Annotated in this window: 55 protein-coding genes, 2 tRNA genes and 1 pseudogene (2 of these 58 running past the window's edge); 26 read left to right on the top strand and 32 right to left on the bottom strand. The window is 70.9% G+C overall.

All coding sequences use genetic code 11. The features are described 5' to 3' along the window. The 3 genes from ruvB to AUC44_RS14715 all read left to right on the top strand — a co-directional run. On the top strand, window positions 1-816 hold the 3' portion of the coding sequence (ruvB, locus tag AUC44_RS14705; RefSeq protein WP_046843537.1) for a Holliday junction branch migration DNA helicase RuvB. The gene continues 177 nt to the left of window position 1, outside the view; 816 of the gene's 993 nt are visible here — the last part of the coding sequence; its start codon lies beyond the left edge, outside the window; its stop codon occupies window positions 814-816. An 86-nt stretch (window positions 817-902) separates the two neighbouring features. Beyond that, the gene (locus AUC44_RS14710; protein WP_197408551.1) at window positions 903-2,138 is read left to right on the top strand and encodes a NupC/NupG family nucleoside CNT transporter; all 1,236 of its coding nucleotides are present in this window, start codon (window positions 903-905) and stop codon (window positions 2,136-2,138) included. Window positions 2,139-2,210: 72 nt separating this feature from the next. Beyond that, a complete protein-coding gene (locus AUC44_RS14715) occupies window positions 2,211-2,570 on the top strand; it encodes an ArsC/Spx/MgsR family protein (protein WP_197408552.1) in 360 nt (119 codons plus the stop codon). A 10-nt stretch (window positions 2,571-2,580) separates the two neighbouring features. On the opposite strand, the gene AUC44_RS14720 is transcribed toward AUC44_RS14715, so the two are convergent. The 12 genes from AUC44_RS14720 to AUC44_RS16685 form a co-directional block, all read right to left on the bottom strand. After that, window positions 2,581-3,324, bottom strand: a complete 744-nt coding sequence (locus tag AUC44_RS14720; RefSeq protein ID WP_062159390.1) for an SDR family oxidoreductase — start codon at window positions 3,322-3,324, stop codon at window positions 2,581-2,583. Further along, window positions 3,321-3,854, bottom strand: coding sequence for a dihydrofolate reductase family protein (locus AUC44_RS14725; RefSeq protein WP_062159391.1), 534 nt, complete (start codon window positions 3,852-3,854; stop codon window positions 3,321-3,323). Before AUC44_RS14725 ends, AUC44_RS14720 begins: the two co-directional genes overlap by 4 nt. A gap of 11 nt (window positions 3,855-3,865) precedes the next feature. Beyond that, window positions 3,866-5,905: a molybdopterin oxidoreductase family protein gene (locus AUC44_RS14730; RefSeq protein ID WP_062159392.1), complete on the bottom strand. Its 2,040-nt coding sequence runs from the start codon at window positions 5,903-5,905 to the stop codon at window positions 3,866-3,868. Window positions 5,906-5,978: 73 nt separating this feature from the next. After that, window positions 5,979-6,644 (bottom strand): Type 1 glutamine amidotransferase-like domain-containing protein, encoded by a 666-nt coding sequence (locus AUC44_RS14735; protein ID WP_062159393.1) that lies wholly within the window; start codon window positions 6,642-6,644, stop codon window positions 5,979-5,981. After that, window positions 6,641-7,270, bottom strand: a complete 630-nt coding sequence (locus tag AUC44_RS14740; protein ID WP_062159394.1) for a dihydrofolate reductase family protein — start codon at window positions 7,268-7,270, stop codon at window positions 6,641-6,643. The genes AUC44_RS14735 and AUC44_RS14740 overlap by 4 nt, the downstream gene beginning before the upstream one ends. A 20-nt stretch (window positions 7,271-7,290) precedes the next feature. Continuing rightward, the gene (locus AUC44_RS14745) at window positions 7,291-7,701 is read right to left on the bottom strand and encodes a VOC family protein (protein ID WP_062159395.1); all 411 of its coding nucleotides are present in this window, start codon (window positions 7,699-7,701) and stop codon (window positions 7,291-7,293) included. Next, on the bottom strand, window positions 7,698-8,072 hold the full coding sequence (locus AUC44_RS14750; protein WP_062159396.1) for a VOC family protein: 375 nt from the start codon (window positions 8,070-8,072) through the stop codon (window positions 7,698-7,700). Before AUC44_RS14750 ends, AUC44_RS14745 begins: the two co-directional genes overlap by 4 nt. Beyond that, the gene (locus tag AUC44_RS14755) at window positions 8,072-8,482 is read right to left on the bottom strand and encodes a VOC family protein (protein WP_062159397.1); all 411 of its coding nucleotides are present in this window, start codon (window positions 8,480-8,482) and stop codon (window positions 8,072-8,074) included. Before AUC44_RS14755 ends, AUC44_RS14750 begins: the two co-directional genes overlap by 1 nt. Before the next feature lie 16 nt (window positions 8,483-8,498). Further along, the gene (locus AUC44_RS14760) at window positions 8,499-8,945 is read right to left on the bottom strand and encodes a YdeI/OmpD-associated family protein (protein ID WP_062159398.1); all 447 of its coding nucleotides are present in this window, start codon (window positions 8,943-8,945) and stop codon (window positions 8,499-8,501) included. A gap of 312 nt (window positions 8,946-9,257) precedes the next feature. Beyond that, window positions 9,258-10,328 carry a M36 family metallopeptidase gene (locus AUC44_RS14765; protein WP_062159399.1) on the bottom strand — a complete coding sequence of 357 codons (1,071 nt, stop codon included), beginning with the start codon at window positions 10,326-10,328 and terminating at the stop codon, window positions 9,258-9,260. Between the two features lie 250 nt (window positions 10,329-10,578). Then, window positions 10,579-11,388 (bottom strand): 2,5-didehydrogluconate reductase DkgB, encoded by an 810-nt coding sequence (gene dkgB / locus AUC44_RS14770; RefSeq protein WP_062159400.1) that lies wholly within the window; start codon window positions 11,386-11,388, stop codon window positions 10,579-10,581. 36 nt (window positions 11,389-11,424) lie between these two features. Beyond that, window positions 11,425-11,565 carry a hypothetical protein gene (locus tag AUC44_RS16685; RefSeq protein ID WP_157445397.1) on the bottom strand — a complete coding sequence of 47 codons (141 nt, stop codon included), beginning with the start codon at window positions 11,563-11,565 and terminating at the stop codon, window positions 11,425-11,427. 76 nt (window positions 11,566-11,641) lie between these two features. Here AUC44_RS16685 and pnp point away from each other — a divergent pair, with 76 nt between their 5' ends. After that, window positions 11,642-13,813, top strand: coding sequence for a polyribonucleotide nucleotidyltransferase (pnp, locus tag AUC44_RS14775; RefSeq protein WP_062159401.1), 2,172 nt, complete (start codon window positions 11,642-11,644; stop codon window positions 13,811-13,813). 86 nt (window positions 13,814-13,899) lie between these two features. On the opposite strand, the gene AUC44_RS14780 is transcribed toward pnp, so the two are convergent. The 3 genes from AUC44_RS14780 to AUC44_RS14790 form a co-directional block, all read right to left on the bottom strand. Then, window positions 13,900-14,139: a hypothetical protein gene (locus AUC44_RS14780; protein ID WP_062159402.1), complete on the bottom strand. Its 240-nt coding sequence runs from the start codon at window positions 14,137-14,139 to the stop codon at window positions 13,900-13,902. 44 nt (window positions 14,140-14,183) lie between these two features. Then, a complete protein-coding gene (locus AUC44_RS14785) occupies window positions 14,184-16,592 on the bottom strand; it encodes a transglycosylase domain-containing protein (RefSeq protein WP_062159403.1) in 2,409 nt (802 codons plus the stop codon). A 166-nt stretch (window positions 16,593-16,758) separates the two neighbouring features. After that, a complete protein-coding gene (locus tag AUC44_RS14790; RefSeq protein ID WP_062159404.1) occupies window positions 16,759-17,184 on the bottom strand; it encodes a hypothetical protein in 426 nt (141 codons plus the stop codon). Window positions 17,185-17,310: 126 nt separating this feature from the next. Between AUC44_RS14790 and ttcA the strand changes: the two genes are divergently transcribed. Both ttcA and AUC44_RS14800 read left to right on the top strand, forming a co-directional pair. Next, window positions 17,311-18,192 (top strand): tRNA 2-thiocytidine(32) synthetase TtcA, encoded by an 882-nt coding sequence (gene ttcA, locus AUC44_RS14795; RefSeq protein WP_062159405.1) that lies wholly within the window; start codon window positions 17,311-17,313, stop codon window positions 18,190-18,192. A gap of 175 nt (window positions 18,193-18,367) precedes the next feature. Further along, complete coding sequence (locus AUC44_RS14800; RefSeq protein ID WP_062159406.1) at window positions 18,368-19,072, top strand: HAD family hydrolase; 705 nt, start codon at window positions 18,368-18,370, stop codon at window positions 19,070-19,072. On the opposite strand, the gene AUC44_RS14805 is transcribed toward AUC44_RS14800, so the two are convergent. The 4 genes from AUC44_RS14805 to AUC44_RS14820 form a co-directional block, all read right to left on the bottom strand. Continuing rightward, on the bottom strand, window positions 19,067-19,702 hold the full coding sequence (locus AUC44_RS14805; RefSeq protein WP_062159407.1) for a LysE family translocator: 636 nt from the start codon (window positions 19,700-19,702) through the stop codon (window positions 19,067-19,069). The two genes, AUC44_RS14800 and AUC44_RS14805, sit on opposite strands and share 6 nt — an antisense overlap. A 77-nt stretch (window positions 19,703-19,779) precedes the next feature. Then, window positions 19,780-20,733, bottom strand: a complete 954-nt coding sequence (locus AUC44_RS14810) for an acetyl-CoA carboxylase carboxyltransferase subunit alpha (protein WP_062159408.1) — start codon at window positions 20,731-20,733, stop codon at window positions 19,780-19,782. Beyond that, complete coding sequence (accD, locus tag AUC44_RS14815; protein ID WP_062159409.1) at window positions 20,730-21,584, bottom strand: acetyl-CoA carboxylase, carboxyltransferase subunit beta; 855 nt, start codon at window positions 21,582-21,584, stop codon at window positions 20,730-20,732. Before accD ends, AUC44_RS14810 begins: the two co-directional genes overlap by 4 nt. 96 nt (window positions 21,585-21,680) lie before the next feature. Then, window positions 21,681-22,124 carry a hypothetical protein gene (locus AUC44_RS14820; protein WP_062159410.1) on the bottom strand — a complete coding sequence of 148 codons (444 nt, stop codon included), beginning with the start codon at window positions 22,122-22,124 and terminating at the stop codon, window positions 21,681-21,683. A 117-nt stretch (window positions 22,125-22,241) separates the two neighbouring features. Here AUC44_RS14820 and cutA point away from each other — a divergent pair, with 117 nt between their 5' ends. Next, window positions 22,242-22,562 carry a divalent-cation tolerance protein CutA gene (gene cutA, locus AUC44_RS14825; protein ID WP_082689086.1) on the top strand — a complete coding sequence of 107 codons (321 nt, stop codon included), beginning with the start codon at window positions 22,242-22,244 and terminating at the stop codon, window positions 22,560-22,562. Window positions 22,563-22,610: 48 nt separating this feature from the next. On the opposite strand, the gene AUC44_RS14830 is transcribed toward cutA, so the two are convergent. Next, window positions 22,611-23,246, bottom strand: a complete 636-nt coding sequence (locus tag AUC44_RS14830) for a hypothetical protein (RefSeq protein ID WP_062159412.1) — start codon at window positions 23,244-23,246, stop codon at window positions 22,611-22,613. Window positions 23,247-23,554: 308 nt separating this feature from the next. Between AUC44_RS14830 and AUC44_RS14835 the strand changes: the two genes are divergently transcribed. Beyond that, a complete protein-coding gene (locus AUC44_RS14835; RefSeq protein ID WP_062159413.1) occupies window positions 23,555-24,319 on the top strand; it encodes an HD domain-containing protein in 765 nt (254 codons plus the stop codon). Between the two features lie 508 nt (window positions 24,320-24,827). Here AUC44_RS14835 and AUC44_RS14840 read toward each other — a convergent pair. After that, window positions 24,828-24,903, bottom strand: a tRNA-Trp gene (locus AUC44_RS14840). A gap of 85 nt (window positions 24,904-24,988) precedes the next feature. Next, window positions 24,989-25,210, bottom strand: a complete 222-nt coding sequence (locus AUC44_RS14845; RefSeq protein WP_062159414.1) for a hypothetical protein — start codon at window positions 25,208-25,210, stop codon at window positions 24,989-24,991. Window positions 25,211-25,304: 94 nt separating this feature from the next. On the opposite strand from AUC44_RS14845, the gene nth reads away from it, so the two are divergent. The 3 genes from nth to AUC44_RS14860 all read left to right on the top strand — a co-directional run bounded on the left by nth (window position 25,305) and on the right by AUC44_RS14860 (window position 28,110). Next, the gene (nth, locus tag AUC44_RS14850) at window positions 25,305-25,973 is read left to right on the top strand and encodes an endonuclease III (RefSeq protein WP_062159415.1); all 669 of its coding nucleotides are present in this window, start codon (window positions 25,305-25,307) and stop codon (window positions 25,971-25,973) included. Beyond that, entirely contained in the window at window positions 25,970-27,223 is a 1,254-nt protein-coding gene (locus tag AUC44_RS14855) for an MFS transporter (RefSeq protein ID WP_231724468.1), read from the top strand. The genes nth and AUC44_RS14855 overlap by 4 nt, the downstream gene beginning before the upstream one ends. A 164-nt stretch (window positions 27,224-27,387) precedes the next feature. Next, the gene (locus tag AUC44_RS14860) at window positions 27,388-28,110 is read left to right on the top strand and encodes a zinc ribbon domain-containing protein (protein WP_062159416.1); all 723 of its coding nucleotides are present in this window, start codon (window positions 27,388-27,390) and stop codon (window positions 28,108-28,110) included. Between the two features lie 61 nt (window positions 28,111-28,171). On the opposite strand, the gene AUC44_RS14865 is transcribed toward AUC44_RS14860, so the two are convergent. The 3 genes from AUC44_RS14865 to hemC form a co-directional block, all read right to left on the bottom strand. After that, window positions 28,172-29,158 (bottom strand): asparaginase, encoded by a 987-nt coding sequence (locus AUC44_RS14865; protein ID WP_062159417.1) that lies wholly within the window; start codon window positions 29,156-29,158, stop codon window positions 28,172-28,174. Between the two features lie 198 nt (window positions 29,159-29,356). After that, window positions 29,357-29,539: a hypothetical protein gene (locus AUC44_RS14870; RefSeq protein WP_062159418.1), complete on the bottom strand. Its 183-nt coding sequence runs from the start codon at window positions 29,537-29,539 to the stop codon at window positions 29,357-29,359. 2 nt (window positions 29,540-29,541) lie between these two features. Further along, a complete protein-coding gene (hemC, locus tag AUC44_RS14875; RefSeq protein ID WP_046843558.1) occupies window positions 29,542-30,471 on the bottom strand; it encodes a hydroxymethylbilane synthase in 930 nt (309 codons plus the stop codon). A 233-nt stretch (window positions 30,472-30,704) separates the two neighbouring features. Between hemC and AUC44_RS14880 the strand changes: the two genes are divergently transcribed. The 3 genes from AUC44_RS14880 (at window position 30,705) to AUC44_RS14890 (ending at window position 34,275) form a co-directional block, all read left to right on the top strand. After that, window positions 30,705-32,024: a GH1 family beta-glucosidase gene (locus tag AUC44_RS14880; RefSeq protein ID WP_062159419.1), complete on the top strand. Its 1,320-nt coding sequence runs from the start codon at window positions 30,705-30,707 to the stop codon at window positions 32,022-32,024. Further along, window positions 32,021-33,193, top strand: a complete 1,173-nt coding sequence (locus tag AUC44_RS14885) for an MFS transporter (protein ID WP_062159420.1) — start codon at window positions 32,021-32,023, stop codon at window positions 33,191-33,193. The genes AUC44_RS14880 and AUC44_RS14885 overlap by 4 nt, the downstream gene beginning before the upstream one ends. 77 nt (window positions 33,194-33,270) lie before the next feature. Then, window positions 33,271-34,275 carry a zinc-binding dehydrogenase gene (locus tag AUC44_RS14890; RefSeq protein WP_062159421.1) on the top strand — a complete coding sequence of 335 codons (1,005 nt, stop codon included), beginning with the start codon at window positions 33,271-33,273 and terminating at the stop codon, window positions 34,273-34,275. 70 nt (window positions 34,276-34,345) lie between these two features. On the opposite strand, the gene AUC44_RS14895 is transcribed toward AUC44_RS14890, so the two are convergent. Then, window positions 34,346-35,527 (bottom strand): MFS transporter, encoded by a 1,182-nt coding sequence (locus AUC44_RS14895; RefSeq protein ID WP_062159422.1) that lies wholly within the window; start codon window positions 35,525-35,527, stop codon window positions 34,346-34,348. Window positions 35,528-35,662: 135 nt separating this feature from the next. On the opposite strand from AUC44_RS14895, the gene AUC44_RS14900 reads away from it, so the two are divergent. The 3 genes from AUC44_RS14900 (at window position 35,663) to AUC44_RS14910 (ending at window position 39,755) form a co-directional block, all read left to right on the top strand. Next, window positions 35,663-36,058 carry a MarR family winged helix-turn-helix transcriptional regulator gene (locus AUC44_RS14900; RefSeq protein WP_062159423.1) on the top strand — a complete coding sequence of 132 codons (396 nt, stop codon included), beginning with the start codon at window positions 35,663-35,665 and terminating at the stop codon, window positions 36,056-36,058. 86 nt (window positions 36,059-36,144) lie between these two features. Next, a complete protein-coding gene (locus tag AUC44_RS14905) occupies window positions 36,145-37,947 on the top strand; it encodes an ABC transporter ATP-binding protein (RefSeq protein ID WP_062159424.1) in 1,803 nt (600 codons plus the stop codon). Beyond that, entirely contained in the window at window positions 37,944-39,755 is a 1,812-nt protein-coding gene (locus AUC44_RS14910) for an ATP-binding cassette domain-containing protein (protein WP_062159425.1), read from the top strand. Before AUC44_RS14905 ends, AUC44_RS14910 begins: the two co-directional genes overlap by 4 nt. A gap of 58 nt (window positions 39,756-39,813) precedes the next feature. Here AUC44_RS14910 and AUC44_RS14915 read toward each other — a convergent pair whose 3' ends face one another. Genes AUC44_RS14915 through AUC44_RS14925 form a run of 3 tightly spaced genes read right to left on the bottom strand, consistent with a single transcriptional unit; the run spans window position 39,814 to window position 42,275 of the window. Beyond that, window positions 39,814-40,869, bottom strand: coding sequence for a ComEC/Rec2 family competence protein (locus tag AUC44_RS14915; protein ID WP_062159426.1), 1,056 nt, complete (start codon window positions 40,867-40,869; stop codon window positions 39,814-39,816). Continuing rightward, complete coding sequence (locus tag AUC44_RS14920) at window positions 40,866-41,231, bottom strand: DUF3006 domain-containing protein (protein WP_231724469.1); 366 nt, start codon at window positions 41,229-41,231, stop codon at window positions 40,866-40,868. The genes AUC44_RS14915 and AUC44_RS14920 overlap by 4 nt, the downstream gene beginning before the upstream one ends. A 27-nt stretch (window positions 41,232-41,258) precedes the next feature. Continuing rightward, entirely contained in the window at window positions 41,259-42,275 is a 1,017-nt protein-coding gene (locus AUC44_RS14925; RefSeq protein ID WP_197408553.1) for a GGDEF domain-containing protein, read from the bottom strand. 131 nt (window positions 42,276-42,406) lie between these two features. Here AUC44_RS14925 and mqnE point away from each other — a divergent pair, with 131 nt between their 5' ends. The 5 genes from mqnE (at window position 42,407) to AUC44_RS14950 (ending at window position 47,343) form a co-directional block, all read left to right on the top strand. Then, window positions 42,407-43,549 carry an aminofutalosine synthase MqnE gene (gene mqnE / locus AUC44_RS14930; RefSeq protein WP_062159428.1) on the top strand — a complete coding sequence of 381 codons (1,143 nt, stop codon included), beginning with the start codon at window positions 42,407-42,409 and terminating at the stop codon, window positions 43,547-43,549. A 1-nt stretch (window position 43,550) separates the two neighbouring features. Further along, complete coding sequence (locus AUC44_RS14935) at window positions 43,551-43,886, top strand: nuclear transport factor 2 family protein (RefSeq protein WP_062159429.1); 336 nt, start codon at window positions 43,551-43,553, stop codon at window positions 43,884-43,886. Between the two features lie 17 nt (window positions 43,887-43,903). Continuing rightward, entirely contained in the window at window positions 43,904-44,800 is an 897-nt protein-coding gene (locus AUC44_RS14940) for a menaquinone biosynthetic enzyme MqnA/MqnD family protein (RefSeq protein WP_062159430.1), read from the top strand. A gap of 400 nt (window positions 44,801-45,200) precedes the next feature. Beyond that, window positions 45,201-46,331, top strand: a complete 1,131-nt coding sequence (locus AUC44_RS14945; protein WP_062159431.1) for a carbohydrate kinase — start codon at window positions 45,201-45,203, stop codon at window positions 46,329-46,331. Between the two features lie 73 nt (window positions 46,332-46,404). Then, on the top strand, window positions 46,405-47,343 hold the full coding sequence (locus AUC44_RS14950) for a pseudouridine-5'-phosphate glycosidase (RefSeq protein ID WP_062159432.1): 939 nt from the start codon (window positions 46,405-46,407) through the stop codon (window positions 47,341-47,343). A 74-nt stretch (window positions 47,344-47,417) separates the two neighbouring features. On the opposite strand, the pseudogene AUC44_RS17135 reads toward AUC44_RS14950, so the two are convergent. Together AUC44_RS17135 and AUC44_RS14965 are read right to left on the bottom strand one after the other, a co-directional pair. Continuing rightward, window positions 47,418-48,266, bottom strand: a pseudogene (locus AUC44_RS17135) (DUF2167 domain-containing protein). 144 nt (window positions 48,267-48,410) lie between these two features. Then, complete coding sequence (locus AUC44_RS14965) at window positions 48,411-49,739, bottom strand: dicarboxylate/amino acid:cation symporter (RefSeq protein WP_062159435.1); 1,329 nt, start codon at window positions 49,737-49,739, stop codon at window positions 48,411-48,413. A 305-nt stretch (window positions 49,740-50,044) separates the two neighbouring features. Between AUC44_RS14965 and AUC44_RS14970 the strand changes: the two genes are divergently transcribed. The 4 genes from AUC44_RS14970 (at window position 50,045) to AUC44_RS14985 (ending at window position 54,098) form a co-directional block, all read left to right on the top strand. Then, a complete protein-coding gene (locus AUC44_RS14970) occupies window positions 50,045-51,664 on the top strand; it encodes an ATP-binding protein (protein ID WP_231724470.1) in 1,620 nt (539 codons plus the stop codon). Between the two features lie 5 nt (window positions 51,665-51,669). After that, window positions 51,670-52,335, top strand: a complete 666-nt coding sequence (locus tag AUC44_RS14975) for a response regulator (RefSeq protein ID WP_231724471.1) — start codon at window positions 51,670-51,672, stop codon at window positions 52,333-52,335. Window positions 52,336-52,432: 97 nt separating this feature from the next. Then, window positions 52,433-53,839 (top strand): dihydrolipoyl dehydrogenase, encoded by a 1,407-nt coding sequence (gene lpdA / locus AUC44_RS14980; protein ID WP_062159437.1) that lies wholly within the window; start codon window positions 52,433-52,435, stop codon window positions 53,837-53,839. Window positions 53,840-54,023: 184 nt separating this feature from the next. Continuing rightward, a tRNA-Glu gene (locus AUC44_RS14985) sits at window positions 54,024-54,098 on the top strand. Window positions 54,099-54,216: 118 nt separating this feature from the next. Here the strand turns inward: AUC44_RS14985 and AUC44_RS14990 are convergent. After that, window positions 54,217-55,202 carry the 3' portion of a phosphoglucomutase/phosphomannomutase family protein gene (locus AUC44_RS14990; protein ID WP_082689088.1) on the bottom strand. 439 nt of this gene lie beyond the right edge of the window, so 986 of the gene's 1,425 nt are visible here — the last part of the coding sequence; its start codon lies off the right edge, out of view — the gene reads right to left on this strand; it ends in the stop codon at window positions 54,217-54,219.

The raw sequence follows: 55,202 nt of genomic DNA on the forward strand, positions 1-55,202 counted from the left end.
ATCATCGCGCACGAACTGGGCGTGAACATCCGCGTGACCTCCGGCCCGGCCATCGAGAAACCCGGCGATCTCGCCGCGATCCTCACGAACAGCCTCGAAGAAGGCGACGTGCTGTTCATTGACGAGATCCACCGCCTGGGCCGCGTCGCGGAGGAGCACCTGTACCCCGCGATGGAGGACTTCAAGCTGGACATCGTGCTGGGGCAGGGTCCGGCCGCGCGCACCATCGAGCTGCCGCTGCCGCGCTTCACGCTGGTCGGCGCGACCACCCGCCCGGGCCTGATCACGGCGCCCATGCGCAGCCGCTTCGGGATCATCGAGCACCTCGAGTACTACACGCCCGACGAGATCGGCGTGAACTTGTTACGCGACGCCCGCCTGCTGGGCTTCGGGCTGGACGAGGAGGCGGCCGTCGAGATCGGCGCCCGGGCGCGCGGCACCATGCGCATCGCCAAGCGGCTGCTGCGGCGCGTGCGCGACTACGCCGACGTGGCGGGCGAGACGACCATCGGCCTGCCCCGCGCGCAGGACGCGCTGGACAAGCTGGGCCTGGACAGCGCGGGTCTGGACGACCGCGACAAGAAGTACCTGGAAACCCTGATCCACCGCTTCGCGGGCGGCCCGGTCGGCGTGGACACACTGGCCACCGCGATCAGCGAGGACAGCCTGACCCTGGAGGACGTGTACGAGCCGTACCTGATCCAGCTGGGCTTCATCAAGCGCACGCCCCGGGGTCGCGTGGCCACCGCGCACGCCTACGACCACCTGGGCCTCCCGGTCAGCGGTGACCACGACCTCGGGTTCTACGCGAACTGACCCGCATAGCCCTCTCTTCACCTCGCCTTCAGGTCCGGTCACGCTGTCCTCAAGCTCCCATCAGACGCGCCCCATAGTCTGATGGGATGCTGGACGTTTTCTGGGGTCTGGGAGGCATGGCCGTACTGATCGGCCTGGGCCTCCTCCTGAGTGTGAACCGCCGCGCCGTGAACTGGCGCACCGTGGGACTGGCGCTGCTGCTGCAGATCGCCTTCGGACTGATCGTGCTGCGCTGGCCGCTGGGCCGCCGGGCGCTGGACGCCGTGTCGGGCGCCGTGCAGGGCGTCGTGAACAACGCGCAGCAGGGCATCAATTTCGTGTTCGGGAACCTGACGAACGGGCAGCTGGAGGGCGCGGGGTTCATCTTCGCGTTCGGCGTGCTGCCCATCATCGTGTTCTTCAGCGCGCTGATCGCCGTGCTGTACCACCTGGGCGTCATGCAGGCGGTCGTGCGCTTCCTGGGCGGCGGCCTGAGCCGCCTGCTGCAGACGAGCCGCGGGGAGAGCCTGTCGGCCACCGCGAACATCTTCGTGGGGCAGACCGAGGCGCCGCTGGTCGTGCGGCCCTTCATCGACCGCATGACCCGCTCGGAACTGTTCGCGGTGATGGTCGGCGGACTGGCCAGCGTGGCCGGCAGCGTGCTCGTGGGGTACTCGCTGCTGGGCGTGCGGCTGGACTACCTGATCGCCGCGTCGTTCATGGCCGCGCCCGCCGGGCTGCTCATGGCGAAACTGATTTTCCCGGAGACCGAACCCACCCAGGACTACAAGGGCGATATTCCCGAGGACCCGGAGGGCCGGCCCGTGAACGTGATCGACGCGGCGGCGCGCGGCGCGAGCAGCGGCCTGGGCCTCGCGCTGAACGTCGGGGCGATGCTGATCGCGTTCATCGGCCTGATCGCGCTGCTGAACGCCATCATCGGGCAGCTGGGCGGGCTGGCGGGCCTGCCGGACCTGAGCATCCAGCTGCTGCTGGGCTACCTGTTCGCGCCGCTGGCGTTCCTGATCGGCGTGCCGTGGGAGGCCGCCACGACCGCCGGGAGTTTCATCGGGCAGAAGCTCGTCACGAACGAGTTCGTGGCCTTCGTGGAATTCGCCCAGACCCTCAAGGCGGGCAGCGTGACGCCCAAGGTGGAGGCCATCGTGACCTTCGCGCTGTGCGGCTTCGCGAACCTGTCGAGCCTCGCGATCCTGCTGGGCGGCCTGGGCAGCCTCGCCCCCAGCCGCCGCGCCGACATCGCCCAGCTGGGCCTGCGCGCCGTGGCCGCCGGGACGCTCGCGAACCTGCTGAGCGGCACCCTGGCCGGGATGCTCCTCGCCTGAACCCGCCCCCCCATCCGGCTGCGGGTGGGGGTCTCACGCGGCGCCCGGCAGCGCTGCCTCTACACTTGGGGCATGAGTGAGTTGCAGGTGCAGGTGTTCGGCACGCGCAAGAGCAAGGAAACCCGCGCCGCCGAGCGCTTCTTCAAGGAACGTAAGATCAAGATCCATTTCGTGGACCTGAAGGAGCGGCCCATCGCCAAGGTGGAGCTCAGCCGCTTCGTGCAGAAGTTCGGCCTGAACGCCCTGCTGGACCTGGAGGGCAAGGCGTACGAGCGCAGCAACCTTGCGTACCTGCGCACCACCGAGGACGGCGTGATCGCCAGGATCATCGACGATCCGGAGCTGCTGCGGCTGCCACTGGTGCGCGCCGGGAAGCACCTGACCGTCGGCGAGGACCCCGACGGCTGGAAGGCGCTGGTCGCGGGGGGCTGACCGGGGCGCCCTAACGCCCCCCGCTGACGTCGAGGGTGGTGCCGGTCACGTACGCCGCCTGCGGCGAGAGCAGCCAGAGGACGGCCTGCGCGACCTCGTCGGGCGTGCCGCCGCGGCCCAGGGGGACGCTGCCCGCGAGGCGCGCCACGCGCTGCGGTTCGCCGCCCAGCGCGTGGATAGCAGTGTCGATCAGGCCGGGGCGCACGCCGCACACGCGGACGCCCTCGGCGGCGACCTCGCGGGCCAGGCCGACGGTCAGGGTGTCCACGGCGCCCTTCGAGGCGGCGTAGTCCACGTACTCGCCGCCCGAGCCGAGCACGGCCGCGCGGGAGGAGACGTTCACGATCACGCCGCCCGGCCCGCCGTGCCGGGTGGAGAGCCGCCGGACAGCCGCGCCCGCGCAGAGGAACGCACCGATCACGTTCGTGGTGAGCACCCGCTGGAGCCGCGCCGCGTCGAGTTCGTCCACACGCGCCTGCCGTTCCAGCGTCCCGGCGTTGTTCACCAGGGCGTGCAGGCCGCCCAGTCCGGTCTGCACGGTGTCGAAGAGGCGTTCCACGTCCCCGGCGTCCCCCACGTCGGCCTGGACTGCCAGCGCGCGGCCCCCGGCGGCCTCGATCTCCTGGACGATCCCGGCAGCGGCGGCGGCGTCCTGGCGGTAGCTCAGGCCCACCGCGTACCCGGCCTGCGCGGCGAGGCGGGCGGTGGCCGCGCCGATGCCCCGGCTGCCACCCGTGATCAGCACGGTCTTCATGTGCGCGCCGGGCCGTACGTGAGCAGGAGGACGCCCGCGCCCAGGTCCCGCGTGGCGAGCAGGGGCAGGGGCAGGTGCTCCAGTGTGTCGAAGAGCCGTTTGCCGCGCCCCAGCACGAGCGGGAAGACCATCAGGCGCAGTTCGTCTACCAGTCGGTGCCTCAGGAGCGTCTGCGCGAGGGTGCCGCTGCCGTACACGAGCAGCGGGCCGCCCGGCTGAGCCTTCAGGGCCTGCACGTCGGCCACCACGTCCGGCCCCAGCGCGGTGGCGTTCCACGCCAGCGGGCCGGGACGGGAGGTCGCCACGTACTTGGGCAGGGCGTTCATGCGGTCCGCGAACGCACCGGTCGCGGTCGGCCAGTACGCGGCGAATTCCTCGTAGGTGGTGCGGCCCAGCAGCAGCGCGCCGCTGGCAAACAGCTCGTCGCGTTTGAACGGCCCGTCGTCCGGGTCGTAGGGCGCGCGCCACGGCGAGTGTTCCTCGTACACGCCGTCCAGGGACACGAATTCGGTGACGATCAGGGGGCGCACGCCTTACCTCCTTAAGCGGGTTCGATGCGGATGCGGGTGTTGTGGAAGGTGCTGCCGCCCCCCAGGTCGGTGAGGGTCTGCGCGGTGAGCTCGTTGATGCTGCGCCCGTCCGGCGCGCTGAGGCCCCACCACGTACCCTCCAGGATGGCCGCGCCGGGCTGCGCGGCGTCCGTGACCTTCACGCGGCGCTGCACGCTGCCGATCTCGCTGGTCAGCGTGGCGAGCGCCCCGTCGGTCACGCCGGACGCCTGCGCGTCACCTGGGTGCAGCAGCAGGTGCGGCTCGCCCCCCTCGGCGCGGTTGAGGTTCGCCAGATTCCCGTAGGTACTGTTCAGGAAGTGATGCGCGGGCGGCGTGAGCAGCCGCACCGGGTACTCGGCGTTCAGGCCCGCCAGGGGCTCACGGTGCGCGGGCGCGGGGCTGAGCTGCACCTTCCCGCTGGGCGTCTCCGCGCCGTGCGCGTACGGCAGGAACCCGTCGGGGAGGTTCAGGCGGACGCTGCCCTCGGCCTTCAATCTCTCGGGGGTGATGCCCGCCACGAGGGGGTGGTCACTGGCCAGCAGCTCCTCCAGCAGCTCGTCCACCGTCCAGTACACACTGGGTTCGGTGACGCCTAGGCGGCGCGCGAGTTCCTGGAACACCCAGGAGTTCGGCCGCGCCTCGCCGGGGGCGTCCAGCGTGGCGGGGTTGTACCCCAGGTAGTGGTGGCCGTAGCTGGTGTACACGTCGGCGTGCTCGGCGAAGGTCGTGGCGGGCAGCAGGTAGTCGGCCAGCCGCGCCGTCTCGGTCATGGCCTGTTCCAGCACGACGACCAGCAGGTCGTCGCGTTGCAGGCCCGCGCGGACCCGCCCGGCGTCCGGGGCGACCACGGCGGGGTTGCAGTTGTAGATGAACGTGGCCCCGAAGCCCCGTTCCGGGCGCAGGGCGGCGGCGTACTCGTTCATGTTCACGCGCGCCGCGTCCGGGCGGATCAGGTGCGCGGCTCCCAGCCGGGTACGGTTCAGCCGGAACGCGCCGCTGTTGCTCAGGGTGCAGCCCCCACCCCGGTGCCGCCAGTCCCCCGTCAGCGCGGGGATCAGCGTCACGGCGCGGAGGTTCGTGCCGCCGTGCTCGTGGCGGGTCATGCCGTACCCCACCCGGAAGTACGTGGGCCGCGTCGTGCCGACCGCGCGGGCGAACGCACGGATCACGTCCGCGTCCAGCCCGGTGACCTCGGCGGTGCGCTCGGGCGTCCACTCGCGGGCCGCCTCGCGCAGCTCCCCCACGCCGGTGGTCGCCTCGGCGATGTACGCCTCGTCCGTCCAGCCGTGCGCGAACAGCTCGTGCATCACGCCCAGCGCCAGCGCGGCGTCCGTGCCGGGAATGATCTTCAGGTGCTCGTCCGCGAAGGCCGCCGTGCGGTTGCGGTACGGGTCCACGCACACGATCCGCGCCCCGGCCTTGCGGGCCGCCGTCAGGTGCGGCGTCAGGTGACTGTTCGTACTCAGGGAATTGATGCCCCACAGCACGATCAGCCGCGCGTGCGCCACGTCCGCCGGGTCCACCCCGAAGCGCGTGCCGTAACCCAGGCTCCAGGCCTCGGTGCCCGCCGTGGCGCAGATCGTCTCGTCCAGTTCCGGGGCGCCCAGCGCGCGGAACAGCGCATGCACGTGCGTGCCCTCCATCAGGCCCATCGTGCCCGCGTAGTTGTAGCGCAGGATGCTGCCGGGCCCGCGCGTGTCCAGCAGGGTGCGCAGGCGCGCGGCGATGTCGTCCAGCGCCTCGTCCCAGGTCACGCGCGCCCAGACCGGCTCGGCCTCCGTCTTCGCGTTCACGCGTTTCAGGGGGTACAGCGGCCGGTCCGGGTGGTTCGCGCGGGCCGGGTAATGCACGGTCTTGGCGCACGCGAAGCCCCTCGTGATCGGGTGGGCGGCGTCCCCCGTCACCTTCAGCATCCGCTCCGGGCCGCCCGGCGCGTCGCGGCCCACCGTCACCTTCAGGCGGCAGGCGTCCGGGCAGTCCAGCGGGCAGGTGAGCAGCACATCACGCGAAAGGGAGTCGGGCGCGGTCATACCGCGAGGATACCCGCCCCCACCCCTGCACCGGGAGGGCCGGTTCAGGCGGACGGAGGCGGTGAGGTGGCGGTCACGGGAACGCCCGCCACTCCCCTTCCGAGATGACCTGGGTCACGCCGTCCACCACTTGCAGGGCGCTCTGGTCGTCCAGGGCGTAGGCGGGCCCGCCGATCTGCGCGGCCCACGCCTCGGCGTTCGCCATGCGGTTGTCGGGGAAGTCGGGGTAGTTCAGGTGCGGGAAGATCGGGACGTCCACGAGGCCCAGCCCGCGGTCGTCGCCGTCCGCCCCGGCCCACGAGACGAACTGTGAACCGATGCGGGGCGTCAGGGCCATGCTGCCCGCGCTCACGCCCACCCAGACGGTGTCCTTCAGCTCGGGGAGCAGGTCGGCCAGTCCGGTCTGCCGCAGCCAGTGGGTCAGGAACGCTGCGTCGCCGCCGTCCACGAGGAGCACGTCGGCGGCGCGCACCCACGCCTCCCACTGCTCGCGGGGCCGGTGCGGCAGGGCCAGGAGTTCCAGCAGGCCCACGCTGGCCCAGCCCAGGTCCACCATCGGGGCGGGGCTGCGTCCGGCGACGAAGCGCCACGCGCTGCCGGGCGTGCACCAGGGGTGGCCGTGCTGCGCGGTGGGAATGCACAGCGCGTGACACTCGGCGGTGGGTCTGCCCAGCCTCTCGACCAGCGCGGCGTGGATGCTGGCGTTCGTGACGCCGCCGGAGGTCAGCAGCAGTTTCATCCGCCCGCCGCTGCGGTGCGGGTCACGTCGTACACGCTGAGCACGTTCCCGGACCCGGGGAAGGTCTCCGAGCGGATCAGGCGGAACTGCACCGGGGGGCGGCCCGTGAACAGCGGCGTGCCGCCGGGCCCGGCCAGCAGCGGGAAGGTGGTCAGGTGCAGTTCGTCCACCAGTCCGCGGGCCAGCAGGTCGTTCCACAGCAGGCGGCTCAGGAGGATCAGCAGCGGCCCGCCCGGCTGGCCCTTCAGGGTGCGGACGGTGTCGGGCGCGTCGGCCACGCGGACGGCGCGGGCGTTCGGGAAGGCGGTCAGGTCGTCGGGGGTCAGGTGGTCGGACACGATGACCACCTCGATCTGCGCGATGCGGCGCGCGAAGGCCCGGCGGACGTCGGTCGCGCCCGGATCGGTCAGGACGCCCTGCCAGTAGCGCAGGTTGTTCCGCGCGGACTCGCGCCCGGCCAGCAGCAGCGTGCCCGCGCGCTCCAGCAGCGAGAGCGTGGCGTGATCGAACCCGTCGTCGGCGTGGTAGTCGGGGTGCTGGTACTCGAACAGCGGCGCGAGGGTGCGAGTGGCGTCCTCGTAGCAGCCGTCCAGCGTGACGAAATTACAGACGATCAGGGGACGCATGCGGGGGGCACCTCCGACATTCAGGGGCGGGCGGTGATCTGCTGGACACTCCAGCCGTTGCCGTCGGGGTCCTGGAAGGACAGGAAGCCCACGAAGTTCAGGTCGTCGTCGGGCGTGGCGGGGCGGGGGGTGGGGCCGCCGCGCACCTGCATGTCGGAGACGGGCACGCCGCGCGCGAGCAGTTCGGCGTGCGCGGCGCGCAGGTCGTTCACGACGAGCTGCATGCCCCGGAGGGTGCCCGGCGGCATGGGCCGCAGCGCGGAGCCGATCACGACGCTGCACCCGGAGCCGCGCGGCGTGAACTGGATGAGGCGCTGGCCGCCGCGCACGGTGTCGTGGTCGACGTGAAAGCCCAGCCCGTCGGCGTAGAAGGCGCGGGCGCGGTCGAGGTCCGTGACGGGCACCACGATGACTTCCAGGGTCCAGTTCATGCCGGGAGGTTCACCTGCCAGGACACGCCGTGCGGGTCGTTCAGCCACGCGAAGCGGACACTGAAGCCGTAGTCGTCGGGGGGCATGAGGTACTCGCCGCCCGCGCCGAGCGCGCCGCACACCCGGTCGAATTCCTCACGGGTGTCGCAGTCGAGGAACAGCGACGTGGACGGCGTGAACGTGAACGCGTGCGGGACGGGCGAGTCGGTGACGCGCACGCGCTGCCCGCTCAGCTCCAGTTCGGCCATCTGCACGCGGCCTTCCGGGGTGTCCTGGCGGTGCAGGAGGCGCGCGCCAGGCAGGGTCAGGTACAGCGCCAGGGCGGGCGCGGCCTGTCCCTGGAACATCAGAAACGGGGTGACGGCGCGCATCAGCCGGGCTGGGGGAGGACGTTCATCATCCAGTGGTGCCCGTAGCGGTCGGTGAGCTGCCCGAAGGTGCCGCCCCAGAACGAGGGGCTCAGGGGGTGCGTGACCGCGCCGCCCTGAGAGAGCGAGCCGAAGACCTGCCGGGCGTGCCCCAGGTCGTGGGTGGTCAGCGCCAGGGTGACGCTGTGGGTGCGGCCCACGTCCTCGGTCATGTCCGAGGCGCTCAGAGTCAGGGCGCCGCTCGTGAGGCTGCCGTGCAGGATGAACTCCTGCATGTGCGCCGGGATCTGCGCGGCGACCGGGGAGTCCGCGACGGTCATGAGGTCCAGGGTGCCGCCCAGGCAGGACCGGTAGAACTCCAGGGCCTCGCGGGCCTGTCCATCAAAGCCAAGGTAGGGGTGCAGGGTGAACATGGGTGACCTCCAGGGATCAGGTGTGCGTGAGGCTGGCCAGGACGGCCTGGATGCGGCGGGTGCGGGTCGCGTCTGCCCTGGCCGTCTCGACCTGCCGGGCGTGTTCCCGCTGGCGGCTGGGGCTGAGCTGGCTGAAGGCGTCCCGGGCGCCGGGCTGCGCGTCGAGGGCGGATTGCAGGTCGGTGGGGAGGGTCACCTCGCGTGGGGCGGCGTCGGGCGTCAGGGTGACGGTCACGGTGTCCCCGGCATTCAGACCGGCAGCGGCGCGGTGTTCGGCACTGACGGGCAGCAGGGTCTGTCCCCCCATGACGCCCAGGGTGGAACGGTAGCTGTGCGTGCCGTTCAGGGTGACGTGGACGGACGGGCGGCGGCCCGAGTTCAGTTCTGTGATGACGTGCTCGGGGACGCTCAGGCCGGTGGCGGTCTTGCCGTGCAGAGTCAGGGTGGCGGTGAACGTGGGCATGAGCGCTCCTGTGGTGTGCGGGGGACGGGGCAGTGGGGGGCCCGCCTGCGATCTGCGGCAGGTGTGGCGGGCGTCCGCCACGCCACCGCCCCACCAACGAATACCTACGAATGATTTAGCCTACAGCAGAACACATTGGAATGCAAGTCGCTATTTGATCGCAGTCAAGCCGGGAACCGGATAACGCAGTCTCCTCGCTCCAGCCATAGCCTTCAGAGGCCCTGAAGATGACCCTCAAGACCTCTGCCATTGGGTATGCCACTCGCCCCGCCACGCACCCGACATCTGCGGCGGTGACCGCTGCTGGACGCCCTACTTCAGGATGCCGCGGTCCACGAAGGCCGCCTTCACCGTGGCGGCCGCCTGGGCGCCGTACATCACCTGCGCGGTGTCCACGGTGTGCTGCGCGGCCGCCGCGAAGGTGGTGTCGGGTGCAAAGCGGAACTGCGCGTTGATGATGATCCGGTCGGCCTTGCGGACGTCCTTCAGCCCCTGGCGGATGTCCCACAGCGCGCGGGACCAGATCTCCCCGTCGGCGTGCACCTCGCCGCGCACGTCCTGCGGGTACTTCTTGTCCGTGTCGGTGCGGCGGATGCAGTGCGGCGCGCTGGTGTACGAAGTGCTGTCCCAGTCCATCAGGCACGGCAGGGGCGTCCTGACCGGCGCTCCGTTGGCCCGGGCCACCGAATCGGCCACCGTCAGCGCGAGGTAATCCCCGAACGCCTCGCCGATGCTCCCGGCTTCCAGGCTGGTCCCGAAGCCCGGCACCTGCGCGTTGTGCACCGCGTGCCCGTACTCGTGCACGATGACCTCGCCGTCCTCGGCGTCGTCCACGCCGCCCTTGCCCAGGCGGATGATGTCGGGCTGGTCGTTCTGGTACGAGTTGTCGATCCCGTACTGGCTGACCTTCAGCGCCTGCTGCCGCCTGTTCACGGGCGGCAGTTCGCTGCCGAAGCCCAGCGACTGGATGTACTTCTGCGCCTCGGTCACCCAGAAGTACGCCATGACCTGCTCGAAGCCGTCCTGATCGCGGGTGAAGTTAAACGGTCCGCTGCCGTACACGGGCGTGCCGGTCTCCGTGACGACCTTCGCGTAGTCGCCGCTCAGGTACCCGCTGCCGTCGAGGTTCGTCAGGGTGACGGGGTAGTACGCGCTGGCGGGCACGGCGGCGGCGCTATCCTTCCCGTCCGTCAGGGACTGGTCGCCGGTCGTCTGCACGGGGTTCGGCACGAAGGCGCGCGCCGCGACCGAGGTCAGGCCCGTGGCCGGTTTGCCCGCGCCGCCCTGCGCGCTCAGCATGCCGCCGGCCGGGGTCTGCCCGCACGCGGCAAGCAGCGAAAGACCGAGGAGTCCCGTCAGGGCCGACCGAGGGTTGACTTTCATGGTGCGGGCAGTCTACCCCACCCGCCGGGTGCTCACGAAAACCCCACACCCTCCCCCCGGACGGGTGGGGAGAATGCAGGATTGGCGGCGGGTCATATGGATTCCGTCTGTTTCGTTGGCACCCCGCAGGGTCACCGGGGTGCCAACTCCACGCCCCGAACCCGCTGTGCTCTTTCCCTGCGGGGCAGCTCTGCGAGTCGCATCCACCCGGGTTGAACGGTGCTGGCACACCGTTCAACCGGAGTCCGTGTCAGTCCCAGACGGGCCGGGCGCTCTCCGGGCTGGCGATGCGGGCGGCCTCGCCCACGTCCAGCGCCGCGATGCGGTCCAGGTCCTCGGCGGTCAGCTGAAGGTCCTGGGCGCGCAGGTTCCCGGCGAGGTTCTCGCGTTTTGTGCTGCTGGGAATCACGCTGAAGCCCTGCGCCAGCGCCCACGCGAGCGCCACCTGCGCGGGGTTCGCGCCGTGCGCCCCGGCGATGTCGCGCAGCACCGGGTCGTCCATGACCTTCCCGACCGCCAACGTCATGTACGACGTGAGGTGCAGGCCCTCCCCACGGGCGAACTCCACCAGTTTCCGGTTCTGGAGGTACGGGTGGATCTCCACCTGATTCGTCGCCAGCGGCACGCCGCCCAGGATCTCGCGGGCCCGGCGCAGCCCGGCAATGTTGAAGTTCGACACGCCGATCTCGCGCGTCAGGCCCTGCTCGCGCGCCTCGGCCAGCGCCGACAGGTACTCCTCGGGGTGCACCTCGCCGTTCGGGACCGGCCAGTGGATCAGGGTCAGGTCCACCTGCTCCACGCGCAGTTTCTCCAGGCTGACGCGCAGGCTGTCCAGCAGCGCGTCCCGGCGGTAGTTGGCAGGCTTGATCTTCGTGGTGAGGTACACGTCCGCGCGCGGCACGCCACTCGCGGCGAGCACCTCGCCGATCTCGCCCTCGTTGTCGTAGCCCTGCGCCGTGTCGATGGCGCGGTAGCCCAGCTCCAGCGCGTCCGCGACCACCCGGCGGACCACGTCATCCTTCAGGCGGAACGTTCCCAATCCGAACTTCGGTACGGTCATGGCCGCACTCTGCCACGCCCGCCCGCCGGGAAGAATTCAGCGGATCTTCAGGGACAGCAGCGCCGCGCCCGCCGCGCACAACACCGCCAGCCAGCGCAGCGTCCAGCGGGTCGAGCACGGCCCGGCCTCCAGCCCCTGACCGGCCGCGTTCACCGTGAATTCCAGCATGGTCGTCACGCCTCCCGCTCCGCGCCGCGCAGAGGTTGCCGCGCGTCACGGCGCGGGCCTGTCCGGGCGGGATAGACTGGATTTCATGATCGGAAAGACTTACAAGACGATGCTCGGGGAGCGCGAACTGAGCATCGAGACGGGCAAGCTTGCCAAGCTGGTGAGCGGCTCCGTGACCCTGCGCTACGGCGACACGGTCGTGCTGGTGACCGCGCAGGCCCGTGAAGAGAAGAGCACCCTGGACTTCCTGCCGCTGACGGTGGAGTTCGAGGAGCGTCACTACGCCGTCGGGAAGATTCCCGGCAGCTTCCACCGCCGCGAGGGCCGCCCCGGCGAGAAGGCGATCCTGTCGGCGCGCATCACCGACCGCCAGATCCGCCCGCTGTTCCCCAAGGGTTACCGCCACGAGACGCAGGTCATCATCACGGTTCTCAGCGCCGACCAGCAGAACCTGCCGGACGTGCTGGGTCCCATCGGCGCCTCGGCCGCGCTGAGCATCAGTGACATCCCCTGGAACGGCCCGACCGCGTGCGTGCGCGTGGGCCAGATCGACGGGCAGTTCATCCTGAACCCCACCGCCGACCAGCTCGAGCGCAGCCGCATGGACCTCGTCGTGGCGGGTACCCGCGACGCCGTGATGATGGTCGAGGCCGGCGCGCAGAACGTGGCCGAGGAAGATCTGGTGGCCGCGATCGAGTTCGCGCACGCCGGGATGCAGGGCGTCCTGACGCTGATCGAGCAGATGCGCGCCGAGCTGGGCCAGGAGAAGTTCAACTTCCTGGCCGACGGCGACCTGAGCACGGACCTCGTGCCGGAACTGGCCGAGGCGGCGCGCGCCGCGGGCCTGCGCGACGCGCTGCTGACCGCCAAGAAGAAGGACCGCTCGGCGGCCATCAAGGCGCTGCGTGACCGCCTGATCCAGGCGCGCATCCCTGACGGTGAGGTCGAGGGTGCCGAGGAGCGCCTCGTAGCCCTTAAGAGCGCCTTCGGGAAGGTCGAGAAGCAGGAACTGCGCCGCCTGATCCTCGAAGACGACCTGCGCGCCGACGGCCGCAACAGCCGCACCGTGCGGCCCATCTGGATCGAGACGCGGGCGCTGCCCCGCGCGCACGGCAGCGCGATCTTCACGCGCGGCGAGACGCAGGTGCTCGGCGTGGCGACCCTGGGCACCGAACGCGACGAGATCCTCGTGGACGACCTGACCACCGAGACCGGCGACAAGTTCCTGCTGCACTACAACTTCCCCCCCTACAGCACCGGCGAGGTCAAGCGCATGGGCGGGCAGTCCCGCCGCGAGATCGGGCACGGCAACCTCGCCAAGCGCGCCATCCGCGCCGTGCTGCCCACCTTCGAGGAGTTCCCGTACGTCATCCGCCTCGTGGGCGAGGTGCTGGAATCCAACGGGTCGAGCAGCATGGCGACCGTCTGCTCCGGCACGCTGGCCCTCATGGACGCGGGCGTGCCCATCAAGGCCCCCGTGGCGGGCGTCGCGATGGGTCTGGTCATGGAAGGCGACAAGTACCGCGTCCTGACCGACATCCTGGGCCTGGAAGACGCGCTGGGCGACATGGACTTCAAGGTGTGCGGCACCGCCGACGGCATCACCGCCCTGCAGATGGACATCAAGGTGGGCGGCATCACCCCGCAGGTCATGCGTGAAGCCCTGGCGCAGGCCCGCGAGGGTCGCCTGCACATCCTCGGCAAGATGGCCGAGGTGCTCGCCGCGCCCCGCGCCGAACTGAGCCCCACCGCGCCCCGCATCGTGAGCATCAAGATCAACCCCGAACTGATCGGCAAGGTCATCGGGCCCGGCGGCAAACAGATCCGCGAACTCGAAGCCATGGGCGCCCAGGTCACCGTGGAAGAGGACGGCACCATCCGTATCTTCAGCGCGGACGGCGCCGCCGCCGAGGCCGTCAAGGCCCGCATCGAGGGCATCACCCGCGAGGCGAAGGTCGGCGAGGAATTCGACGGTACCGTCGTCAAAACCGCCCCCTTCGGCGCGTTCGTCAACCTCTTCCCCGGCCAGGACGGCATGCTCCACATCAGCCAGATGAGCGAGGAACGCATCAACGCCGTCGAGGACGTCCTGAACGTCGGCGACAAGCTGCGCGTGAAGATCGCCAACATCGACGACCGCGGCAAGATCGACCTGATCCGCCCCGAACTCGAAGGCAAGATCGCCCCCCGCGAACCCCGCCCCGCCCGCAGCGGCGACCGCGGAGACCGCGGCGGCCGCCCACCCCGCCGCGACTGAGGATCAGGGTCGCAGGTTGAACGTTGACAGTTGAAGGAGGGGGCGTGCGGATCAATCGCACGCCCCTCTCCCCTTGTTACCCGCTGCTAGCGGTTCAGCAGCTGGTACAGGCCCACGGCGGTGCCGACCAGACCGGCGAGCAGGGCGGGCAACAGGGTCGCCAGGGGCGCGCCGAGCAGCAGCAGGGCGCCCAGCAGCGCGAAGGTCAGCAGTTCGCCCGCGATGCCGGGGACGGACACGCGCGGCAGGTCGCGGGTGAGCAGCAGGATGCTGCCGAGCGCCAGGGCGGCAGCCAGCAGGGACATCAGCCAGAACAGGGCCGTCATGCGCGCAGTGTAGAGCGCGGGGGCGGCCCTGTTCCTGTCAGGGGTCAGTTCAGCGGGGGAATCTCATTGATGGGTTCGGTGGTGTCCTGCCCGTCCGGGATGGTCGGGTCGGCGGGGGTCTCGCTCTGATCGCCGGGGTTCTGGTCCGGGATGGCGTTCGGGTCGGGTTCGGTGGGCAGCGGCTCTGGGGGGTTCTGCACCGGGACGTCCGGCGCGGTGTCGGGCGTGACGGGCTCCGGCGCGGGGGTGGGGTCGGGCTGCACCTGCGGTTCGGGTGGCGTGGCGGGAATGGCGTCTACCGGCGTGGGCTCGGGGGTCGCCTCGGGGGTGGGTTCGGGGACCGCGACCTCCTCGGTGGGGACGGGCGCGGGGTCCGGGTCGGGCGCCGGGCTGGGCTGCACGGTCGGGGCGGGCTGGCGGCGGCGGCCGAAGAACCCGCTGTTGCTGCCGCTGCCGTCGCGGGCGACGGGGTCGTTGTCGGCCTCCTCGGTGCGGAAGGCCATGTTCACGTTGCGCACGACGCGGTACGTGACCCCGTCCGGCTGCCGGAAGGCGGCCTCGGGCTGCCCGGCCAGCGCACCCGCCACGGCCTGCTGCCACACGGGCGTGGGGATCTCGCCGCTGTACGCCCAGCCGGGCAGCGCTCCGCCCTCCTGCTTCCCGACCCAGACGGCCCCGGCGACGGTAGGGGTGACGCCCGCGAACCAGAGGTCCTTGATGTCGTTGGTGGTGCCGGTCTTGCCGCCGACCGGCCAGCCGGGAATCAGGGCGCGCGTGGCGAGGCCCCCCTGGGACGCCGTCAGGTCGTTGACGACGCCGCGCAGCATGTCCAGGCCCAGCCACGCGGCGCGGGCGTCCCAGACGCGTTTCGGGGTGGGGGCGGCGCGGGTGTAGATGACCTTGCCGCGCGCGTCCTCGACCTTGCGGACCAGGGTGGGCGCGTAGTACAGGCCGCCGTTGGCGAAGGTCGCGTACGCGGACGCCATCTGCAGCGGGCTGGCTTCCAGCGTGCCGATGGTCAGGGACAGCCCGGCGTTCGCGGGGGGCGTGAGGCCCAGGTCGCGCAGTTTCGCCTCAAAGGTGGGAATGCCCAGTTCCTGCCCGATCCGCACGGTGGGGAGGTTCAGGCTGTGGTCCAGCGAGTAGCGCATCGTGACGTACCGCCCGGTCCAGCGGCGGTTGTAGTTCATGGGCTGGTAGTCACCCTGGATGGGCGCGTCGAGGACGGTGTCGCTCTGCTTCCAGCCCTTCTCGAGCGCCAGGGCGTACAGCAGCGGCTTGACGCTGCTGCCCACTTGGCGTCTGGCCTGGGTGGCGTTGTTCCAGTCGCTGGGTCGGGCGTCCGTGAGTTTCTGCCCGACCAGGGCCAGCACCTCGCCGCTGTCCGGGCGGACCAGCGCGGCGCCCAGGGTGGCGCCGTCGGGCAGGCGGGCGTCGCGGCTGGCCTGCTCGGCGGCCGCCTGCGCCTGGGCGCTCATGCCGGTGTAGATCTTCCCGCCGCCGTACAGGGCCTTGCGGCCGATCAGGGGCAGCAGTTCCTTCTCCACCCCCTGCAGGTAGTAGAAGTTCGGGTATCGCCGGGCGCCCTCGGTCCGCTGGAGGTTCTCGCCCAGCCGGTCGGGGCGTTCCAGGTTCGCGCTGCGCAGCGTGCCGTCCGCGTTCCAGCCCAGCCGCCACCCGGCCGGGTAGATCGGGGTCTTCCAGGCGGCGTCCGCCTCGGCCTGCGTGACCTGTCCGTCCTCGACCATGCGGGTCAGGAGGCTTTTCATCAGGGGGCGGTACGACCTGAATTCCTTGTAGCGGCGGTTGGGTGCGGGGATGATCGTAGCGAGGTACACGCTCTCGGCGAGGTTCAGGGCCGAGGCGTCCTTCCCGAAGTACGCGTGCGCGGCGCCGCCCGCCCCGATGATGTCGCTGCTGCCCCCGTCGCCCCAGTAGATGACGTTCAGGTACGCGTTCAGGATCTGCTTCTTCTCGAAGTTGCGTTCCAGCTGGTAGGCCAGCACCGCCTCCTTGAACTTGCGTTCCGGGGTGCGCGCGCCGTGCAGATCGGCCAGCAGGGTGTTCTTCACGACCTGCTGCGTGATGGAGCTGCCGCCCTCCAGGTCGTTTTTCAGCAGGCCCTTCAGGAGGCCGCGTCCGATGCCGATCACGTCCACGCCGCCGTGCTGGTAGAAACGGCGGTCCTCGCTGGTCACCACGGCCTTCTGAAGCCAGGGGCTGATCTGCCCGGCCTTGAGCAGGTCGCGGTTCACGCTGCCGCCGCTGCTCAGGCTGGGCGTCAGGGTCCCCACCAGCGTCCCGGCGCGGTCGTACACGCGGGTCTGGCCGCTGAACTCCAGGACGTCCAGGTCGGACACGCTGGGCAGGTCGCGGCCCCACGCGAACCACAGGCCGCCCACGCCAGCTGCACCGGCGAGCAGCGCGCCGCCCAGGATGTTCAAGGCTCTCATCGGGGCCACTCTAGCGGGTGAAGCTGAAACGCATCTGGCCTCAGGTCACGCTGGCACATGGAAGGGGGCGGGGCGGCGGGAGCCGTCATGAGAGCAGTCTGTCACGTCTGCCCTGCCGGGCCGTCCCCAGAAAGCATGAGCGCCCCTGGCCCCGGCGGGGGCCGCGTCAGCGGTAGGCGGCGGCGTCGCTCCACTCGCCCAGGGGGGCGCGGGCCTGCACGGTCAGCCCTTCCCGGGCGTCCACGTGGAGCCCCGCAGCGGGCACGAGTACGCCCTGCGCCCCGGTCAGGCGGCAGGGGCCGGGGCAGCCCGTCAGGCGCACGAAGGTGGTGGCGCCCGGACTGGCGGTCTCGATGATCAGCACCCTGTCCTGAAGGCTCACGCGCAGCAGGGAGGCGTCCAGCACGTGCAGGTCGGGTCCGGCCGGTTCGGTCGGCGCGGCTGGGGTGGGCGCGGCGGGGGCAGGCACTGGGGCAGCGGGGCTGACGGCGGCCGGTCCGGCCGGCAGGGTTGCCGTAGGCACGCTGGGCGCGGCGCCGCACCCGACGAGCAGGGCGCAGCCCACCAACAGCAGGACGGTGATATTCGACACACTTCTAGATATCGGAACCTCATGAGGGCGCCCTGACCGCCCATTCATGAGCGGCCATGCCCCCTCACGCGACCCAGGGAACACTTGCCCCCCCACTCAGCGCGTACCATGACCCGTTAGCGCGCCATGACCCAGACTGCCCCCACCTCTGCCACCGACCCCCGCCTCTTCCAGACGATCGTGAAGGGGGTGGGACAGGCCATCGGCGACTACCGCATGATCGAAGGCGGTGACCGCGTGATGGTCTGCCTGTCCGGCGGGAAGGACAGCTACACGCTGCTGGACGTCCTGCTGCACCTCCAGAAGAAGGCGCCCATCGACTTTGAGATCGTCGCCGTGAACCTCGACCAGGGCCAGCCGGGCTTCCCGAAGGACGTCCTGCCCCGCTACCTGACGCAGCTGGGCGTGCGCTTCGACATCCTCACCGAGGACACGTACAGCGTCGTCAAGGACAAAACACCGGAAGGCAAGACCACCTGCGCGCTGTGCAGCCGCCTGCGCCGCGGCATCCTGTACGCCCACGCCCGCAGGATCGGCGCGACGAAGATCGCGCTGGGCCACCACCGCGACGACATCCTGGAAACGCTGTTCATGAACCTGTTCTTCGGCGCGCGCCTGAAGGCCATGCCCCCCAAACTCCAGAGCGACGACGGCACGAACGTCGTCATCCGCCCCCTGGCCTACGTCGCGGAGGCCGACATCATCCGCTACGCGCAGGCGCGCCAGTTCCCGATCATTCCCTGCAACCTCTGCGGCAGCCAGGAAAACCTCCAGCGCAAGGTCGTGGGCGAGATGCTGGAAGGCTGGGAGCGGGAACACCCGGGCCGCCTGACGAACATCGCCCGCGCCCTGACCCGCGTCACCCCCAGCCACCTGATGGACCGCGACCTGTTCGACTTCGCCTCCCTGAGTGTCACGCCCGCCGAGGGCGACCGCGGCTTCGACCCGGACGAGTACCCGCAGCGCGAGTTCCTGAGCGGCGTGCAGGAACTCGACATGCTCGGCTGAGGGCGGTTTCCAGTTCCACCCTGGGGCCAAGGGCATGCCCCGGGGCTCCACTTCCAACTGCTGTTCTTCACAGGTGTGCGCCCTGCTCGATTCAGAGGAATTGTTCAATCCATTCAATCCCTCTGAATTCTGCTGTGAGGCCGCGCGCAACAGGTGGGGCGGGTAGGCTGCCGGGGTGCGTCCCGACCAGCCCGCCCCCCTGCACTTCCTGGCCTTCGATTTCGACGGCACCCTGACGGATTTCGTCGCGGCTGACATTCACGCGCTGGACACGCTGCGGCGCGCGGCGTGCCCGGATGTGCCGCCAGCAGAGTTCGAGGACCGGGCGGTGGACGAGATCATGGCCTTCCACGCGCGGGTGGAGGCCGGACTGGCCGACCCGCTGCGGCAGGACGCCGAGCGGCTGGGGCGGACGCTCGCGGCGTACGGCGTGACGCTGACGGAGGAGCACCTGGGCGTGTACACGCGGGCGCTGGTGGCGGCGACGGTGCCCATGCCGGGCGCGGCGGAGTTGCTGCGTGACCTGCGGGGGGCCGGGGTGCGGCTGGCGCTGCTGTCCAACACGTACGACGGCCCGGCGCAGCGGGCGCGGGTGCAGGCCTGCCTCCCCGACGTGTTCGAGGTGGTCGTCATCTCGGGTGAGGTGGGGGCGCTGAAACCCGATCCCCTGCCCTTCCGGGTGACGCTGAACGCCCTGGGTCTGCCGGCCGGGGCAGGCGCGTACGTGGGGGACAGTCCGGAGCATGACGTGCATGGCGCACTCGCGGCGGGGCTGCCCGCGTGGCACGTCCACGCGCACCCGCGTGTGCGGGAGCGGGCGCTGGCGGGCGGCGCGGCGCTCAGCGTGGCGGGTCTGGCCGACCTGCCCCGGCCCTCATGACCCGTGGGGGATCAGGGCGGTGCCCACGCCCAGCGCGAGGTACACCCCGCCGGACACCTGCTGCTGCCGCCGGGCGAAGGTGCGGCTTCCCTGCCAGCGCCGCCCCAGGCTGCCGGCCAGCAGGGCGTACGCGCCGTCACTCAGGGTGGCGAGGCCCAGGAACACCAGTCCCAGCGTGAGGGTCTGCGCCCACACGGGCCCGTGACCGGGGTGCACGAACTGCGGCAGGAACGCCAGGAAGAACAGCGCCGTCTTGGGGTTCAGGGCGTTCACGACGGCCCCTTGCCGGTAGATCCGCGTCAGGGGCGGCGCGTCCGGCACGGTGACCGTCAGGGCGTCCGGGGTGGGGGCGCGCAGGGTGCGGAGGCCCAGCACGAGCAGGTACGCGGCCCCCGCCCATTTCAGGACGCTGAACAGCAGGGCGCTGGACAGCACGAGCGCGGAGACGCCCAGCGTGGCGGCCAGGACATGCACCAGTCCGCCGGTCTGCACGCCCAGCGCGGAGACCAGTCCGGCGCGCCGTCCCTGGTGGAGGCTACGCGCCACGATGTACAGCACGCTGGGGCCGGGAATGACGATCAGGGCCAGCGCCGCGACGCTGAAGGTGAGCAGGGTGGGCAGGTCAGGCATGCCCGAGCATAGCCGCGCCCTGCCAGAACAAGCGCGGACCGCCCGGTGAGGAGAGGTCCGCGCCAGGTGGGGGTGGGTCAGGGCGTTTCGGTGTAGGCGCCCAGGCGGCGGAAGCGCGCGGCCCGGTCGGTCTTCAGGGTCGCGGCGTCCTGCGCGGCGAGTTCCCGCAGGTGACGGGTCACGGCCTCGCCGACGGCGCGGGCGGCCTCGTCGGCGTTCTGGTGCGCGCCGCCTGCGGGTTCGGGAATGACTTCCTCGACAATGCCGAGCTTCAGGAGGTCCGGGGCGGTCAGGCGCAGCGCCTCGGCGGCCAGGGGGGCCTTGCTGGCGTCCTTCCAGATGATGCTCGCCGCACCTTCCGGGGAGATCACGGAGTACCACGCGTTCTCCTGGATCAGGACGCGGTTGCCCACGCCGATGGCGAGCGCGCCGCCGGAGCCGCCCTCGCCGATGACGACGTTCACGACCGGCACGCGCAGGTTCAACATGCGGCGGATGCTCTCGGCGATGGCCCAGCCCTGGCCGCGTTCCTCGGCTTCCAGGCCGGGGTAGGCGCCCTGGGTGTCCACGAGGGCCACGACGGGCAGCCCGAACTTGTCGGCGAGGTCCATCAGGCGCACGGCCTTGCGGTAGCCCTCGGGGTTGGCGCTGCCGAAGCGGCGTTTGATCTTGCTCTTGGTGTCACGGCCCTTCTGCTGCAGCAGCAGCATGACGGGCACGCCCTGCCAGCGGGCGGGGCCGCCGATCAGGGCGGGGTCGTCGCCGTAGCGGCGGTCGCCGTGCAGTTCGGTGAACTCGGTGCACAGGCGGTCCACGTAGTCCAGCGCGGTGGGGCGGCCCTGCGCGCGGGCCAGTTGCACGCGCTCCCAGCGGGTCGGGGCGGACTTGGGCTGCGCGGCGCGCAGGCGGTCCACCTCGGCGCGCAGGGGGTTCAGGGCGGCGTCGAGGTTCTGCCCGGTCTTCTGCGCGGTCACCTCAAGGTCACGCACGCGGGCCTCGAGTTCCTTCAGGGTGTCGATGGGGGCAGTCACGCGGTCACCTCGCGGCGGGTCAGCAGGCCCAGCAGGGACGCGAGGTACGCGCGCTGCTCGCGGCGGTCCACGACGGCGTCCACCATGCCGTGCTCCAGCAGGAATTCGGCGCGCTGGAAGCCCTCGGGGAGGTTCTGGCGGATGGTCTGCTGGATCACGCGCGGGCCCGCGAAGCCGATCAGCGCGCCGGGCTCGGCGATGATCACGTCCGCGATGGTCGCGAAGCTGGCGGTCACGCCGCCCGTGGTGGGGTCGGTGAGCAGGCTGACGTACGGCAGGCCCCGCTCGGTCAGGCCCTCCAGGGCGACGGTGGTCTTGGCCATCTGCATCAGGGACAGGGCACTTTCCTGCATGCGCGCCCCGCCACTGGCGGTCACGATGATCAGGGGCGTGTCATGCGCGGCGGCGTGCTCGGCGGCGCGGGCGATCTCCTCACCCACGACGCTGCCCATGCTGCCCCCGGAAAAGGCGAAGTCCATGACGGCCAGCGTGACCGGCACGTCCAGGATGGTGCCGGTGCCGGTCAGGATCGCGTCGGGGCGACCCGTCTTCTTCTGGGCGCGGCGCAGGCGCTCGGTGTAGGCCTCGGTGTCCTGGAAGTTCAGGGCGTCGGTGGGCTTCACGCGACCGGACAGCTGCGTGAAGCTGCCCTCGTCGAGCAGCACCTGCACGCGCTGAGCGGCGTCGAGGCGGATGTGGTGCCCGCACTTGGGGCACACGTAGGCGCCCGCTTCGAGGTCGCGGTTGTACACCCCTTCCTTGCAGGCGGGGCACTGGGTCCACAGGTCAGGCACGTCCGTGCCCGGCTGCTGCTGGGGGCGACGGCGGCGGAAAAAACGGTCAAGGGCCATGCGGTGTACTCCTCCGTGGGCATTCTAGGCGGCGCGGCCCCCTGCTTTTGCACCGGGTGCAAGGAGTGTCCAGCCGCGCCGCCCGGCGCTCACACCTCAGCCCAGCTTGCTCTTCAGATAGTCGTCCATCTGCGCGAGCTGCACGTTCAGGTCGCGTTGCAGCGCGTCCACGCGCGCGTGCAGGGCCGCCACCTCGCTGCCGCCGCTGCCCTGGCCCAGCACCCGGAAGCGCTCGTCGAGGTGGGTCTGGAGCTGCGCGAAGCGGCTGCTTTCCTGCTGGTCGAGGCTGGTGCGCAGGGCCTCCATGTCGCGCAGCAGTTTGGCGCTGTCCGCCTGCGCCCGCAAGCCCGAGATCCCCGCCCAGAAGTAGAACAGCAGCGCGAGCAGGGTCGCCACGATCAGCAGGATCAGGCCCATCGGCACGCCGGTGTACGTGGCGAAGCCCAGGCTCAGCGTATGGGGAAACATCAGCGCGTTGGTGTTCAGGACTGCGAACAGACCCAGCAGCACCAGCACGACAATCAACACGACGGTTCTCATCCGCTCAGCGTAGCGGGCGCGCCGGCGGGCTGCCCTTACGGCAACATTGACGTAAGGGTGGGTTCATATGCCGGGGGCACCGCTATCCCCCCGGCAGGCAGGCCGTATGCTGGGAGCGTGTCACTTGTCGTCATGGTCACCCTCCCCCCCGAGCGGGCTCTTGACCTGGCCCGCACCCTCGTCGCCGAGCATCTGGCCGGTTGCGTGAACATCATTCCCGGCCTGCAGAGCGTGTACCGCTGGCAGGGCGAGGTCGCCGAGGATCCCGAGAGCCTGCTGCTGATCAAGACCAGCGGCGAGCAGTACCCCGAACTGGAGGCGCGCATCAAGGCCGTGCACCCCTACGAGGTGCCCGAGATCATCGCCCTGCAGTACGACCGCGCCCTGCCGGAATTCCAGGCGTGGCTGCGTGACGCCCTGACGTCCCCACAGCGCTGAACACCGCCGCCCCCCTCCACTTGGAAGGGGGCGGTTCGGATGACGACTTTACTGGAACTTGCTCAGCGTGACGCTCACGTCCTTGAGGGTGAAGCCCATGGTGCAGCCCGCCAGGCCGTTGTCGCTGGCGCTGATGGTGGCCGTGACGCTGACGGTGTTCTTGCCGCCGCTGGTGAGGATCGAGAAGAACTTCATGGCCGTCGACACGTCCGCCGCCACGTTCAGTTTCGTGTCGGACACGCTGTACGCGGCGCTGCCCGCACCCTCCGACGTCTTGGTCAGCGTGAACTGCGCGGCCGCGTTGGCGCTGAAGCTCGCGCTGGCGGCCGCGTCACTGGCGTCCACCTTCACGTCGCGGACTGTCACGGTAAAGCTCTGCGGTTTCACGCACGCCCCCGTCACGTCGATCTGGCTGAACCCGGTCTTGAAGTCCAGGCCGCCGGGCTTGATGCCGAACGGCAGGTCCGGAATCTGAATGTCGTCGAAGGGCGCGCCGGCCGTGCTGTAACTGACCGTGCCGCGCACCGATTCGATCATCAGAGGAGAGGAAGCGACGAGTTGCTTGCCTTCCAGTCCGGCCGGGTTGCTGATGGTCTGGGCGGGGATGGCCGCGCCCACGATCTTGCTGCAGCTGGCAAGCGACACGCTCAGGGCAACGATGGACAGAACAGTGAACTTCTTCATGGGACTCCTTGACTCGCGTGAGGGAATGACCCGGAGTCTATAAAGGTTCTCCCGGGACCGTTGGGATGAACTTCACACCCGGCCTTCATCCAGTGCAGCGCAGATGGACCGTCAGAGTTATGACAGGCCCGGCCGGCCGGCGTGGCCGCACGACACCCTGCACCGAAATGCAGGCCGTGGTGCGGCAGGCCCGGTAGGCCTTGAGCCCACGACCGACGGTGATGGATGCTTTCAGTGAAAGGACTGAACACACTGTGGGCCGATGGGATCTGCACGCCGGAAGGATCACCGATCAGTAGGATGGCCGCATGAGCGACTTCCCCCTCACAGACCGTTTCCTGCACGCCCTGGAGCGGGCGCACCGCTGGCATGCCGGGCAGTACCGCAAGGTGCCGGAGGGCGAGACGCCCACCGTGCCGTACCTCTCCCACCTGCTGGGCGTCGCGTCCATCGCCCTGGAATTCGGCGCTTCAGAGGACGAGGCCATCGCGGCGCTCCTGCATGACGCGCTGGAGGACGGCCCGGAGAACATCCAGACGGACGTGGCGCGGCGCGGTGAGGCGCGCGAGGACCTACGCCGCGTGATCCGGGAGGAGTTCGGCGATTGGGTGGAGCAGCTGGTGTCCGGCGCGACCGAGGAGACGGCCCTGGTCGCCGGGGAGAAGGCACCCTGGGCGGAACGCAAGATGGCGTACCTCCACCGGTTGATCGACACCGATCACGTCGAGGAGGCGGCGTCGCTGCTGGTCAGTGCGTCGGACAAGCTGCACAATGCTCGCGCGATCCTCGCGGACGTCCTGGCCTTCGGGGAAAGCCCGGAGAGTCGCGTGGCATTCTTCGACCGCTTCACGGCCGGTCAGGAGGGGACGTTGCAGTACTACCGGCTGCTCGTCTGGGCGTACCGCCGGGCGCCGGGTGCGCAGGGACGACCGCGCCTCCAGGCACTCGTCACGGAACTCGACCGGACCGTCGCCGCGCTTGAGCAGGCCTGCGGTGTCCGCGAGGAGGATGTGATCGCCGCCGCACCGCTGAGGCCATTCGTTGAGCGTCACCTCCGTGTGACGCGCCTCTAGCGCTTGACAGGCGCATGCATGAGTAACCAGTCTGGGTCATCACTGACAGCCATACGGCGAAGACTGTGCTGCTTCCAGATGGCAAAAATGAGGTTCTGAACAGCTTTTAAAACCCGTGGCATGATCTTGGCCGGCGTGCCGGAGACCGCCGTGAGGTCAAGAAGATCAGCAAAACGACAGGAAGGGCCGGACTGCGATGGGCGCCTCGTCGTCCCCTCCTGTCAATTGCCTGGACCAGAAGTGTCAGGGGAACTCCGGCCTCTTCTGGCAGGCCCTGGCCAGGCCAGCCCGCAGGCTGGGAGGCGGGCTCACTCCGCCCAGAAAAAAACAGGGGCTCGGCCTCTGAGATTTTCCCACTCGTGTATGCCGTCTGGGAGGTCATGACCTCGCCGGAACTCTCCAGCAGCGTGCTACGTCACCCTGGCCCTGCGCGGGGGCGTTTCGGCAACAGGGACGAACCGCCAGGCAAGCCATATGGAAAAACCCCGCGCTGGGCGGGGGTTGTTCATGGCGGGCCCTGTAGGACTTGAACCCACGACCTACGGTTTTGGAGACCGCCGCTCTACCAACTGAGCTAAGGACCCGTTCTCGCGCGCTGTCCGCGCGGGCCTGTGCAGAGTAGCACCCGTCCCGGCGTCGCGCAAGGGTGAGCTGGGGCGGACCGACCGCTTACAGGACGCCGCCGCCCAGGAACAGGCGCAGCGCAGCCAGTCCGAGGACCACGACGTTCAGGGTGGTCGCGCCCCGGTCCTTTGCCAGCACGGCGAGGATCAGGCCCAGCACGGCGGGCGGCAGCACCAGCAGCCAGTTCAGCCAGCCCAGCAGCGGCAGCAGACCCAGCAGCAGGCCGATGGCGGCCAGGATACCCAGGAGGATGGCGGCGAGTCTCATGTCCCCAGATACGTGGGTGGGCGGGCGTGGGTTGCGGCTCCTGGCTGTCCCAGGCGCGCGGACGTGCCGCATGAGGGGGGTGTAGCGTGGCGGGGTGACGGAGAAGAAGAAGGGTGCGGCGCGACTGCCGCCGGGCGCGCGGGTGCGTGCCCCACAGGTCCTGACGGCGCTGGACGCGCTGTACCCGGACGCGCGGACGGAACTGGAGTTCCGCACGCCGTTCGAACTGCTCGTGGCGACGGTCCTGAGCGCGCAGGCCACGGACGTGAGCGTGAATGCGGCGACGCCCGCGCTGTTCGAGGCGTACCCGGACGCGCAGGCCATGAGTCAGGCCAAGGCCGAGGACATCGAGCCGCTGATCCGCCGGATCGGGCTGTACCGCGCCAAGGCCCGCAACCTCGCGGCGCTGGCCCGGCTGCTGGTCGAACGGCACAGGGGCGAGGTCCCGAACGACTTCGACGCGGTGGTGGCGCTGCCCGGCGCGGGCCGCAAGACCGCGAACGTGGTCCTGTCGAACGCCTTCGGGTACCCGGCGATCGCGGTGGATACGCACGTCGGGCGGCTGGCGCGCCGCCTGGGCCTGAGCACCCAGACGAACCCCGACAAGGTGGAACTCGACCTTCAGCGCCTGTTCCCGCGGGAACGGTGGGTGTTCCTGCATCACGCGCTGATCCTGCACGGCCGCCGGGTCTGCGCGGCACGCAAACCCGAGTGCGGGGCGTGCGTCATGGCCTCCTTCTGCCCGAAAGTGGGCGTGGCGTGAGCGGTGACCTGAGGCCGCAGCGGGGGCAGACGTGGCGGTTCTCGCGGCAGGTGTGGCTGTATCTGTCGTCGGTGTTCGCGTTCGGGCTCTCGCAGGCGTTCACGGCGCTGTTCCTGAACTTCTACCTGCGGGCCCTGGGACTGGGTGCCGAGTGGCAGGGCGTCCTGAACGCGCTGCCCGCCATCACCCTGGCGTGCCTGAGCCTGCCGGCGGTGGCGGTCGCGCGGCGCATCAGCAACGCGCACGCGCTGAAGGTCGGCGCCGCACTGAACCTGCTGGGCCTGGGCCTGCTGGTGCTGGCGAACGGGCCGCTGCTGGTCATCGTGGGCGCGGTCATCCAGGGGGCGGGCGGAGCACTCAGCATGGTCGCGGCGTCGCCGTTCATGGCGAACAACAGCGACGAGCGCAGCCGCGTCACGCTGTTCAGCGTGCAGAACGCATTGATGACCGGCGCGGGCTTCCTGGGGAACCTGCTGGGAGGCCAGATTCCCACCCTGTACGCCCAGAGCACCGGCACGGCGCCGGACGCGCTGGGGGCGCTGCGGGCCGCGCTGCTGGTCGCCGCCGCGCTGCAACTCATCGGCCTGCTGCCCGTCCTGTGGCTCCGGCCGACCGGGAAGACCAAACCCACCGGGCGCAGCTTTCACGTCCGGGACCGCGCCACCATGGCCCGGCTGGTCCTGCCGAACGTCCTCGTGGGCCTGGGTGCGGGCGCGACCATCCCGTTCCTGAACGTGTTCATTGAGGGGAAATTCAACGTGTCCTACGCGGGCCTGGGCACCCTGTTCGCCTGGACCAGCCTGGCGACCGCCGCCACGGCGCTGCTGCAACCCCTGCTCGTGCGCCGCATGGGCCAGCTTCAGGCGGTGCTGGTCGTGCAGGCGTGCAGCCTGCCGTTCCTGGCGGTGCTGGGCTTCGCGCCGCAGCTGTGGATGGTCACGGCGGCGCTGTTCACGCGCGGCGCGCTGATGAACGCCGCCGGGCCCGTGTACAGCGCCTACGCCATGACCGCCCTGCCCGAGGAGGACCGGCCCATGTACTCCGCCGTGAACCTGATCGCCTGGGACCTGGGCTGGGCGATCAGCAGCATCCTGTCCGGCGTGGTGCGCGGCGCACTGCCCTTCAGCACGGCCTTCAACGCGCTGTTCGCGTGGACGCTGCTGATGTACGGCGCGAGCGTCCTGGCGATCTACCTGGGTCTGTACCGCCGCGCCCAGCGCACGCCCACGCCCGCCCCGGTCACGCCATGAGGGCCGCGCCGGACAGCGAACCGAATACTCGCATCCGCGAGTAGGAGCGGGGCGGGTGCCGGGCGTGGAGTTGACAGATCGGTGGCGTTCCGATCTGTTAACGAAACAGACGGAATCCGGATCAGTTGACCTCCGAACTCATGAACGGGGGTAGACTGCCAGTGATGAGCGATACCTCCCCCCTTCGCCGCCTGCACCGCGTTCAGGAACTCGACCTGAACCTCGACCGCCTGCGCGACGAGGAAGGCAACATTTCCCCTGAACTGCGCGACGCCCGCGCCGAGCAGGAACGCCTGAACAACGAACTCGAGGACACCGAGATCACCCTGGAAGGCGTCGAGAAGAACATCCGCCGCACCGAACTCGACCTGTCCAGCATCCGCGAGCAGGTCGGCCGCGCGCGTGAGGAGCAGGAGAAGAACGCCTTCGACGCCCGCGCGCAGTCCCAGTACGGCAGCCGCATCCAGATGCTCAGCGAACGCGCCGACGAACTCGAAGAGGACCTCGCCCCGCTGCGCGAGCAGCAGCAGGCCCTCATGGCCCGCGCGGCCGACCTGCGCAGCCAGCACCGCGCCCTGCGCCCCTCCCTGGGCGCGCTGGAAGAACAGGACGAGACCCGCGTGCAGGGCCTGCGCGACCAGGGCGAAGCGGACCGTCAGGAACGCGCCCAGCTCGCCGGGAACCTCGACGCGCGCACCATCCGCGAGTACGACATGATCCGCCGCGCCAAGAAGGGCCTGGGCGTCGTGGAGATCAAGGCCGGCCGCTGCAGCGGCTGCAACGTGAACCTCCCCGTGAACGTCCAGCAGAAGGCCGCGCAGGGCAAACTGCCCCCCGTGAAGTGCCCCAGCTGCGGCCGCTTCCTGATCCGCCTCGACCTCGCGTAAACCGCAGGGAAAACCCCACCCCGCCTTGCTGGCCTGGGGTGGGGTTTCGCTTGAATGCCCGTCAGAACTCGTCGCGTTCGAACACCGTCTGGATCTGCTCACGCGTGAGGCCCTGGCCGAGCAGGATCAGCAGCAGCAGCCGGGCCTTGTGGGCGTTCAGGAAACTGGCGGGAATCGCCCCGGCCTCGACCAGGGTGGCGCCGCCGCCCGCGTAGCCGTACACCGGCAGGACGGGCCCGGCGTGGGTGCGGGTGGCGATCACGACGGGCTTCTCGGTGCCCTGGATGAGCGGGAGGAGTTCGGCAGGGAGGTTCCCGGTGCCGAGCGCGGCGATGACCAGCCCGTCGGCCCGCGCGGCAGCCTCGGCGTACCCTTCGCCGGTCCAGCCGGCGTAGGCGTAGAGGATCTCCACGCGGGCGCGCAGGTGCGTGGGGTGGTACGTGGCGCGCGGTTCGGGCATGGCGAAGTAGTGCAGGCGCGGCGTATGCCCCTCGCGGTCGATGCGGCCGATGGGGCCGGGGTACCCGCCGAAGGCGTCCACGGCGGTCGTGTGGATCTTCGTGACGGTCCGCGCGTCGAAGATGTCCCCGCCGATCACGACGAGCGGCCCGCGTCCGGGGCTGTAGGGGTGCAGGGCGACGTGCGCGGCGTCGAGCAGGTTGGCGGGGCCGTCCCAGCTGATCTCCTCGGCGTGGCGCATGCTGCCGGTCAGGACGACCGGGACCTTCACGTCCAGCATCAGGTGCAGCGCGAACGCGGTTTCCTCCAGGGTGTCGGTGCCGTGCGTGACGACCACCCCGTCGTGCGTGGGAGCCAGTTCCCGGATCAGGGCCGCCAGCTGCCCCATGTGCGCCGGGGTCATGTGCGGGCTGGGGAGGCTGAAAGGCTGCGCCTCCGTGACCTGCACCTGTTCCAGGCCGGGCAGGGTGGGGGGCGTCTGGGGGGTGAGGCCGCGCCCGTCGGGGCTGGGACGGCTGGCGATCGTGCCGCCCGTGTGGATCAGTGCCAGTCGGGGCGCGCGGGCGGGTGGGGTGGCGTCACTGGGCATTACTGGCATGGTAGTCGGGACAGCCGGGCCTGCGCGCCCGGTGATCCAGGGTCGAGGGGACCCGGCGGGGGGGTGGCCCGTTGGGCCGGACGCCCGGCCAGGGCAATCGGCGCGGCGCCTCGACCCTCAGACTCTCGGACCCTGTCCAACGACAGCGCCCGCCAGCACCGGGGGCCTGGCGGGTCGCGGGCAGGGCGTTCAGCGGCGGCGCAGGCGCTGCCAGACGAGGGCCACGGCGAAAATCGCGGCGGTCAGGGGCAGTTCGGCCAGCAGCGCGTCCGGCAGGGCCGCGCCCGCCTGGGTGCGCTGCCACAGGCCGATGCCCATCCACAGCAGCGCGGCGGCCAGCGCGACCAGCAGCGTGCGCGCCAGGGGATTCACGGTCAGCTGCGCGCGGCGTCGATCAGGGCCTGCGCGCCCCGGTCGAGCATGTCGGTGGCCAGTTCGGCGCCCAGGTCGGCGCATTCGCTGGGGTCGCCCTGCGTGGTGGCGCGGATGACGTGCCCGCCGTCCAGGGCGCCCACCCAGCCTTCGAGGGTCAGCAGGCCGCCCTTGACGGTGGCGTGCGCGCCGACCGGGGCCATGCAGCCCGCACCCAGGCCCGCGAGGAATTCGCGTTCGGCGGTGATGCGGTCGTCGGTGGTGTGGTCGTGGATGGCGTACGCGACCTCGATGGTCAGGTCGTCGTCCGCGCGGGTTTCCAGGGCCAGGGCGCCCTGGCCGGGGGCGGGCAGCATGATGTCGGGTTCGACGAACTCGTCGATGCGGTGGCGCATCTCGGTACGGATCAGGCCGGCGGCGGCCAGAATGATCGCGTCATACTCGTTCCCGGCCAGCGCAGCGAGGCGGGTGTCGATGTTGCCGCGCAGGTCGATGACCTGCAGGTCCGGGCGGTAGGCGCGCAGGAACGCCTTGCGCCGCACGCTGCTCGTGCCCACGCGGGCGCCCTGCGGGAGGTCCGCGAGGCGTTTCATGCCTTCCTTGCCGATCAGCACGTCGCGCGCGTCCACGCGGCGGGGAATGGAGCTGACCTCCAGGCCCTCGGGCTGCTCGGTGGGCAGGTCCTTGAGGGAGTGCACCGCGATGTCGATCCGCTTGGCGAGCAGGGCGTCCTCGATCTCCTTGACCCAGAAGCCCTTGTCGCCCTTCTGCGCCATGGCCTCCAGGCTGCCGCGGTTGCGGTCGCCCTTCGTGCTGATGGTCTGAATGCGGAAGTCCGTGTCCGGCCATTCCTCTTTCAGGCGAGCCACCACCCACTGGGTCTGTGCAAGCGCAAGAGTGCTGCCGCGCGTTCCTACCGTCACCATCCGCATAACCCGCGCATTATACGCGCCGCACCCGGGGCGCGCACGCGCGCGCTCGGAACGCGGGTCAGAATATGAAGGATCATGATACGGATTCCGTCTGTTTCGTTCACCGCCCGGACAGGCCACCGGGCGGCTCACTGCACGCCCGGAACCCACGCGACTCCTGCTCGCTCTGCGGCGCAGCTCTCCGAGTCCGCTCGGGTGGACGTGGCGCTGCCCCCCACGCCACCGGAGGCTGGATGACCGGCTTTCCGGACGGGTTCGTGTGGGGCGTGGCGACATCGGCGTACCAGATCGAGGGCGCGGCGCGTGAGGACGGGCGCGGCGTGAGCGTGTGGGACACGTTCAGCCACGCGCCGGGACGGGTGCGGGGCGGCGCGACCGGGGACGTGGCCTGCGACCACTACCACCGCTGGCCTCAGGACGTGGCGCTGCTGCGCGAGCTGGGCGTGGGCGCGTACCGCTTCAGCGTGGCGTGGCCGCGCGTGCAGCCCGGCGGGCGCGGGCGGGCGAACGCGGCGGGACTGGCGTTCTACGACCGGCTGGTGGACGAACTGCTGGGGGCGGGCGTGCAGCCGTGGGTGACGCTGCACCACTGGGACCTGCCGCAGGAGCTGGAGGACGCGGGCGGGTGGCTCAGCCGTGACACGGCGCACCGCTTCGAGGAGTACGCGTTCTTGGTCGGGGAGCGGCTCGCGGACCGCGCGGCGGCGTTCATGACGCTGAATGCGCCGTCCGTGGTGATGATGCGCGGGTACGCGCACGGCACGCACGCGCCGGGGCGAACGCTGGGCCTGGGCGCGTTCCCGGCGGCGCACCATCAGCTGCTGGCGCATGGGCTGGCGGCGCGGGCGCTGCGGGAGGCGGGCGCGCGGCAGGTAGGCATCGCGAACAACTACGCCCCGGCGTGGCCTGCCACGGACCTTGACGCGGACGTGCAGGCGGCGGGCCTGCTGGACGCGCTGCACAACCACCTGTTCACCGATCCCCTGCTGCGCGCCGCGTACCCTGCGCCGGTGCTGGAGCTGCTGCGCGAGCACGCCCCGCAGGTGCTGGAGGCCGTGCGCCCCGGCGACCTGGACGTGATCGCCGCGCCGCTGGACATCCTGGGCGTGAACGACGACCGGCCGGACTGGGTGCGGGCCGATCCGCGCCGTCCCTTCGGCGTGGCGCCGGAACCCGCCCCGACGGGGGTGGCCGGGCCTGAGGGCCTCACGCAGACGCTGACGGACCTGAAGGCCCGGTACGGGGACGCCTGCCCGCCGCTGCTCGTCACGGGCAGCGGCCGCGCCCTGCCCGACGTGCCGGACGCGGACGGGCGGGTGCGGGACGCGGCGCGCATCCGCTCCCTGGAGGCGCACATCGAGGCCACCCGATTGGCGGTCCAGAAAGGCGCCCCGGTCAGCGGCTATCTTGCCTGGACTCTCATGGACAGTTTCGAGTGGGCGGACGGCTTCGACCAGCGTTTCGGGCTGGTGCACGTGGACTTCGGGACGCAGGTGCGGACCCGCAAGGACAGCTTTTTCTGGTATCAGGCGTGGCTGCGGGATCAGGCGTGAGTGCCGCCGCTCACGCGCCGCTGGCCCCCACCGCGCCCGTGTCGTGGCGATTCATGCTGCCGTACACGCTGGCGACCCTGGCGATGTGGATGGTCTTCAACGCGCCGGGACAGGTGCTGATCGGGCAGCAGCTCATCACGCTGGACGAGGCGCACAAGGAGGCGCACCTCGCGCTGATCCTGGGCGTGGGCGCGTTCGTGAGTCTGCTCGCCAATCCCCTTTTCGGCGCGCTGAGTGACCGCGCCCGTGGCGTTCTGGGCCGCCGCCGCCCGTACCTGATCGGCGGGGCCGTCGCCGCGGCTGCCGGCCTGCTGCTGCTCGGCGTGGGGGGCAGCGTCCCCGTGCTGGTCGCCGGGTGGGGCCTGACGCAGCTGGCCCTGAACGCCTATCAAGCCGCGCTGACCGCCGTCATTCCCGACCGCGTGCCGCCCAGCCAGCGCGCCACCGTCAGTGGACTGGCGGGCCTGTCGCAAGTGCTCGGCACGATCCTCGGCGTGGGCCTCACCGGGGCGCTGCCGGTCATGCTGGCCAAATACGCGCTGCTGGGCGCGCTGCTGCTCCTCGCCATGCTGGGTTTCGTGCTGACCAGCCGCGACCCGCAGGCGCCCGCCACCCCGCCCGCGCCGCTGACCCTGGCGGGCTTCCTCAGCCCGCTGCGCCACCGGGACTTCGCGCTGGCGTGGCTCACGCGCGGCCTCGTCACGCTCGGGTACGCGCTGGGCACCACGTACCTGCTGTACTTCCTGCGCGACCGGGTCGGCCTGAAGGACCCCGCCGCCGGGGTGTTCCAGGCGAACCTCGCCGCCGGGGGCGCCCTGCTGCTGACCGTCCTGCTGGGCGGCGTCCTGAGTGACCGCCTGGGGCGGCGCAAGGTGTTCGTGATCGGATCTACCGTCGTCATCGCCGCCGCCGCGCTGATGGGCGCGGGCTTCGGCGTGTACCTCGCCGTGGACGTCGCCCTGATCACCGAGGTGCTGCCCAGCGCGCACGACAGCGCCCGCGACCTCGGCGTGATCAACGTCGCCCTGACCCTCCCGCAGACCTTCGCGCCCGCCCTGTGCGCCCTGTTCGTCACCAGCCTCGGCGGGTACACGCCCCTCTTCCTGGCGGCGGCCGTCATGACGCTGATCAGTGCCGCGCTCGTGCAGGGCATCCGCGGCGTGCGCTGACGCACCCGGGCCGCCCCCTGCCGCGCAATTGGTGAAAGGTCACGGCCCGGGCGCGCGCCTCGGCGTACCGTCAGCGCATGACCATGCATGCCTTCACGGCCACCCAGCCCGGTGACCCCCTGACCCTGCAGTGGACGCCCGTGCCCACACCAGAGCCCGGCCCGGGCGAGCTCCGCGTGCGGCTGGCGGCCGTGACCGTCAACCCGGTGGATTTCAAGCTGCTGCGCGGCGGGCATCCCGCCTGGACGTACCCGCACGTGCCCGGCGTGGACGGCGCCGGGACCGTCGAGGCGGTCGGCCCGGGCGTGGAGACCCTGCGGCCCGGGGACCGCGTGGCGATGCACGTGGACCTCACGCGGCCCGGCGTGTTCGCCGAGGCGGTCGTCACGAGTGCCCACACGGTCGCCCGCGTGCCCGACGGGGTGCCGCTGACGGTCGCGGCGGCGCTGCCCTGCGCGGGCATGACCGCGTACCAGAGCCTCGACCGGCGGCTGGGCGTGCGGCCCGGCCTGTGGCGGCCCGGCGACTGGGTGCTCGTGAACGGCGCGAGCGGCGGGGTGGGCGGGTACGCCACGCAGCTCGCGCGGCGGGCGGGGGCGCGCGTGATCGGCGTGGCGTCCGCCGCGAACCACGCGTACCTGCGGCGGCTGGGGGCCGAGGTGACCCTGGATTACCGCGCGGGGGACCTGGCCGCGCAGGTGCGCGAGGTGACGGGCGGGGCGGGCGTGCCGGCGGTGGTCGAGACGGCCGGGCAGGCGACGGCGCTGCTGGACGCCGTCGCGTTCGGCGGGGGCATGGCGTGCGTGCTGGGCCTGCCGGACCTGCCCACCTACCGCGCGCACCCCGCGAAGATCAGCGTGCACCCGGTCGCGCTGGGGGCCGCGCATACCAGTGGCGACCGCCGCGCGCAGGAGGATCTGGGCGTCATGCTGGGCGACCTGCTGGCGCTCGTCCTGAACGGCGAGCTCGATCCGCTGGTGACGGACGTCCGGGAGCGGGAGGCGCTGCCCGCGACCCTGGCGGAACTCGCGGCGGGGGGCGTGCGCGGCAAGCTGGTCGTCCGCATGAGCGGCGAGGACTGACCCCGGGCCACCGGTCAGAAAGAGGGGGAGCGCGTCCTGTACGCGCTCCCCTTCCCTGTGGTGTCGCGGTTCAGTCGGCGGCGTGCAGGGCCGGGGCGTGGCGGTCGAGGCGGGCGCTGAGCAGGGTCAGGAGCAGGCCGCCCGCGACGAACAGCGCGCCGATCCAGAGGGTGGCGGCCAGACCCAGGGCGCTGCTGACGACCAGTCCGCCGATGAAGGCACCCGCGGCGATACCGAGGTTGAACGCGGCGATGTTCAGGGCGCTGGCGACGTCCACGCCGCCGGGCGTGAAGCGCTGCGCGAGCTGCACGACGTACACCTGCAGGCCCGGAACGTTGGCGAAGGCCAGGGCGCCCATCAGGAACAGGGTGATCACGGCCAGGACGGGGTGCGGGGCGGTGAAGGTGAAGGCCAGCAGCACGAGCGCCTGCGCCAGGAACAGCGTGGTCAGCGCCCGGACGGGGTCGCGGTCGGACATCTTCCCGCCGATGACGTTGCCGACGGCGATGGCGACGCCGTACACGAGCAGCAGGACGCTGACCATGTTCGCGCTGAAGCCAGTGATGGTCTCCAGGACGCTGCCGAGGTACGTGAAGGTGACGAAGGTGCCGCCGTACCCGAGGGCGGTCATGGCGAACACGAGCAGCAGGCGGGGGTGGACGAGCACGCGGGCCTGCTGGGCCAGGGTGGTGACTTCTCCACGGTGGAGGGTGCGGGGGAGCAGGGCGGCGGTGGCGATCAGGGAGACGACGCCCAGGGCGGTGATGATCCAGAAGGTGGCGCGCCAGCCGAGTTCCTGGCCGACCCAGGTGCCGGCGGGGACGCCGATGGCGGTGGCGAGGGTCAGGCCCGCGAACATGGTGGCGATGGCGCTGGCGCGTTTTTCGGGGGCGACGAGCCCGGCGGCGATGGTGCTGCCGACGCTGAAGAACACGCCGTGCGCCAGGGCGCTGAGGATGCGGGCGGTCATCAGCAGGGCGTAGGTGCCGGAGAGGGCAGCGACGACGTTGGCGGCGGTGAAGAGGGCCATCAGGCCGAGGAGCAGGTGGCGCCGGGGGAGGCGGCCGGTGAGGGCGGTGAGGATCGGCGCGCCGAGGGCGACGCCCAGGGCGTAGCCGCTGACGAGGAGTCCGGCGCTGGGGACGCTGACGCCGAGGTCGGCGGCGATGGTGTTGAGCAGGCCGACGATGACGAATTCGGTGGTGCCGATGGCGAAGGCGCTGATGGCCAGGGCGAGCAGGGCTGGGGGCATGGGGGGTCTCCTGGAGTGGGGGGCGGCGCAGTGGGGCACGTCACCCCCTGCTATAATGTTTGCACAAGCAATGCTTGCGTCTGCAAGTAAATTAGACTTGAACCTCTCCCCTGTCAACCCCCACCCTGGAGACCCATGACCACCGACCTCGAAACCCGCTGGCAGACCCTCGACCACGAGTGGCAGACCGTCAGTCGCGCCCTGGAACACGCCCTGAACACCCACCACGACCTCAGCCTCAGCGAGTACCGCGTCCTCGCCGCGCTGGAAGCCAAACACGACCACCACCACCGCATGCAGGTCCTCGCCGATCTGGCCGGGCTCTCCCAGAGCGCCACCACCCGCCTCGTCGCCCGGCTCGAGGCGCAGGACTGCGGCCTGCTCGCCCGCTACATGTGCCCCACCGACCGGCGCGGCGTGTACACCGAGATCACCCCCACCGGCCTCGCCAAGCTCGCCCGCGCCCGCCAGACCGTCCAGGACACCCTCGCCGGGCTCTGGACCGGCCGCGACACCCCCACCCCGGCCTGACCCCCACCTCTGCCCCGTCCCGCACTGACAGCCCCATGCGCCACTCGGCGGATGCGCTTCCAGCGCCGGGTCGCTAGCCTGAGAAGATGTCGTCTTCTGCCGTTCCGTCTCCTGCCGTGCCACCTGACGCTCCGCCGCGGAGCGCGCTGGGGGTGCTGGGCACCTACCTGGGGCCGCTGAAGTGGCAGGTGGCGGCGCTGGCCGCGCTGCTGCTGACCGGCACGGGCCTGAACCTGCTGCTGCCGCAGCTGCTGCAACAGTTCGTGGACAACGCCAAGCAGGGCGCAGGCGCGGACGTCGCGGGACTGGTGCGGCTGGCGGGCCTGTACATCCTGCTCGCGGTGGGCGTGCAGCTCATGACCGCCGGGGCGACGTACGTGGGCGCGCGGGTCGGCTGGACCGCCACGAACCGCCTGCGCGCCGACCTGATGGCGCACCTGCTGTCGCTGGACATGCGCGAACACAAGGAGCGCACGCCGGGCGAGATGATCGAACGGATCGACGGGGACGTGACGGCCCTGAGCAACTTCTTCTCGCAGTTCGCGGTGCGGGTGTTCGGCGCGGCGCTGCTGCTGACCGGCGCGCTGGTCATGTTCTTCCGCGAGGACTGGCGGATCGGACTGGGCGTGACCGTGTTCACCGCCGTCACGCTGACCGCCATGAACCGCGTGCGGAAGCTGGGCGTGGAACCCACCCGCCTGGAACGCGAGGCGAGCGCGCGGCTGTTCGGCTTCGTCGAGGAGCGTCTCGCGGGCCTGGAGGACGTGCGCAGCCTGGGCGCGGGCGGGCATCACCTGCGGCGCTTCCTGGACGTGCAGCGCCATTTCTTCACGCGCTCGATCAGCTCGTGGCGGCGGCGCAGCGTCGTGTGGCAGCTGAGCATGGCGCTGTTCGCGGTCGGGTACGTGGGCGTGCTGGGCGCGGCGGTGGGCCTGTATGCCAGCGGCGCGATCACGCTGGGCACGGCGTTCCTGCTCTACCAGTACATGACGCTGGTGGAGGAACCCATCGACCAGCTCACGCAGCAGCTTCAGGACCTCCAGAAGGCCGGGGCGAGCCTGGGGCGCGTGTCGGAACTGCTCGCGCTGCGCAGCGCCGTGCGCGGGGGCGAGACGCCCCTCCCGGCGGGACCGCTGCCGCTGGCGTTCCGGGACGTGACCTTCAGCTACGCCCCCGAGGACCCGCAGGCGCGCGGCGTGCTGCGCGGCGTGAACTTCGAGCTGCCCGCCGGGCAGACCGTGGGCCTGCTGGGCCGCACCGGCAGCGGCAAGACCACCCTCACCCGCCTGATCTCCAGGCTGTACGACGCCACGCAGGGCGAGATCCTGCTGGGCGGCGTGAACGTGCAGGCCACGCCCCTGCACGACCTGCGCTCCCGCGTGGCGGTCGTCACGCAGGACGTGCAGCTGTTCCAGGCGAGCGTGCGCGACAACCTCAGCTTCTTCGACCCGCACGTCACCGACGCGCAGGTGGAGGCCGCGCTGCACGAGGTCGGCCTGAGCACCTGGCTGGCCCGCCTGCCCGACGGCGTGCGGACGCCGCTGCCCACCGGGAGCCTGTCCGCCGGGGAGGCGCAGCTCCTGGCGTTCGCGCGCGTCATGCTGCGCGACCCCAGCCTGATCATCCTGGATGAACCCAGCAGCCGCCTCGACCCCGCCACCGAGGCCCTGCTGACGGCCGCCATGACCCGCCTGCTGTCGGGCCGCACCGCGATCATCATCGCGCACCGCCTCGACACCGTCGCCCGCGCCGACCGCATCCTGGTCCTCGGCGACGGCGAGGTGCTCGAGGACGGCCGCCGCGACGACCTCGCCCGCGACCCCCGCAGTCACTACGCGGCCCTGCTGCGCGCCGGACAACTGAACGAACACGAAGGAGTGCTCGCATGACCACCTCTCCCCTCCCCTCCTCACCGGCGCCCGCGAAGGAGCGGACCTTCCCGCTGTCGAAGGAACTGTTCCGTTACAAGCCGGGGCTGTTCGCGTTCAACCTGTTCATGTGGGGCATGGTGCACGCCAGCCCGGCGCTGCTGACCCTGGCGGTGAGCGGCGTGTTCCGCGCGCTGGAGCAGGCCGACAGCCTGAAGACCGGCGGGCAGCCGATCAATCCGGCGATTGCCGCCGCGTGGGTGTCGGTCGCGTGGTTCGCGTTCGTGCGCCTGAGCCGCTTCGGGATCTTCTACGGCGCGTTCCGCGCGTGGATCGAGCTGTGGTACACCCTGGACGCCCTGGTGCGCCGCAACCTCCTGAGCTACCTGCTCACCGCCCGCCGCTCCCGGCGCCTGCCCGACACGCCCGCCGAGGCGGTCAGCCGCTTCCGCGACGACGTGGAGGACGTCGCCGGGTACACGGAAGTGTGGGTGGACGGCGCGGGCTTCGTGCTGTACTCCGTGGTGGCGATCACGCTGATGGCCCGCGTGGACCCGCTCATCACGGCGCTGGTGTGCACGCCGCTGCTCTTGATGGTGGTGTTCGTGCAGCGCCTGTCGCCCACCATCCGCACGTACCGCCGCCGCATGCGCGAGGCGACCGCCCGCGTCACCGACTTCATCGGCGAGACCTTCGGGGCCGTGAGCGCCGTGAAACTCGCCGCGCGTGAAGGCGGCATGGTCACGCACCTGCGCTCCTTAGGCGAAACGCGCCGCCACGCCGCGCTGCGGGACGTGCTGCTGACCGAACTGATCCGCGGGGTGAACACGAACATGGTGAACCTCGCCGTGGGCCTCGTGCTGCTGCTCGGCGCGAACAAGGTGCGCGGCGGCACGCTGGACGTCGCGGACTTCGTGCTGTTCATCGGCCTGCTGCCCCGCCTGACCGGCAGCATGGGCTTCTTCGGGGACGCCATCGCCCGCCACCGCCGCACCGGCGTCAGCTACGACCGCATGACCCGCCTGCTGCAGGACGCGCCGGACACCACCATCGTCGAGCACCACGACGCCTACCTGAACCGCGAGGCGCCCGCCGCGCCCCCCGCCCCCACCGCCATCCCCCTGCGCGAGCTGCGCGTGGACGGCCTGACCGCCCTGCACCCCAGCGGTCTGGGCGTCCACGACGCGAGCTTCAGCGTGGCACGCGGCGAGTTCGTGGTGGTTACCGGCCGCATCGGCAGCGGCAAGAGCACCCTGCTGCGCGCCGTGCTGGGCCTCATCCCCACCCAGTCCGGCACCGTCGCCTGGAACGGCGAAACCCAGGACGACCCCGCCTCGTTCCTCGTCCCGCCCCGCAGCGCGTACACCGCGCAACTCCCGAACCTCTTCAGCGACACCCTGCGCGAGAACATCACCAGCGGCGCCGACGAGGCGCACCTGAACCGCGCCGTGCAGCTCGCCGTTCTGGAACCCGACCTGCACGCCCTGAGCGGCGGCCTCGACACCCCCGTCGGCGCGCGCGGCGTGAAACTCAGCGGCGGACAGATCCAGCGGGCCGCCGTCGCCCGCATGCTCGCCCGCCCCGCCGACCTCCTGGTGTTCGACGACGTCAGCAGCGCCCTGGACGCCCGCACCGAGGCGCAACTCTGGCAGGGCCTCGCCCAGACCGACGCCACCTGCCTCGTCGTCAGCCACCGCCGCGCCGCCCTGCTGCGCGCCGACCGCATCCTCCTGATGGAAGGCGGCCGCATCACCGATGAAGGCACGCTGCCTGACCTGCTCGAACGCAGCGACGAGATGCGCGCCCTCTGGGCCGAACAGGACGGATAAGGGCGGCACAGGAACAGGGGGCGTCGGCTGACCCGACGCCCCCTGTTCCTGTACCCGCTCAGCGGTCGGTGGTGATGGTGTACGTGCCGTCGCCGCTGCCCTGGACGGTGACGGTGCCCTGGCGGTCGGTGCGGTACACGCGCGCTCCGGCCTGCTTGTAGAGGTCCAGAGCCTTCTTGGTGGGGTGCCCGTAGGAGTTGGGCGTGCCGACGCTGATGACGACGTTCTCGGGGCGGACGTACGCGAGCCACGCGGCGCTGTCGCCGTTCGCGGCGCCGTGGTGGATGCTCTTGTACACCTGGAAGGGGCCCCTGAGGTCGTCGCGTTCCTGCGCGAGCCAGCCTTCGGTTTCCGGGGTTTCGCTGTCGCCGGTCATCAGGGCGCGGAAAGAACCGAACTGCAGGGCGACGCCGACGCTGTTCTCGTTCTGCCCGTCGCCCATGCCGGGGGGTGGGGCGATCACGCGGAGTTTGACACTGCCGAGGTTCACGGTCTGGTTGCTGGCTTTCGTGAAGGTGCTCCCGGCGTCCTGGAGGTTCTTCACGAGGCGCTCCCAGGTCTGGGTGGTGCCGCCCAGGCCGTTGTTGATGAACACGCGTGGTTTCAGCGTGGCGGCGGGGACGAGGCCCGCGATGTGGTCGGCGTCGGCGTGCGTGGCGACCATCAGGTCGAGCTTGTCGAGGTTCAGCTCGCGGATGTACTCGCGCATGCGGTCCCCGCTGCGGCCCCCGTCGATCAGGGCGGTCTTGCCCTCGGGGCTCTGGATCAGGATGGCGTCGCCCTGGCCGATGTCGAGGAAACGGATGGTGACCTGCCCGGCGGGTCCTCCCGTGGGCTTGGTTTCTGGGCTGTCCTGGCCGCCCTGTTTCATCCAGCCGCACGCGGCGAGGCTGGCAGTGCCGATCAGCACGAGGACGCCCAGCAGGTCTGACGGACTGGGGCCCTTGCGGGCAGCGGGTTTCTTCTTGGCGCGGCCGCGGGGCGGGGTTTTCGCCTCGGCTTTCGGGATGGCCCGGGCGCTGGCTTCAGGCGCTCTGGCGGGGGTCTTGCGGGCGGGCGCGGCCTTCTTCGGGGCGGCCTTTCTGGGGGCGGGGACCTTCTTCGGGCCGGTCACAGGTCGATCTCCCCCTGGTCGTTGGTGGGCGGGCCCTGGCGGGCGTTCAGGGCGTCCAGCTGCGCCTGCGCCTGCGTGCGCCGCGCCCGGGTCTCGTCGGGCAGCGCCTGGAAGCGCACCCCGTCCGGGCCGTCCTGCACGGCCAGCAGGTCGCCTTCGCGCACGCCGGCCGGGAGGTGACGCGCCGGCACGTCCACGGTCGCGCCGTCCGGGCGTTCCAGCCGCGCGACGGGCCCGTGGGGCGTCTCCTCCAGCGCGTCCACCGTCCAGCGGTCCGGGGTCGGGGCGCCGGGCCGCTGGGGTGCCGGGTCGACCTGCCCGCCGGAACGCTCTGTTTCAGACCGAAGATCTTCGGGCATCATGTCCTCAGCGTAGCCTACGGGCGGGGGTCAGGAGGCGTCCTGCTGCTCGGGCAGGGGCAGCAGGTGGCGGTGGTCGTGCTTCGCGGCGTACATCCGGCTGTCGGCGCGGCGCAGCCAGTCATGCACGGACTCGCCGTCCTGACTGGCTGCCAGCCCCACGTTCAGGAACGGCCGGGCGGGCAGCGCCCGGCGCTCCAGCCGGCTGAGCAGCAGCCCGAGCTGCTCCTGCGCCTGCGCCTCGCCGCAGGGCAGCAGCAGCGCGAACTCGTCCCCGCCCAGCCGGAACGCCTGGCCGCGTGCGGCGGTCAGGTCCAGCAGCGTCTCGGCCACGCCGCGCAGCACCTCGTCCCCGGCCGCGTGCCCCAGTTCGTCGTTGACGCGCTTGAACTGCTGCACGTCCATGACCGCCAGGGTCGCCGCGCCCGGCCGGCGCAGCGCCTCGGTCATCCGCAGCACGAACTGCCGGCGGTTGAGGAGGCCGGTCAGGGGATCGGTGTTCGCCTCGCGTTCCAGCTGCTCGTGCAGCGCGGCGTTCTCCATCACGATGCCCAGCTGCACGGCCAGCAGTTCCAGGAACTCCAGGTCCTCGGGCGTGAAGGCGTCCAGGGCGTAGCTCTGCACGGACAGCACCCCCAGCACGGTCGTCCCGGTCCGCAGCGGCACACCCATCCACGACATCGTGTGCGGCAGGTCCGGGCGGTAGTGCACGCGCACCACCGTCAGCCGCTCGCGTTCCAGGTACGCGGGCAGGTCGTTTTCAAGCCGGACGCGGCCCGCCACGACCCGTTCCAGCAGGCCGTCCTGGCGCGGCCCGAGCCACTGCTCCGTGATCACGTCGCTTTCCAGGGTCTGCACGGCCCAGCCGCCTTCGGGCGTGGGGCGCGCCAGCAGGGTCACGGACGACGCGAACAGCGCCTTGACCTGCCCATGCATGGTGCGCAGCAGTTCCTCGGTGCGGACGTGACGGGACAGCGCCGCGATCACCTGCACCAGAGAGCGGTACCGGGCAATCTGCCGCCGAGCGTCCGTCCATTCCGTGGTCACCTTCCCAGAATTGTGCCACATCAAATCTTTCGGGCCCGTCACAGCCCACCCCGCGCGCCGGCGGCCACCGACGCACGCTGAAGTGAGGATCGGGGACATTCCCGCGCGGGGGCCGGGCGTATGCTGCCCGTATGAACTGGCTCTCCGACCCGGCGCTCGCGCCCATCGCCCAGAAGGTGGAATCGGGGCAGCGCCTGAACTTCGAAGAAGGCATGCAGCTGTTCAGAACCCGCGACCTGAACACCCTGATGCGCCTCGCGAACCTCCGCAAGACGGCGCTGCACGGCGACAAGGTGTACTTCGTGCACTCCATGCGCCTGGAGTTCACGAACATCTGCTACGTGGGCTGCACCTTCTGCGCGTTCGCCGCGCACAAGAACGAGGCCCGCGCCTGGGACTACAGCCCCGAGGAGGTCGTGGCGCAGGTGGGCCGCCGCTACCTGCCCGGCATCACGGAACTGCACATGAGCAGCGGCCACCACCCGAACCACAAGTGGGAGTACTACCCCGCCATGGTCCGCGCGCTGCGCGAATCGTACCCGGACCTGCAGGTGAAGGCCTTCACCGCCGCCGAGATCGAGCACCTGAGCCGGATCAGCAAGAAACCCACCCTGGACGTCCTGCGCGAGCTCCAGGCAGCGGGCCTGAGCGCCATGCCGGGCGGCGGCGCCGAGATCTTCGCCGACCGCGTGCGCAAACAGGTCGCGAAGAACAAGGTCAAGGCCGAGAAGTGGCTGCAGATCCACAGCGAGGCGCACTCCCTGGGCATGCGCACGAACGCCACCATGCTGTACGGCCACATCGAGACGCTGGAAGAACGCCTGGATCACATGCACCGCCTGCGCGAACTGCAGGACGACTCCATGGCCCGCCACGGCGGCGGATTCCACGCGTTCATCCCGCTGGCGTTCCAGCCGCTGGGCAACACCCTGGCGCAGAACCTCGGGAAGACCGAGTACACCACCGGCCTGGACGACCTGCGCAACCTCGCCGTGGCGCGCATCTACCTGGATAACTTCCCGCACATCAAGGGTTACTGGGTGATGATCGGCTCCGAACTCACGCAGGTGAGCCTCGACTGGGGCGTATCGGACATCGACGGCACCATCCAGGAGGAACACATCGCGCACGCCGCCGGGGCGACCAGCCCCATGAAACTGAGCGAGCAGGGCATGATCCGCATGATCCAGCACGCCGGACGCCTCCCCGTGCTGCGCGACGCGTACTACAACGAACTCGAGACCTTTCCCGCGCAGTACGAGGCCGCCGACTGACATGCCCGACCTGGACGCCCTGCTGGCCGTGGACGACCGCTGGAACGCCGCGTACCACCACGGCGACCCCGGCGCGCTGGAGGGCGTCCTGGCGGCCGACTGGCTGGGCTTCCTCCCGGACGGCACGAGCATCAGCCGCGCCGACCTGATCACGCACTTTCCCACTGACTCCGCCCCCACGCTGATGATTGAGCGGCACGCCGCGCGCATCCATGGCGACGCGGCCGTCACCCGCCTCACCCTCTACGAGGGCCCTGCCCGCCTCCAGTCCGTCCTGCGCGTCTACAGCCGCGTGGACGGCCACTGGCAGGCGGTCAGCGCGCAGATCGTACCGTGACCCCACCGGAGACTCTATTGTCCCAGTCTGCCTCTACCGGCCGCCTCACCCCGTACCGCGCGGGGTGGATTCATTTCACGAATGTCGCGCCGATCCTGGATTCGCTGGTGCTGCCACCGGGCGTGACGGCCATCACGGGCGTGCCGACGCAGATGAACGCGGCGCTGCTGTCGGGTCAGGTGGACATCGCGAACATCAGTGCGGTGGAGTTCATCCGGAACGCGGACGTGCTGGAGGCCCTGCCGGATTTCAGCGTGGCGGTGCTGGGCCCGGTGTACTCCGTGAACCTGTTTCATACGCGCCCGCTGGAGGAGCTGCGGCGGGTGGCGCTGACGGCGCAGTCCGCGATGAGCGTGGCGCTGTTGGAGGTGCTGCTGCGGGAGCGCGGCCTGAGCCCCACCCTGGAACGCGCCGAGGGTGAGGCCGAGGCGCTGCTCGCGCAGGGCTTCGACGGGGTGCTGAGGATCGGGGACAGCGCGCTGCGCGAGTGGTACGGCGTGGTGGGCCCCCTGACGCCCGAGACGACCATGACCGGCCTCCCGCACGCGGCGCGGGGCATCACCGTGACGGATCTGGCGGAGGAGTGGTTCCGCCTGACCGGGCACCCGTTCACGTTCGCGGTGTGGGCGTACCGCAAGGACAACCCGCCGCCCCCCGAACTCGTGCAGGCCATGCGCGAGGCGAGGCGGGACGGCATCGGGCATCTGGCGGACGTGGCGGAGCGGCACGCGCGGAAACTGGGCCTGCCGGAACGGGTCGTGCAGCATTACCTGTGGAACTTCCGCTACCACCTCGAAGCGCCCGACCGGCTGGGCCTGCACGAGTTCGCCGCGAAAGCCGTGCCCGGCCACGCGCCGTTGACGTTCGGCCCCCGCCCCGGCGAGGAACGCACGCGGAGCAGCGCAGCGGACTGATACGGGGAGTTGGAAGTGGGAAAGCACGGAAGGAACGTGCCCACGCACCTCCAACTGGCCTCCCCTTCAAGGGGGAGGGGCAAAAGCGAAGAGAGAAAAGTCGATCAGCGGTGCGAAGCGTTCCACCTTTCACCGGACCGCTGCCTGCCACGAGCCGTCGGACGCGCAGCGTCCGGGCCTTCCAGCGTGGCGGCAGGATGGCGTCGAAGCCGGATACGTCAATACCCCATAACCGCACGCCGCACGAGTAGAACCTCTTGCCCAGTACAACGTAAGCTCCCCCTGCCCCTCTGGGGTAGGGGGTAGGGGGTTGGGGGGTGGGGTGGCCCGCCGCAGGCGCAACCGGACAAACCCGTCCACCTTGATTAATCACAGCAAGTGCATTTACTATAGAAAGCAGATGCCCCTGACCGACACCGAATCCGCCCTCCTCGCCCTGATCCGCGAGACGCCCCTGGCCACGCCGGAGGAACTGGCGCGCCGCCTGGGGTCCACGCGGGCGTCCGTGAACGTGCACGTGAGCAATCTGGTGAAGAAGGGCGCGCTGCTGGGCCGGGGTTATGTCCTGCCGGCGGAGTCCGGGCCGGGCCGCGTGGTGGTGGTGGGCGGCGCGAACGTGGACGTGAAGGCGCGCACCATCCAGACAGCCGTGCCCGGGACGAGCAATCCGGGCGTGACGGCGCAGGCGCCGGGGGGCGTGGCGCGGAATGTCGCGGAGAACCTGGCGCGGCTGGGCGTGCCCGCGTCGCTGGTGAGTGTGGTGGGCCGGGACGCGCTGGGCGACTGGCTGCTGCGCGAGACGGAGGCGGCGGGCGTGGACGTGCGGGCGGTACTGCGCGCGCCTGAGGTCTCGACGGGAACGTACACGGCGGTGCTGGATGCGAGTGGGGAGCTGCTGGTGGCGGTGGCGGCGATGGCAGCGGTGGAGGCCCTGACCCCGGCGGCGTTGCAGGAGCGGCGGGGGGTGCTGCGGGGCGCGGCGTGGGTGGTGGCGGACGGGAACCTGCCGGAGGCGTCGCTGGCGCATCTGCTGTCCCTGGCGGCCGAGGCGGGGGTGCCGGTGGTGTTCGAGCCGGTGAGCGTGCCGAAGGCGGCGCGGGTGCGCTCCGCGCTGGCCGCAGGTCTGGCCCCGCAGGCCGTGACGCCGAACGTGCCGGAACTGGGCGCCCTGCTGGGCCACGCGGTACCCGACGAGCCGGAGGCGCTGCGTGCGGCGGCAGCCGAGCTGCACGCGCAGGGGGTGCGGCTGGTGTGGGTACGCCGGGGCGCGGCGGGCAGCCTGCTGTCCGCGCCGGAGGGTGTCACCGAACTGTCCGCCCTGCCCGCCGAGGTGCGGGACGTGACCGGCGCGGGCGACGCGATGCTCGCGGCGTTCCTGGCCGCGCTCGCAGCGGGGCTGGCCCCGGCGGACGCGGCGCGGCATGGTCATGCGGCGGCGGCGCTGACCGTGGAGAGCGACCACGCGGTCTCCCCCACCCTCACCCCGGCGGCCATCCAGGCGCGCCTGACGGGGGCCGCCACGACCGGTTAGCCGTCCCACCCCTGCAGCGTTTCACCCTTTCATTCCCCATCACTCCGGGCCCACGGCCCCAGCGAGGTTTCCCATGACTCACGACATCAACCCGACCGTTGCCGCCTACCTGGACATTCACCCCGAAGTGGCCGCCGCCCTGGCCGAGGGCCGCGCGGTGGTCGCGCTGGAGAGCACGATCATCAGTCACGGCATGCCGTTCCCGCAGAACGTGGAGATGGCGCGCGGCGTGGAGGACGTCGTGCGCGCGCACGGCGCGGTGCCCGCGACCATCGCGGTGCTGGGCGGCCGCCTGAAGGTGGGCCTCACGCCCGAGGAACTGCACCTCCTGGCAACCGACAAGGGCGTGGAGAAGATCAGCACCCGCGACCTGCCGGTGACGGTGGCGCTGGGCAAACACGGCGCGACGACCGTGGCGAGCACCATGCGCGTCGCGGCGCTGGCGGGCATCCGCGTGTTCGCCACGGGCGGCACCGGGGGCGTGCACCGCGGCGCCGAGCGCAGCATGGACGTCAGCGCCGACCTGCTGGAGCTGGCGCAGACGGACGTGTGCGTGGTCAGCGCGGGCGTAAAGAGCATCCTGGATATCGGCCTGACGCTGGAGGTGCTCGAAACGCACGGCATCCCGGCCCTGACGCTGGGCAGCGAGGAGTTCCCGGCGTTCTACTCCCGCCAGAGCGGCTTCAAGGCGCCTTTGACGGTCGCCACGCCGGACGAGGCGGCGCGGGTCCTGAAGGCCAAGTGGGATCTGGGGGTGTCGGGCGGCGTGATGCTCGCCAACCCCATCCCCGAGGACGCCGAGATTCCCGCCGGGGAGATCACCCCGCAGATCGAGCAGGCGCTGCGCGACATGGACGCCCTGGGCCTGAAGGGCAAGGACACCACGCCGTACCTGCTGGGCCGCATGGTGGAGATCACCGGGGGCCGCAGCCTCGCCGCGAACATCGCCCTGGTGCGCCACAACGCCATGGTGGCCGCGCAGGTGGCCGTCGCCTACGCGCAGCTGGGTTGATAGTGAAAGGTTGATGGTTGATGGATTGGGGAACGGCCCGTCCAGCAACCATCAACGGTTGACCATTGACCTGTTCAGGCCTCGGCGCGCCGGCCGCCGAAGAGGCGGCGCAGGGCCGCAACGGCCGCGATCAGGACGATCCAGCCTTTCTTGAGCAGCAGCGGCAGCAGCACCAGCAGCCCGAGTTTCTTCGCGGCGACCACGCCGACGAGCCCGGCGATGCCGTACGTGGCGACCTTGTCGGTGCTGCCGTTGAAGTCCTCGTAGCGTGAGCCGGGGTTGAACGTGACCTGCGAGAGGACGGCGGCCATGTCGCGTCTGATCTGCGGAAGCTGGGTCATACCGGCGACGGCGTTCAGTTCGAGGACGTTGTCGCGGCCGAGGATGCGCACGGCGTAGTTCAGGGTGTGGGCGTCGTCGTGGTCGAAGGACAGTTCCTTGGCCCAGTACATCTTGTGGGTGGCCGCGTCGTACCGGGGCTGGTCGGCCCAGCCGATCAGGTCGAGGGTGGGGTAGCCGGCCTGCTCGCGTTCGGTGTTCTCGTCCTGCACGCCGCGCTGCATGTCCTTCAGGAGCTAGTCGTAGTTGATCTTCGCGGCGTCGCTGTCGCTGACGTGGCCGTCCCTGCTCTCGGTGATGACGACGCCCCACCCGGCCTGGGTCATGGGGTCGGTCCCGGCGGGGACGATCATGCCGAGCACGTCGCTGGCCGCGCCCTCGGGGTTGCCCCAGCCGTCCACGATGACCTGCCGGGCTCCATCGGCGTTCAGGTAGCGCAGGCTGGAACCGGTGTTCAGGGTGGCCTCGCCGTTCAGCAGGGGAATGGCGCCGGTCTGATACTTCAGGTTCAGCGGGGCGGGCGTGGTGGCCAGGGCCCCGCTGGCCACGAGGGCCAGAGCGAGCGTGAAGCGTTTTTTCATCATGCTCTCAGGGTAGAAGGGGGCGCCCCGGCCCGCTGCCTCAGGTGAGCCGCGGCCGCCGGGGGTACGGTGGGGGGCACAAGGGGTGAGGGTTGACGGACGGGGCGTTTCCCCATTCCATCAACCCTCACCTTTCGACCGTCAACTCTACGCGGGCTGAGCGCTCCCCAGCTTGCGGCCCTCGCCGTGTTCCTCGGCCTGCACGTCGGCGTTCACGGATGGAAGCTGCTCGCCGTTCAGGACGCGGGTGAGGCGGTTCATGTCCAGCGCCTTCTCGCTGCGGGCGACGACCAGGGTGGCGACGCCGTTGCCGATGATGTTGGTGATGGCGCGCCCTTCGCTCATGAAGCGGTCGATCCCGAGGATCAGGGCGAGGCCCGCGACCGGGACGCTGCCCAGCGCCGCCAGGGTGCCGGCGAGGACGACGAAGCCACTGCCGGTGACGCCCGCCGCCCCCTTGCTGGTGAGCAGAAGGATGGCCAGCAGGGCGAGTTCCTGCGCGAAGCTCAGGTCGGTGTTGGTGGCCTGGGCGATGAACACGGCGGCCATGGTCAGGTAGATGCTGGTGCCGTCGAGGTTGAAGGAGTACCCGGTGGGGACGACCAGCCCGACCACGCTCTTGTTCGCGCCGGCGTGTTCGAGTTTGGTCATCAGGCGCGGCAGGGCGCTCTCGCTGGAGCTGGTGCCCAACACGAGCAGCAGTTCTTCCTTGATGTAGCGCAGGAATTTCAGCAGGCTGAAGCCGGCCAGCTTGGCGATGACGTTCAGGACGACGAACACGAACAGCGCGCAGGTGACGTAGAAGGTCCCCATCAGGGCGGCGAGCTGCTGGAGGCTGCCGACGCCGTACTTGCCGATGGTGAAGGCCATCGCGCCGAACGCGCCGATCGGGGCGAGCTTCATGATGAAGCCCAGGATCTGGAACACCAGGACGCTGACCGCGTCGATGCCTTTCAGGACGCGCTGGCCCAGGTCGCCCATGCGGATCAGCGCGAAGCCGCTGAGCAGCGCGATGAGCAGCACCTGCAGCAGGTCCCCCTCGGTGAAGGCGCTGACGAAGGTGGTGGGGATGATATGCAGCACGAAGTCCGCGACGGTCTGTTCCCCGGCGGCCTCGGTGTACTTGGTGATGGCGCTGGTGTCGAGGGTGGCGGGGTTGATGTTCATGCCGCGCCCGGGGCCGACGAGGTTCACGACGACCAGCCCGATCAGCAGGGCGGCGGTGGTGACGACCTCGAAGTACAGCAGGGCCTTCCCGCCCACCCGGCCGATCTTCTTGGTGTCGCGCATGCTGGCGACGCCGCTGACGACCGTGCAGAAGATGATCGGGCCGATGACGACCTTGATCAGCTTGATGAAGCCGTCCCCGAGGGGTTTGAGCCCTTCCCCGACGGTGGGGAAGAAGTGGCCGACGAGCACGCCGATGACGATGGCGGTCAGCACCTGCACGTAGAGGCTGCGGAAAATCTTGGGCATGGGGGGTCCTCCGGTGCGTCACGGGGACGCGGGTGGGGGCGCGCGGGCCGGGGCGCGCCGTGAGGGTGGGGTGGCCTGCGCGGGTGCAGGTCGGGGCGGAAGTGTGGTGCCGCCCAGCATGCGCGCGCAGGGGGACGCCTGTCCCCGGCGGGGCAGGGCGGTCGCCGGGGCGGGCGGGGCTGCGCGCCGTCCCAGTGAGCGCGGGGAGGGCACCGGGGCGGGCGGGGGATTCGTACACGCGGTGAACACAAGGGCCGGGGGGGCGTGGGGCGGGCCTACACTGGGGGCCCTACACTGGGGGCACCGTGGCGCTGCGTCTGCCCCTTCCGTCCCGCGTGCCGTCCCTGGCGCGCGAGGTGGCGCTGCCGCACACGCCTCGGCTGCTGCGGGTGGGACCGAGGCTGTTCCTGACGACGCTGGGGGCGTTTCTGGTGCTGGGCCTGCCGGTGGCGGGGCTGGTCAGTCAGGGCGTGTACGACGGAATTCACCGCTCGTTCGCGGAGCGGTCGCTGCGCGAGTCGCGGCTGGTGGCGGCCCTCCCGCCGGTCGTGGCAGCCCTGTCGGGGAACGCGGCCGAGCGGGCGAACCTGAACGCCCTGATGAACCGCTACCGGGATCAGCTGGGCGCGGATTACGTGGTGGTCACCGACCGGGACGCGCGGCGCCTGACGCACCCGAACCCGGCGCAGGTGGGGCAGCGCATGCAGGGCGGGGACTTCACGGCGTTCCTGCGGGGCCGGAGCGTCACGGAGACGGTGCAGGGCACGCTGGGCCGCTCGGTGCGGTCGAAGGTGCCCATCGTGGACGGCGCGGGGCGGGTGCTGGGACTGGCGAGCGTGGGCTTCCTGCTGCCCCGGTTGCGGGACGTGTTCCTGGACGTGCTGCGCGCGGGCCTGCCCTGGTACCTGCTGGCGCTGGGGCTGGCCCTGGCTCTGGCGCTGGGTGTGGCGCGGCGCGTGAAGACCGAGATGCTGGGCCTGGAACCCGAGCAGATCGCCGGTGGCCTGCGGCAGTACCGGGCGGTGCTGAACACCCTGGAGGAAGGCGTGCTGGTGGCCCGCGCGGGGCAGGTGTTCGTGATGAACCCCCAGGCCCGCGCGCTGCTTGGAACACCAGACGCCGCATTACCCCTCCCGTGGCCGCCGGGCCTCCCGCTGCCCGTGCCGGAGGCCGGGCCGGTCACGGCGGAAGTGGCGGGCCGCCCGGTGCTGCTGGCCGCGCAGGAGGCCGGCGAGGGCGCCGTGGTGGTCACGCTGCGGGACCTGGCGCGGGTGCGGGCCCTGGCGGACGAGCTGACCCAGTCGCAGCGCTACGCGGAACTGCTGCGGGCGCAGACGCACGAGTTCACGAACCGCCTGCACACCCTGGCGGGCCTGCTGCACCTGGGCGAGACGCGCGAGGCCCTGGCGCTCATCCACGCGCAGTCGGCCCGGCACGAGGCGCACCTGCAGGCGGTGGGGGCGCTGCGGCACGTGCGGCTCTCCGCGCTGCTGCTGGGCAAGTTCGACCGCGCGGCGGAACGGGGCGTGACCCTCACCCTCGATCCGCTGTCGGCGCTGCCGGCCACGCTGCCGCCCGGCGTGCTGGACGGGCTGGAACTCGCGGCGGGGAATCTCATCGAGAACGCCCTGGACGCCACGCAGGGCCAGCCGGACGCCGAGGTGCGCGTGTTGATCGCTGCCGACCCGGAAGGTCTGATCCTGGAGGTGCGCGACACGGGCCCTGGCGTGCCCCCGGCGCTGGCGGGAACCCTGACCGTGCGGGGCGTGAGCAGCAAGGGCACGGGGCGGGGCGTGGGGCTGGCCCTGGTGTCAGACCGCGCGCAGGCGCTCGGCGCGACCCTCACCCATGACCGCGTGAATGCGGACGGGCGGGACTGGACGCGCTTCACACTGGACGTGCCCCTCCCCGAGGCCGAACAATGATGGGCGTGACCTCTCCCCCACCGCTGCGCGTGCTGATCGTCGAGGACGACCCGCAGATCGCGGCGCTGCACTGGCGGCTGCTGGAGCGCGCCGGGGGCTTCACGGTGCTGGGGCAGGCGGAGTCGCTGCGGGTGGCGCGGGCCATGCTGCGCACCCTGCACCCGGACCTGCTGCTGCTGGACGTGCACCTGCCCGACGGGCGCGGCCTGGACCTGCTGCGCGAGGCGCGCATGAGTGGCGTGCGGGTGGACGCGATCCTGGTCACGGCGGCCAGTGACGCGCCCAGCGTGCAGGACGCGCTGCTGCACGGCGCGGCAGATTACCTCGTGAAGCCCGTGACGCCCGAGCGCTTCACGCTGGCGCTGGAGCGCGCCCGGGAGCGCGCGGCGCTGTGGGCGCAGGGGGACGTGCGCCAGGGCCACCTGGACGCCCTGTTCGCCCCGCCCGCCGCCCCGGACGCCGCGGGGCTGGACGGGGACACGCTGCGCCGCGTGCGGGCCGCCCTGCGCGACCTGGGCGAGGCGAGTGCCGCCGAGCTGGGTACCCGCGTGGGCCTCAGCCGCGTGACCGCGTGGCGGTACCTGGAGCACCTCGTCGAGACCGGCGAGGCCAGCGTGGGCACCGACGCCCGCACCGGGGGCCGCCCCGCCAAACGCTACCGCCGGGTGTAGCGGGGACTTGCGTGCATTGCGTGCCCGGCGCGGCTGTCCCTGACCGGGGAACGTGTCACGCTGGGCGTTTCGGGGCGGTGGTACGCTCAGAGACGCTATGGATTCTTACGACGTTCTGGTGATTGGTGGCGGCCCCGCGGGGTACGTGGCAGCGATTCGCGCGGCGCAGCTGGGCTTCAAGACCGCCTGCGTGGACGCCTTCGAGCGGGGCGGCAAGGCGTCCCTGGGGGGCACGTGCCTGAACGTGGGCTGCATTCCCAGCAAGGCGATGCTGGACAGCAGCGAGAAGTTCGAGATGCTCCAGCATGACTTCGCCGAGCACGGCATCAACGTGCAGGGCGCGTCGGTGGACGTGGCGCAGATGCTCAAGCGTCAGAGCGGCGTGGTGGACAAGCTGACGGGCGGCGTGGCGTTCCTGTTCCGCAAGAACAAGATCACCAGCATTCACGGTCTGGGCCGCCTCGTGCGCCAGGACGGCGACGCCTGGATCGTGGACGCGGCGGGTACGGAAGTGAAGGCCAAGCACGTGATCGTCGCGACGGGCAGCAGCCCCCGCGCGCTGCCCCTGGCGCCCTTCGGCGGGCACGTCGTGGAAAACAGCGGCGCGCTGAGCTTCACGGAAGTGCCCGGCAAGCTCGGCGTGATCGGCGCGGGCGTGATCGGCCTGGAACTGGGCAGCGTGTGGCGCCGCCTGGGCGCGCAGGTCACCGTTCTGGAGGCCCTGCCAGGCTTCCTGATGGCCGCCGACGACGCGATTGCCAAGGAAGGCCTGAAGCTGTTCCAGAAGCAGGGCCTGGACTTCCACTTCGGCGTGAACATCACCTCCGTCGAGCAGGACGAGACCGGCGTGAGCGTGACCTACACCGAGAAGGAGCAGGAGGTCACGGCGCGCTTCGACAAGCTGATCGTCTCCATCGGCCGCGTGCCCCACACCCAGGGCCTGGGTGCCGACGCGGTGGGTCTGGCGCTGGATGAGCGCGGCTTCGTGAAGGTGGACCACCACTACCGCACGAACCTCCCCGGCGTGTACGCCATCGGCGACGTGATCGGCGGCGCCATGCTGGCCCACAAGGCCGAGGAGGAGGGCGTGGCCCTCGCCGAGATGCTCGCCGGGCAGGCCGGGCACGTGAACTACGACGTGATTCCCTGGGTGATCTACACCAGCCCCGAGATCGCCTGGGCCGGCCTGACCGAGAAGCAGGCAAAAGAGAAGGGCCTGAGCATCAAGACCGGGCAGTTCCCGTTCAGCGCGAACGGCCGCGCCCTGGGCCACGGCGACACGCGCGGCTTCGTGAAGATCATCGCCGACGCGCAGACCGACAAGCTGCTGGGCGTGCACATGATCGGCGGCGGCGTCAGCGAGCTGATCGGCGAGGTCGTGGCGATCATGGAGTTCGGCGGCAGCAGTGAGGACCTGGCCCGCACCGTCCACGCCCACCCCACCCTGTCCGAGGTCGTCAAGGAGGCCGCCCTGGCCACCGACAAACGCGCGCTGCACATGTAAAAACCGCACTTCAGACGGGGCGTGACCGCGGCGGTCCGCCCCGCCTCTCTCTGGCCCCGCAGGGCACCCGTCCACACCGCTTGACGAAACTGGGGAAACCCTGTATCTTTCTGTGCGTGCCGGAAACGGCGCCCCTTGAAAGGCAGGAAGCGAAGGCGCAAGCCGACGACAACTGAAGTGGTGTGGCCCCATCGTCTAACGGTTAGGACACTACCCTTTCAAGGTAGCGATACGGGTTCGAATCCCGTTGGGGTCACCACGAACGCTCGCCTCTGCTCACGCGGAGGCGAGCGCTTTTTGATCCCCCGCAGGCCCGGCGCATGAGCCAGCACTGGGAGGGGACAGCCCATGCCCCCTCCCAGTGCTGGCCGCCAGGATCAGTGCGCGCCGGGGTCAAGTGCCAGGACGCGCCGGGTGGCCTCCGCCAGAATGGTCTGGACGGCCTCCTCGCTCTGGGCCTCCACGTACACCCGCACCACCGGCTCCGTCCCGGACGCGCGGAACATGGCCGACGCCCCTCCGTCCAGCAGCAGCTTCACGCCGTCGCGGGTATTCACGCCCTGCACGGCGTGCCCGGCCACCTCGGCGTACGCCGGTGCGGCACTCAGCAGCGCGGCCTTATCGAACGCGGCGCTCAGGTGCAGATCGTTGCGGTCGTAGAAGTGCCGGAATCCCACCTCCTGCTCGATCTGGGCGAACAGGTCGTCCAGGCTCAGGCCACTGGCGGCCACGGCCTCGATCATCAGCAGACTGTTCAGCAGCCCGTCACGCTCGGGAATGTGCCCACGGGAGGACAGGCCGCCGGACTCCTCGCCTCCCATCAGCACGGCCAGCCGCTCGTCCGCCTGACCTTCCAGGAAGGCGTCCGTGATGTACTTGAAGCCCACCGGCGTCTCCAGCACGTCCAGACCCAGCCGCCCGGCCAGCAGCTCAATCACGCGGCTGCCCGACACGGTCTTTACCACGCGGCCCCTCAGGCCACGCCCGTACAGGTGCCACAGCAGCACGGCGAAGATCTGATGGCTGTTGAAGAAACGGCCACCTGCCGTGACGGCCCCCACCCGGTCGGCGTCCCCGTCCGTGATGACGCCCAGGGCCGTCCCGGTCTCCCCGGCCAGTCGCGTGATCAGGTCACCCAGGTTCTGCGGAATCGGCTCGGGGTTCACGCCATAGAACATCGGGTCCGGCCGGCCGTGCAGTTCCTCGAAGTGCAGCGGCAGCGCCCGGCTGCTCACGTAGTCGGCCAGCCACCCGCAGGCAGCGCCACCCATGGCGTCGTGCACCACCAGGCCCCGGTAGGACCGCAGCGTCTCCAGGTTCAGCTGCCGGTCCAGCTGTGCGTAGTAGGCCTCGCGGATGTCCA

This window comes from Deinococcus actinosclerus (genome assembly GCF_001507665.1).
Classification (GTDB): Bacteria; Deinococcota; Deinococci; order Deinococcales; family Deinococcaceae; genus Deinococcus; species Deinococcus actinosclerus.

Excerpts from the sequence above, each read along its gene's own strand:
- AUC44_RS14895 (WP_062159422.1), bottom strand. The coding sequence starts at position 35,527 with ATGCCCCCAGCCCTGCTCGCCCTGGCCATCAGCGCCTTCGCCATCGGC.
- mqnE (WP_062159428.1), top strand. The coding sequence starts at position 42,407 with ATGAACTGGCTCTCCGACCCGGCGCTCGCGCCCATCGCCCAGAAGGTG.
- AUC44_RS14880 (WP_062159419.1), top strand. The coding sequence starts at position 30,705 with ATGACCGGCTTTCCGGACGGGTTCGTGTGGGGCGTGGCGACATCGGCG.
- AUC44_RS14745 (WP_062159395.1), bottom strand. The coding sequence starts at position 7,701 with ATGAACTGGACCCTGGAAGTCATCGTGGTGCCCGTCACGGACCTCGAC.
- dkgB (WP_062159400.1), bottom strand. The coding sequence starts at position 11,388 with ATGACCGTACCGAAGTTCGGATTGGGAACGTTCCGCCTGAAGGATGAC.
- AUC44_RS14860 (WP_062159416.1), top strand. The coding sequence starts at position 27,388 with ATGAGCGATACCTCCCCCCTTCGCCGCCTGCACCGCGTTCAGGAACTC.
- AUC44_RS14730 (WP_062159392.1), bottom strand. The coding sequence starts at position 5,905 with ATGACCGCGCCCGACTCCCTTTCGCGTGATGTGCTGCTCACCTGCCCG.
- hemC (WP_046843558.1), bottom strand. The coding sequence starts at position 30,471 with ATGCGGATGGTGACGGTAGGAACGCGCGGCAGCACTCTTGCGCTTGCA.
- AUC44_RS14735 (WP_062159393.1), bottom strand. The coding sequence starts at position 6,644 with ATGAAACTGCTGCTGACCTCCGGCGGCGTCACGAACGCCAGCATCCAC.
- AUC44_RS14755 (WP_062159397.1), bottom strand. The coding sequence starts at position 8,482 with ATGTTCACCCTGCACCCCTACCTTGGCTTTGATGGACAGGCCCGCGAG.
- AUC44_RS14750 (WP_062159396.1), bottom strand. The coding sequence starts at position 8,072 with ATGCGCGCCGTCACCCCGTTTCTGATGTTCCAGGGACAGGCCGCGCCC.
- AUC44_RS14715 (WP_197408552.1), top strand. The coding sequence starts at position 2,211 with ATGAGTGAGTTGCAGGTGCAGGTGTTCGGCACGCGCAAGAGCAAGGAA.
- AUC44_RS14785 (WP_062159403.1), bottom strand. The coding sequence starts at position 16,592 with ATGAGAGCCTTGAACATCCTGGGCGGCGCGCTGCTCGCCGGTGCAGCT.
- AUC44_RS14760 (WP_062159398.1), bottom strand. The coding sequence starts at position 8,945 with ATGCCCACGTTCACCGCCACCCTGACTCTGCACGGCAAGACCGCCACC.
- AUC44_RS14905 (WP_062159424.1), top strand. The coding sequence starts at position 36,145 with ATGTCGTCTTCTGCCGTTCCGTCTCCTGCCGTGCCACCTGACGCTCCG.
- AUC44_RS14805 (WP_062159407.1), bottom strand. The coding sequence starts at position 19,702 with ATGCCTGACCTGCCCACCCTGCTCACCTTCAGCGTCGCGGCGCTGGCC.
- AUC44_RS14950 (WP_062159432.1), top strand. The coding sequence starts at position 46,405 with ATGACTCACGACATCAACCCGACCGTTGCCGCCTACCTGGACATTCAC.
- AUC44_RS14710 (WP_197408551.1), top strand. The coding sequence starts at position 903 with ATGCTGGACGTTTTCTGGGGTCTGGGAGGCATGGCCGTACTGATCGGC.
- AUC44_RS14835 (WP_062159413.1), top strand. The coding sequence starts at position 23,555 with ATGAGCGACTTCCCCCTCACAGACCGTTTCCTGCACGCCCTGGAGCGG.
- AUC44_RS14935 (WP_062159429.1), top strand. The coding sequence starts at position 43,551 with ATGCCCGACCTGGACGCCCTGCTGGCCGTGGACGACCGCTGGAACGCC.
- accD (WP_062159409.1), bottom strand. The coding sequence starts at position 21,584 with ATGGCCCTTGACCGTTTTTTCCGCCGCCGTCGCCCCCAGCAGCAGCCG.
- pnp (WP_062159401.1), top strand. The coding sequence starts at position 11,642 with ATGATCGGAAAGACTTACAAGACGATGCTCGGGGAGCGCGAACTGAGC.
- AUC44_RS14720 (WP_062159390.1), bottom strand. The coding sequence starts at position 3,324 with ATGAAGACCGTGCTGATCACGGGTGGCAGCCGGGGCATCGGCGCGGCC.
- AUC44_RS14900 (WP_062159423.1), top strand. The coding sequence starts at position 35,663 with ATGACCACCGACCTCGAAACCCGCTGGCAGACCCTCGACCACGAGTGG.
- lpdA (WP_062159437.1), top strand. The coding sequence starts at position 52,433 with ATGGATTCTTACGACGTTCTGGTGATTGGTGGCGGCCCCGCGGGGTAC.
- ttcA (WP_062159405.1), top strand. The coding sequence starts at position 17,311 with ATGACCCAGACTGCCCCCACCTCTGCCACCGACCCCCGCCTCTTCCAG.
- AUC44_RS14890 (WP_062159421.1), top strand. The coding sequence starts at position 33,271 with ATGACCATGCATGCCTTCACGGCCACCCAGCCCGGTGACCCCCTGACC.
- AUC44_RS14945 (WP_062159431.1), top strand. The coding sequence starts at position 45,201 with ATGCCCCTGACCGACACCGAATCCGCCCTCCTCGCCCTGATCCGCGAG.
- AUC44_RS14865 (WP_062159417.1), bottom strand. The coding sequence starts at position 29,158 with ATGCCCAGTGACGCCACCCCACCCGCCCGCGCGCCCCGACTGGCACTG.
- AUC44_RS14740 (WP_062159394.1), bottom strand. The coding sequence starts at position 7,270 with ATGCGTCCCCTGATCGTCTGTAATTTCGTCACGCTGGACGGCTGCTAC.
- AUC44_RS14910 (WP_062159425.1), top strand. The coding sequence starts at position 37,944 with ATGACCACCTCTCCCCTCCCCTCCTCACCGGCGCCCGCGAAGGAGCGG.
- AUC44_RS14765 (WP_062159399.1), bottom strand. The coding sequence starts at position 10,328 with ATGAAAGTCAACCCTCGGTCGGCCCTGACGGGACTCCTCGGTCTTTCG.
- AUC44_RS14965 (WP_062159435.1), bottom strand. The coding sequence starts at position 49,739 with ATGCCCAAGATTTTCCGCAGCCTCTACGTGCAGGTGCTGACCGCCATC.
- AUC44_RS14780 (WP_062159402.1), bottom strand. The coding sequence starts at position 14,139 with ATGACGGCCCTGTTCTGGCTGATGTCCCTGCTGGCTGCCGCCCTGGCG.
- AUC44_RS14920 (WP_231724469.1), bottom strand. The coding sequence starts at position 41,231 with ATGATGCCCGAAGATCTTCGGTCTGAAACAGAGCGTTCCGGCGGGCAG.
- AUC44_RS14830 (WP_062159412.1), bottom strand. The coding sequence starts at position 23,246 with ATGAAGAAGTTCACTGTTCTGTCCATCGTTGCCCTGAGCGTGTCGCTT.
- AUC44_RS14845 (WP_062159414.1), bottom strand. The coding sequence starts at position 25,210 with ATGAGACTCGCCGCCATCCTCCTGGGTATCCTGGCCGCCATCGGCCTG.
- AUC44_RS14820 (WP_062159410.1), bottom strand. The coding sequence starts at position 22,124 with ATGAGAACCGTCGTGTTGATTGTCGTGCTGGTGCTGCTGGGTCTGTTC.